The organism is Pseudonocardia ailaonensis (assembly GCF_039531635.1).
Lineage (GTDB): Bacteria > Actinomycetota > Actinomycetes > Mycobacteriales > Pseudonocardiaceae > Pseudonocardia > Pseudonocardia ailaonensis.
Window position 1 is genome coordinate 354,485 of record NZ_BAAAQK010000004.1, and the last position, 56,497, is coordinate 410,981.

General features: G+C 72.2%; 52 protein-coding genes, 1 other RNA gene and 1 pseudogene (2 of these 54 cut by a window edge). 27 read left to right on the plus strand and 27 right to left on the minus strand.

All coding sequences use genetic code 11. The features are described from left to right. The 5 genes from ABD324_RS08140 to ABD324_RS08160 form a co-directional block, all read left to right on the plus strand. A protein-coding gene (locus ABD324_RS08140) for an alpha/beta hydrolase (RefSeq protein ID WP_344414100.1) crosses the window boundary here: on the plus strand, positions 1-780 show its 3' portion. Its footprint begins 378 nt before the window's first position; the window shows 780 of its 1,158 coding nt (coding positions 379-1,158); the start codon falls outside the window, past its left edge; the stop codon is at positions 778-780. 39 nt (positions 781-819) lie between these two features. Beyond that, positions 820-1,815: an aldo/keto reductase gene (locus tag ABD324_RS08145; RefSeq protein WP_344414102.1), complete on the plus strand. Its 996-nt coding sequence runs from the start codon at positions 820-822 to the stop codon at positions 1,813-1,815. A gap of 95 nt (positions 1,816-1,910) precedes the next feature. Then, positions 1,911-3,353, plus strand: a complete 1,443-nt coding sequence (locus ABD324_RS08150) for an FAD-binding oxidoreductase (RefSeq protein WP_425565756.1) — start codon at positions 1,911-1,913, stop codon at positions 3,351-3,353. After that, positions 3,350-4,594 carry a class I SAM-dependent methyltransferase gene (locus ABD324_RS08155; protein ID WP_344414104.1) on the plus strand — a complete coding sequence of 415 codons (1,245 nt, stop codon included), beginning with the start codon at positions 3,350-3,352 and terminating at the stop codon, positions 4,592-4,594. Before ABD324_RS08150 ends, ABD324_RS08155 begins: the two co-directional genes overlap by 4 nt. A gap of 9 nt (positions 4,595-4,603) precedes the next feature. Beyond that, complete coding sequence (locus tag ABD324_RS08160) at positions 4,604-6,013, plus strand: WS/DGAT/MGAT family O-acyltransferase (RefSeq protein WP_344414106.1); 1,410 nt, start codon at positions 4,604-4,606, stop codon at positions 6,011-6,013. A 62-nt stretch (positions 6,014-6,075) separates the two neighbouring features. On the opposite strand, the gene ABD324_RS08165 is transcribed toward ABD324_RS08160, so the two are convergent. Continuing rightward, positions 6,076-6,534, minus strand: a complete 459-nt coding sequence (locus ABD324_RS08165) for a low molecular weight protein-tyrosine-phosphatase (protein ID WP_344414108.1) — start codon at positions 6,532-6,534, stop codon at positions 6,076-6,078. A 24-nt stretch (positions 6,535-6,558) separates the two neighbouring features. Here ABD324_RS08165 and cobC point away from each other — a divergent pair, with 24 nt between their 5' ends. From cobC to ABD324_RS08185, 4 genes are read left to right on the plus strand one after another with little or no spacing between them, the layout of a single operon-like run. Then, positions 6,559-7,653 carry an Rv2231c family histidinol phosphate aminotransferase CobC gene (cobC, locus tag ABD324_RS08170; protein WP_344414110.1) on the plus strand — a complete coding sequence of 365 codons (1,095 nt, stop codon included), beginning with the start codon at positions 6,559-6,561 and terminating at the stop codon, positions 7,651-7,653. Continuing rightward, a complete protein-coding gene (locus ABD324_RS08175) occupies positions 7,650-8,795 on the plus strand; it encodes a Nif3-like dinuclear metal center hexameric protein (RefSeq protein ID WP_344414112.1) in 1,146 nt (381 codons plus the stop codon). Before cobC ends, ABD324_RS08175 begins: the two co-directional genes overlap by 4 nt. Before the next feature lie 19 nt (positions 8,796-8,814). Next, positions 8,815-9,552 (plus strand): zinc ribbon domain-containing protein, encoded by a 738-nt coding sequence (locus tag ABD324_RS08180; RefSeq protein WP_344414114.1) that lies wholly within the window; start codon positions 8,815-8,817, stop codon positions 9,550-9,552. Next, entirely contained in the window at positions 9,549-10,226 is a 678-nt protein-coding gene (locus ABD324_RS08185; RefSeq protein WP_425565757.1) for a histidine phosphatase family protein, read from the plus strand. Before ABD324_RS08180 ends, ABD324_RS08185 begins: the two co-directional genes overlap by 4 nt. A gap of 34 nt (positions 10,227-10,260) precedes the next feature. Here ABD324_RS08185 and ABD324_RS08190 read toward each other — a convergent pair whose 3' ends face one another. After that, a complete protein-coding gene (locus tag ABD324_RS08190; protein WP_344414116.1) occupies positions 10,261-11,481 on the minus strand; it encodes an SLC13 family permease in 1,221 nt (406 codons plus the stop codon). Further along, complete coding sequence (locus ABD324_RS08195) at positions 11,481-12,239, minus strand: sulfite exporter TauE/SafE family protein (protein ID WP_344414118.1); 759 nt, start codon at positions 12,237-12,239, stop codon at positions 11,481-11,483. The genes ABD324_RS08190 and ABD324_RS08195 overlap by 1 nt, the downstream gene beginning before the upstream one ends. 62 nt (positions 12,240-12,301) lie before the next feature. On the opposite strand from ABD324_RS08195, the gene rnpB reads away from it, so the two are divergent. Then, positions 12,302-12,700, plus strand: an RNA gene (rnpB, locus tag ABD324_RS08200) — RNase P RNA component class A. A 91-nt stretch (positions 12,701-12,791) separates the two neighbouring features. On the opposite strand, the gene ABD324_RS08205 is transcribed toward rnpB, so the two are convergent. Continuing rightward, complete coding sequence (locus tag ABD324_RS08205) at positions 12,792-13,337, minus strand: hypothetical protein (protein WP_344414120.1); 546 nt, start codon at positions 13,335-13,337, stop codon at positions 12,792-12,794. 280 nt (positions 13,338-13,617) lie between these two features. Here ABD324_RS08205 and ABD324_RS08210 point away from each other — a divergent pair, with 280 nt between their 5' ends. Both ABD324_RS08210 and ABD324_RS08215 read left to right on the plus strand, forming a co-directional pair. Continuing rightward, complete coding sequence (locus ABD324_RS08210; RefSeq protein ID WP_344414122.1) at positions 13,618-14,418, plus strand: IclR family transcriptional regulator; 801 nt, start codon at positions 13,618-13,620, stop codon at positions 14,416-14,418. A 113-nt stretch (positions 14,419-14,531) separates the two neighbouring features. Then, positions 14,532-15,905 carry a FadR/GntR family transcriptional regulator gene (locus ABD324_RS08215; protein ID WP_344414124.1) on the plus strand — a complete coding sequence of 458 codons (1,374 nt, stop codon included), beginning with the start codon at positions 14,532-14,534 and terminating at the stop codon, positions 15,903-15,905. Here ABD324_RS08215 and ABD324_RS08220 read toward each other — a convergent pair. From ABD324_RS08220 to ABD324_RS08235, 4 genes and pseudogenes are all read right to left on the minus strand, one after another. Continuing rightward, positions 15,844-17,334 (minus strand): MFS transporter, encoded by a 1,491-nt coding sequence (locus ABD324_RS08220; RefSeq protein WP_344414126.1) that lies wholly within the window; start codon positions 17,332-17,334, stop codon positions 15,844-15,846. The genes ABD324_RS08215 and ABD324_RS08220 overlap by 62 nt on opposite strands. 1 nt (position 17,335) lies before the next feature. Beyond that, positions 17,336-18,325, minus strand: coding sequence for an NAD(P)/FAD-dependent oxidoreductase (locus ABD324_RS08225; protein WP_344414128.1), 990 nt, complete (start codon positions 18,323-18,325; stop codon positions 17,336-17,338). A 332-nt stretch (positions 18,326-18,657) separates the two neighbouring features. Next, positions 18,658-20,076: pseudogene (locus tag ABD324_RS08230) on the minus strand (MFS transporter); the annotation flags it as partial. Then, a complete protein-coding gene (locus ABD324_RS08235; protein WP_344414130.1) occupies positions 19,998-21,662 on the minus strand; it encodes an FAD-dependent oxidoreductase in 1,665 nt (554 codons plus the stop codon). The pseudogene ABD324_RS08230 and the gene ABD324_RS08235, both read right to left, overlap by 79 nt. A 165-nt stretch (positions 21,663-21,827) precedes the next feature. Between ABD324_RS08235 and ABD324_RS08240 the strand changes: the two genes are divergently transcribed. The 3 genes from ABD324_RS08240 to ABD324_RS08250 all read left to right on the plus strand — a co-directional run bounded on the left by ABD324_RS08240 (position 21,828) and on the right by ABD324_RS08250 (position 24,247). Then, the gene (locus ABD324_RS08240) at positions 21,828-22,391 is read left to right on the plus strand and encodes a VOC family protein (RefSeq protein ID WP_344414132.1); all 564 of its coding nucleotides are present in this window, start codon (positions 21,828-21,830) and stop codon (positions 22,389-22,391) included. An 86-nt stretch (positions 22,392-22,477) separates the two neighbouring features. Further along, on the plus strand, positions 22,478-22,756 hold the full coding sequence (locus ABD324_RS08245) for a ferredoxin (RefSeq protein ID WP_344414134.1): 279 nt from the start codon (positions 22,478-22,480) through the stop codon (positions 22,754-22,756). Between the two features lie 48 nt (positions 22,757-22,804). Further along, a complete protein-coding gene (locus ABD324_RS08250) occupies positions 22,805-24,247 on the plus strand; it encodes an aromatic ring-hydroxylating oxygenase subunit alpha (protein WP_344414136.1) in 1,443 nt (480 codons plus the stop codon). Positions 24,248-24,357: 110 nt separating this feature from the next. Here ABD324_RS08250 and ABD324_RS08255 read toward each other — a convergent pair whose 3' ends face one another. Beyond that, positions 24,358-24,819: a hypothetical protein gene (locus ABD324_RS08255; RefSeq protein ID WP_344414138.1), complete on the minus strand. Its 462-nt coding sequence runs from the start codon at positions 24,817-24,819 to the stop codon at positions 24,358-24,360. Positions 24,820-24,919: 100 nt separating this feature from the next. Here ABD324_RS08255 and ABD324_RS08260 point away from each other — a divergent pair, with 100 nt between their 5' ends. Further along, positions 24,920-25,408 carry a cupin domain-containing protein gene (locus ABD324_RS08260; protein ID WP_344414140.1) on the plus strand — a complete coding sequence of 163 codons (489 nt, stop codon included), beginning with the start codon at positions 24,920-24,922 and terminating at the stop codon, positions 25,406-25,408. A 1-nt stretch (position 25,409) separates the two neighbouring features. Further along, positions 25,410-26,285, plus strand: coding sequence for an alpha/beta fold hydrolase (locus ABD324_RS08265; RefSeq protein WP_344414142.1), 876 nt, complete (start codon positions 25,410-25,412; stop codon positions 26,283-26,285). Between the two features lie 54 nt (positions 26,286-26,339). Here the strand turns inward: ABD324_RS08265 and ABD324_RS08270 are convergent, their stop codons facing one another. From ABD324_RS08270 to ABD324_RS08290, 5 genes are all read right to left on the minus strand, one after another. Further along, on the minus strand, positions 26,340-27,197 hold the full coding sequence (locus ABD324_RS08270; protein WP_344414144.1) for a VOC family protein: 858 nt from the start codon (positions 27,195-27,197) through the stop codon (positions 26,340-26,342). Between the two features lie 27 nt (positions 27,198-27,224). Then, positions 27,225-27,341 (minus strand): hypothetical protein, encoded by a 117-nt coding sequence (locus ABD324_RS08275; protein ID WP_425565759.1) that lies wholly within the window; start codon positions 27,339-27,341, stop codon positions 27,225-27,227. Positions 27,342-27,652: 311 nt separating this feature from the next. Further along, positions 27,653-28,783, minus strand: a complete 1,131-nt coding sequence (locus ABD324_RS08280) for an ABC transporter ATP-binding protein (protein ID WP_344414146.1) — start codon at positions 28,781-28,783, stop codon at positions 27,653-27,655. 16 nt (positions 28,784-28,799) lie between these two features. Next, on the minus strand, positions 28,800-30,479 hold the full coding sequence (locus ABD324_RS08285) for an ABC transporter permease (RefSeq protein ID WP_344414148.1): 1,680 nt from the start codon (positions 30,477-30,479) through the stop codon (positions 28,800-28,802). Beyond that, entirely contained in the window at positions 30,476-31,585 is a 1,110-nt protein-coding gene (locus tag ABD324_RS08290) for an extracellular solute-binding protein (RefSeq protein WP_344414150.1), read from the minus strand. The genes ABD324_RS08285 and ABD324_RS08290 overlap by 4 nt, the downstream gene beginning before the upstream one ends. A gap of 75 nt (positions 31,586-31,660) precedes the next feature. On the opposite strand from ABD324_RS08290, the gene ABD324_RS08295 reads away from it, so the two are divergent. Genes ABD324_RS08295 through ABD324_RS08305 form a run of 3 tightly spaced genes read left to right on the plus strand, consistent with a single transcriptional unit; the run spans position 31,661 to position 35,263 of the window. Beyond that, positions 31,661-31,786 (plus strand): hypothetical protein, encoded by a 126-nt coding sequence (locus ABD324_RS08295; protein ID WP_344414152.1) that lies wholly within the window; start codon positions 31,661-31,663, stop codon positions 31,784-31,786. Further along, entirely contained in the window at positions 31,783-34,218 is a 2,436-nt protein-coding gene (locus ABD324_RS08300) for a CaiB/BaiF CoA transferase family protein (protein ID WP_344414158.1), read from the plus strand. The genes ABD324_RS08295 and ABD324_RS08300 overlap by 4 nt, the downstream gene beginning before the upstream one ends. 28 nt (positions 34,219-34,246) lie before the next feature. After that, positions 34,247-35,263, plus strand: coding sequence for an MsnO8 family LLM class oxidoreductase (locus tag ABD324_RS08305; protein WP_344414160.1), 1,017 nt, complete (start codon positions 34,247-34,249; stop codon positions 35,261-35,263). A 39-nt stretch (positions 35,264-35,302) separates the two neighbouring features. Here the strand turns inward: ABD324_RS08305 and ABD324_RS08310 are convergent, their stop codons facing one another. From ABD324_RS08310 to ABD324_RS08330, 5 genes are read right to left on the minus strand one after another with little or no spacing between them, the layout of a single operon-like run. Next, a complete protein-coding gene (locus tag ABD324_RS08310) occupies positions 35,303-35,827 on the minus strand; it encodes a hypothetical protein (RefSeq protein ID WP_344414162.1) in 525 nt (174 codons plus the stop codon). Between the two features lie 5 nt (positions 35,828-35,832). Continuing rightward, the gene (locus tag ABD324_RS08315) at positions 35,833-37,671 is read right to left on the minus strand and encodes a dipeptide ABC transporter ATP-binding protein (RefSeq protein WP_344414164.1); all 1,839 of its coding nucleotides are present in this window, start codon (positions 37,669-37,671) and stop codon (positions 35,833-35,835) included. Beyond that, positions 37,668-38,537, minus strand: coding sequence for an ABC transporter permease (locus ABD324_RS08320; RefSeq protein WP_344414166.1), 870 nt, complete (start codon positions 38,535-38,537; stop codon positions 37,668-37,670). The genes ABD324_RS08315 and ABD324_RS08320 overlap by 4 nt, the downstream gene beginning before the upstream one ends. Continuing rightward, positions 38,534-39,493 carry an ABC transporter permease gene (locus ABD324_RS08325; protein ID WP_344414168.1) on the minus strand — a complete coding sequence of 320 codons (960 nt, stop codon included), beginning with the start codon at positions 39,491-39,493 and terminating at the stop codon, positions 38,534-38,536. The genes ABD324_RS08320 and ABD324_RS08325 overlap by 4 nt, the downstream gene beginning before the upstream one ends. Beyond that, positions 39,483-41,126: an ABC transporter substrate-binding protein gene (locus ABD324_RS08330; RefSeq protein ID WP_344414170.1), complete on the minus strand. Its 1,644-nt coding sequence runs from the start codon at positions 41,124-41,126 to the stop codon at positions 39,483-39,485. Before ABD324_RS08330 ends, ABD324_RS08325 begins: the two co-directional genes overlap by 11 nt. Before the next feature lie 183 nt (positions 41,127-41,309). Between ABD324_RS08330 and ABD324_RS08335 the strand changes: the two genes are divergently transcribed. Together ABD324_RS08335 and ABD324_RS08340 are read left to right on the plus strand one after the other, a co-directional pair. After that, the gene (locus ABD324_RS08335) at positions 41,310-42,188 is read left to right on the plus strand and encodes an alpha/beta fold hydrolase (RefSeq protein ID WP_344414172.1); all 879 of its coding nucleotides are present in this window, start codon (positions 41,310-41,312) and stop codon (positions 42,186-42,188) included. 51 nt (positions 42,189-42,239) lie between these two features. Next, a complete protein-coding gene (locus ABD324_RS08340; RefSeq protein ID WP_344414174.1) occupies positions 42,240-42,998 on the plus strand; it encodes an SDR family oxidoreductase in 759 nt (252 codons plus the stop codon). Positions 42,999-43,016: 18 nt separating this feature from the next. Here ABD324_RS08340 and ABD324_RS08345 read toward each other — a convergent pair whose 3' ends face one another. The 7 genes from ABD324_RS08345 to ABD324_RS08375 all read right to left on the minus strand — a co-directional run bounded on the left by ABD324_RS08345 (position 43,017) and on the right by ABD324_RS08375 (position 49,357). Further along, complete coding sequence (locus tag ABD324_RS08345) at positions 43,017-43,775, minus strand: GntR family transcriptional regulator (RefSeq protein ID WP_344414271.1); 759 nt, start codon at positions 43,773-43,775, stop codon at positions 43,017-43,019. A gap of 85 nt (positions 43,776-43,860) precedes the next feature. Then, the gene (fdxA, locus tag ABD324_RS08350; protein WP_344414176.1) at positions 43,861-44,169 is read right to left on the minus strand and encodes a ferredoxin; all 309 of its coding nucleotides are present in this window, start codon (positions 44,167-44,169) and stop codon (positions 43,861-43,863) included. A gap of 45 nt (positions 44,170-44,214) precedes the next feature. Beyond that, entirely contained in the window at positions 44,215-45,429 is a 1,215-nt protein-coding gene (locus ABD324_RS08355) for a molybdopterin molybdotransferase MoeA (RefSeq protein WP_344414178.1), read from the minus strand. A gap of 25 nt (positions 45,430-45,454) precedes the next feature. Continuing rightward, positions 45,455-46,069: a nitroreductase family protein gene (locus ABD324_RS08360; RefSeq protein ID WP_344414180.1), complete on the minus strand. Its 615-nt coding sequence runs from the start codon at positions 46,067-46,069 to the stop codon at positions 45,455-45,457. Between the two features lie 37 nt (positions 46,070-46,106). Next, positions 46,107-47,024: an SDR family NAD(P)-dependent oxidoreductase gene (locus ABD324_RS08365; RefSeq protein WP_344414182.1), complete on the minus strand. Its 918-nt coding sequence runs from the start codon at positions 47,022-47,024 to the stop codon at positions 46,107-46,109. A gap of 114 nt (positions 47,025-47,138) precedes the next feature. Beyond that, positions 47,139-47,558, minus strand: coding sequence for a DUF6841 family protein (locus tag ABD324_RS08370; RefSeq protein ID WP_344414184.1), 420 nt, complete (start codon positions 47,556-47,558; stop codon positions 47,139-47,141). After that, positions 47,555-49,357: a flavin-containing monooxygenase gene (locus ABD324_RS08375; RefSeq protein ID WP_344414186.1), complete on the minus strand. Its 1,803-nt coding sequence runs from the start codon at positions 49,355-49,357 to the stop codon at positions 47,555-47,557. Before ABD324_RS08375 ends, ABD324_RS08370 begins: the two co-directional genes overlap by 4 nt. 323 nt (positions 49,358-49,680) lie before the next feature. Between ABD324_RS08375 and ABD324_RS08380 the strand changes: the two genes are divergently transcribed. The 5 genes from ABD324_RS08380 to ABD324_RS08400 all read left to right on the plus strand — a co-directional run bounded on the left by ABD324_RS08380 (position 49,681) and on the right by ABD324_RS08400 (position 55,720). Next, positions 49,681-51,171: a flavin-containing monooxygenase gene (locus ABD324_RS08380; RefSeq protein ID WP_344414274.1), complete on the plus strand. Its 1,491-nt coding sequence runs from the start codon at positions 49,681-49,683 to the stop codon at positions 51,169-51,171. Between the two features lie 68 nt (positions 51,172-51,239). Next, a complete protein-coding gene (locus tag ABD324_RS08385) occupies positions 51,240-52,397 on the plus strand; it encodes an LLM class flavin-dependent oxidoreductase (protein ID WP_344414188.1) in 1,158 nt (385 codons plus the stop codon). A gap of 46 nt (positions 52,398-52,443) precedes the next feature. Continuing rightward, complete coding sequence (locus tag ABD324_RS08390) at positions 52,444-53,298, plus strand: SMP-30/gluconolactonase/LRE family protein (protein WP_344414190.1); 855 nt, start codon at positions 52,444-52,446, stop codon at positions 53,296-53,298. Positions 53,299-53,308: 10 nt separating this feature from the next. Then, complete coding sequence (locus ABD324_RS08395) at positions 53,309-54,610, plus strand: LLM class flavin-dependent oxidoreductase (RefSeq protein ID WP_344414192.1); 1,302 nt, start codon at positions 53,309-53,311, stop codon at positions 54,608-54,610. A gap of 141 nt (positions 54,611-54,751) precedes the next feature. After that, positions 54,752-55,720, plus strand: a complete 969-nt coding sequence (locus ABD324_RS08400) for a LacI family DNA-binding transcriptional regulator (RefSeq protein ID WP_344414194.1) — start codon at positions 54,752-54,754, stop codon at positions 55,718-55,720. Positions 55,721-55,738: 18 nt separating this feature from the next. Here the strand turns inward: ABD324_RS08400 and ABD324_RS08405 are convergent, their stop codons facing one another. Next, positions 55,739-56,497, minus strand: partial view of an LLM class flavin-dependent oxidoreductase gene (locus tag ABD324_RS08405; RefSeq protein ID WP_344414196.1) — the 3' portion only. The gene runs 189 nt beyond the window's last position; the window shows 759 of its 948 coding nt (coding positions 190-948); its start codon lies off the right edge, out of view; the stop codon is at positions 55,739-55,741.

Below are 56,497 nucleotides of genomic sequence, written 5' to 3' on the forward strand. Positions count from 1 at the left end.
GACTACGGGCCCATGGCGTTCGGTCAGCGCAAGCTCGGCGTCGAGCACTGGGTCGACCGCGTGGTCCCGCGGGTCACGCGCATGGTCGCCGAGCGCGAGGGCCCGGTCCACCTCGTCGGCTGGTCCCTCGGCGGGCTGTTCGCGCTGCTGGCGACCGCGGCGGCCGCGCAGGCCGGTGACCGCCTCCCGGTCCGGACCGTGACGGCGATCGCCAGCCCCGTCGACATCTCCGCGGTGCCCCTGGTGGCGCCGCTGCGCCCGCTGGCCGAGGTCGCCGGCGGGCGGGCGGTGTCCGCGGTCTACCGCGCCGCCGGCAGTTTCCCGGCCCCCGTGGTCAGCTGGGCCTTCCACCTGACGACGGTCGATCGCCTGGTCACCAAGCCCCTGGTGGTGGCGTCGCGGCTGGGGGACCGGGACACCCTCGCCCAGATCGAGGCGGTGGACCATTTCATGCGGCACATGCACGGCTATCCCGGGCGCGCGTTCGGCCAGCTGTTCCATCTCCTGCTGCGCAGCAACGACCTGGCCTCCGGCGAGCTGGCGCTGGGCGGCCGGCAGATCTCGCTCGCCGCCGTGGACGTGCCGGCGCTCGTCGTGGCGGGGGAGGACGACGTCATCGCCCCGATGGCGTCGGTCCGGCACACCGTCGAGCTGCTCGCGGGCTCCCCGGAGGCCCGGTTCGAGTCCGCACCGGGCGGCCACCTCGGCGTCCTCACCGGACGCCGGGCCCGGACCACGACCTGGCCCGCGCTGGACCGCTTCCTCGACGACCACCGCTGACGACCCCCCCTGAACGGCCCGAGTGGGCACACTGGACCCATGCGCTTCGTGGAGAACATCGGGACCGACTCGCCGTACTCCGTGATCGGGCTGGGCACCTGGCAGTTCGGTTCCCGGGAGTGGGGGTACGGCGCGGACTACGCGGGCAGTGACACGACGGCAGGGGAGTCGCAGCGGATCGTCGCCCGCGCCCGCGAGCTGGGCGTCACCGTGTTCGACACGGCGGAGTCCTACGGCTTCGGGCGGTCCGAGCGGATCCTCGGAAAGGCCCTCGCGGAGACGGGCGGGACGGACGGCCTCGTCGTCGCCACCAAGATCTTCCCGCTGCTGCCCACCGCCGCGGTCGTCCAGCAGCGCGGGGTGGCGAGCGCCCAGCGCCTCGGCGTCCGGACGATCGACCTCTACCAGGTCCACCAGCCCAACCCGGTCGTCTCCGACGCCACGACCATGCGCGGCATGAAGGCGCTGCGGGACGTCGGCGTGGTGCGGGAGGTCGGCGTCTCGAACTACAAGCTCGCCCGCTGGCAGACGGCCGAGGCCCGGTTCGGGGCGAAGGTGCTGTCCAACCAGGTCCAGTTCTCGATGGTCCATCGCGGACCGCTGACCGAGATGCTCCCGTGGGCGCAGCGCACCGGCCACGTGGTGATCGCCTACAGCCCGCTGGCCCAGGGCTTCCTCTCCGCCCGGCACAGTGCGGCGGACCGGCCCACCACCGGCGTCCGGGCCATGAACGCGATGTTCCTGCCCGAGAACCTCGACGCCGCGAGGCCGCTGTTCGACACCCTCCGGGACGTCGCCACCGCCCACGACGCCACGCCCGCCCAGATCGCCCTGGCCTGGGTCGTGCACCCGCCGAACGTCGTGGCCATCCCCGGGGCGTCGAGCGTGGCGCAGGTGGAGAGCAACGTGGCCGCCGCGGAGATCCGGCTCACCGCGGACGAGTACGCCGGCCTCACCGCGGCGGCCGAGGCCTACCAGCCGGTGACGGGCTTCCCGGCGATCCCCAAGCTCGTCTCCGCCCGCCGGCGTGGGTGATTGGTCCGTATTTTCGGGCTGTTCTCCCGCAGGAGTGACCTATCCCCGGGTGCCGCTGCCTGACGTGGGCGCATTCGGGCGTTAGCGTGGCATTCGTGAGCGGCACGGTGAGCGGTTCGACCCGGACGGCGGCAGGCCCGGGCGAGGCGGTGAGCGGTCCCCGGCGGGCCCACGACGCGACCGTCGACGCCCTGGTGCGCGCGTACCGCGCGGTCCCGGCGGGCACCCGGGTCCGCCTGGGCAAGCGCACCTCGAACCTGTTCCGGTTCGGTGCCACCACGGGGACGGCCGTCCACCTGGACACCTCCGGGCTGGCCGGGGTGATCGAGGTCGACCGCGAGGCCCGCACCGCGGACGTCCAGGGCATGTGCACCTACGAGGACCTGGTCGCGGCGACCCTGCCGCACGGGCTGATGCCGCTGGTCGTCCCCCAGCTGAAGACGATCACGCTCGGCGGCGCGGTCACCGGGCTCGGCATCGAGTCCACGAGCTTCCGGCACGGGCTGCCCCACGAGTCCGTCGTCGAGATGGACGTGCTGACGCCGGCCGGCGAGCTGGTCACCGCGCGCCCGGACGGCGACTCCGCCGATCTCTTCCACGCCTTCGCCAACTCCTACGGCACCCTCGGCTACGCGCTGCGCCTGCGCATCGAGCTGCAGCCGGTCAAGCCGTACGTCAAGCTCACCCACCATCGCTACCGCACCGCGGAGGAGGCCACCGCGGCGATCGCGGAGTTCTCCGCGAGCGGGATCGACTTCCTCGACGGCACGGTCTACTCCGCCACCGAGCACTACGTCTCCGTCGGTGAGTTCGTCGACGCCCCCACCCCCGGCGCCCGGGTCAGCGACTACACGGGCATGGCGGTGTTCTGGAAGTCGCTGGCCACCCGCCCGGTCGACCACCTCACCGTGCACGACTACCTCTGGCGCTGGGACACGGACTGGTTCTGGTGCTCGCGGGCCTTCGGCGTGCAGGTGCCGTGGGTGCGCCGGCTGTGGCCCGCCCGGTTCCGCCGCTCGGACGTGTACCGCAGGCTGGTCGCCCTCGACCAGCGCTACCAAGCGTCCAACCGGATCCGCCGCCGGCTCGGCCATCCCGAGGAGGAGATGGTCATCCAGGACGTGGAGATCCCCACCGCGAACCTGCCGGAGTTCCTCGCGGAGTTCCACGCCCACGTCGGGATCTCCCCGGTCTGGTTGTGCCCCTTGCAGCTGCGCGGGGAGCGGACCTGGCCGCTGTACCCGATGAAGCCGCACACGCCGTACGTGAACGTCGGTTTCTGGTCGTCGGTGCCGATCACCGGGGGAGCGACGGAGGAGGAGCGTGCGGATCCGACCATCAGGACCAAGCACAACCGCTTCGTCGAGGACCTGGTCGCGCGCCTCGACGGGCACAAGAGTCTGTACTCGACCGTGCACTACGGCGAGGCCGAGTTCTGGGAACGCTACAACGGCACCGCGTACCGCGCGGTGAAGGACCGCTACGACCCCCTGGGTCGGGTGCCGGATCTCTACACGAAGGTCGGAGGGGCAGCATGAGGGTCGCGGAGGTCTTCGGGCACGTCATCGGGAAGGACGCCCCGATCCGGCTGGTCGCCTACGACGGCAGCAAGTCCGGTCCGGACGACGCCGAGACCACGCTGCGGATCGAGTCGCCGGTCGCGCTGGCGCGGCTCGCGTCGGCACCGGGCACGCTGGGCCTCGCCCGGGCGTACGTCACCGGCGAGATCGACGTCGAGGGCGAGCTCTACGCGGCGCTCTCGGCGCTGTCGGAGGTCACGCTGAACGGCGTGTCCAAGGCGGACTTCGCCCGGCTGCTGGGCACGGTCGGGCCGATCTGGCTCAGGCACCGGCCCGCGCCGCCCGAGCTCGAGGCGCGCCCGCGCGGGCGGCTGCACTCGAAGTTCCGGGACAGCCAGGCCATCTCGCACCACTACGACGTCTCGAACACCTTCTACGAGTGGGTGCTCGGCCCGTCGATGACCTACACCTGCGCGGCCTACCCGGGCCCGGACGCCACCCTCGAGGAGGCGCAGGCGGCCAAGTACGACCTGGTGGCGCGCAAGCTCGCGCTGGAGCCGGGGATGCGGCTGCTCGACGTCGGCTGCGGCTGGGCCGGCATGGTGCGCCACGCCGCCCGGATGGGTGTGCACGCGCTGGGTGTGACCCTGTCCAAGGCGCAGGCCGAGTGGGGGCAGGAGGCGATCCGGCGCGAGGGCCTCGAGGAGTTCGCCGAGGTCCGGCACCTGGACTACCGGGACGTCACCGAGACCGGCTTCGACGCCGTCAGCTCGATCGGGCTCACCGAGCACATCGGCAAGAAGCAGCTCGAGCACTACTTCGGCTTCCTGTACGGCAAGCTGCGCCCCGAGGGCCGGCTGCTCAACCACTGCATCACCCAGCCGCGCACGGTGAACAAGCGCAAGGTGGACCCGTTCATCGGCCGCTACGTCTTCCCGGACGGCCAGCTCGAGTCCCCGGGCCTGCTGATCACCGAGATGAACGACGCGGGCTTCGAGATCCGGCACGAGGAGAACCTGCGCGAGCACTACGCGCTGACGCTGCGGGACTGGGGCCGCAACCTCGAGGAGCACTGGGACGAGGCGGTGGCCGAGGTCGGCATCGGGCGCGCCCGGGTCTGGCGGCTCTACATGGCCGCCTGCCGGCTCGGCTTCGACCTGGACAACATCCAGCTGCACCAGGTGCTCGGCGTCAAGCTCGGGGAGCACGGCCGCTCCGGGATGCCGCTGCGCGGCTGGCGCGCCGAAGGAGTCTGGTAGATAACTCCGGTGCCCGAACGCCTCACCCCGCTCGACGCGTCGTTCCTGTTCATGGAGGAGCGGACCACGGCGATGACCGTCGGCGGGGTGATGACCTTCGAGCCGCCCGGCGGTGCGCCGTTCGACGTCGACGCCTTCGTGCGGCTGATCGGCGACCGGCTCTCGCTGGTGCCGCGCTACCGGCAGAAGGTGCGGCAGGTCCCGGGCCGGCTCGGCCTGCCGGTCTGGGTGGACGATCCCGAGTTCGACCTGAGCTTCCACGTCCGTCGCTCGGCCCTGCCGGAGCCGGGCACGGACGTGGCGCTGCGCGAGCTGGTCGGCAGGCTGCTCTCCCGCCAGCTCGACCGCTCCCGTCCACTGTGGGAGATCTACGTCGTCGAGGGGTTCGAGGGGCACCGGTTCGCCGTCGTCACCAAGACCCATCACGCGATGGTCGACGGGCTGGGGTCCATGGACATCGGTGCCGTGCTGCTCGATGCGACCCCGGCTCCGCGCCGGGTGGAGGCGGAGGACTGGCGGCCGGCCCGCGAACCGTCCGGTGTGGAGCTGGCGGCGCAGGCGGTGGTGGAGAACCTGCTGCGGCCCCGCGCGACGTTCGACACGATGGCGCGGGCGGCGCAGGACCTCCGGCAGGCCGCGGCCGGGGTGCAGCGCACGATCGGCGGTCTGGTCGAGGCCGTCCGCACGGCCACCAGCGGGGCTCCCGTCGGTGCTCTCAACGCGCCCATCGGTGAGCAGCGCCGCTTCGGCATGGCCAGGACGTCGCTGTTCGAGCACCGGGTGATCCGCCGCCGCTACGGCTCCGGGGGCGGTTCGGTGAACGACGTGGTGCTCGCCGTGGTCGCGGGGGCCCTGCGCCGCTGGCTGATCAGCCGCGGCGAGCCGATCCTGCCGGACACCGCGATCCGGGCGCTGGTGCCGGTCAGCCTGCGCGGGCGGGGCGGGGCGGCCGTGTCCGGGAACCACATCTCCGCCGTGTTCGTGGACCTCCCGGTCGGCCTGCCCGATCCGGTGGACCGGCTGCGGGTGATCGCCGCCCAGATGGAGGCGCGCAAGCGGCGCAGCGGTTCCGCGGGCACCTCCGCGGTCGTCGGCCTCGCCGGGGTGGTCACCCCGGCGGTGCACCAGATGGGCGCGCGGCTCTCGTCGCGGCTGTCGTCCCGGGTGTTCAACGTCGTCGTCACCCATGTCCCGGGCCCGCCGCGCCCGCTGTACGCGATGGGCGCCCGCATGCGGGACGTCTTCCCGGTCGTCCCCCTCGCCCATGGCCAGGCCGTCGCGATCGGCGTGACCTCCTACGACGGCACCGTCTGCTACGGCCTCAACGCCGACCGCGACGCCCTCCCGGATGTCGACACCCTCGCCGCCGCCATCGACGACTCCCTCGCCGAGCTGAAGGACGCTCCCGACCCTCTGTGAGGACTCCTCCGGACGGGTCGAAAGGTCCTCGCGACCCCCGCCGAGCTGCGGGGGAGGCGCGGTCACATCTCCTTGCGCACCCGTTCGACCAGGCCGGGCATCGCGGCCTCGATCATCCGCAGCACCTCGTCGAAACCGTCCGGGCCGCCGTAGTACGGGTCCGGCACCTCGGCGTCCGACGGCGCGGCCGGATCGAAGGAGCGCAGGAGCACCACCCGGTCCGGTTCGGGGACCGAGTCGCGCAGTGCCCGGCGGTGCCCGGCGTCGAGCGCGACCAGCAGGTCCGCGGACAGGATCCCGGAGTCCACCTGGCGGGCCACGTGGTCCGCGGCGTAGCCGTGGCGCACGAGTACCTCGGCCGAGCGCGGGTCCATCGGCTCGCCCGCGTGCCAGCCGCCGGTGCCGGCGCTGGTCACGGTCACGGAGTCGGCCAGCCCCTCGTCGGCCAGGGCGGCCCGGAACACCTGCTCCGCCATCGGCGAGCGGCAGATGTTGCCGGTACAGACGAAACTGACATGCACCCCGCCACCGTAGGGTGCCGGGGTATGGAGGGTGATCCGGACACAGCCGAGGAGAGCAGGAACACGTCGTCCGTTTCGTCCGGACCGGACACGCTCCGTCACCACGGCGACGTCGACGCGGAACCCGGCCTGGCGGACTTCGCGGTCAACGTGCAGGGCGACGCGCCACCCGCCTGGCTGCGGGCCCGGCTGGCCGCGACGCTCGACGACCTGGCCCGCTACCCGTCGGCCGACCACGACCGGCGGGCCCGCGACGCGGTCGCCCGACGGCACGGGCGCACGCCCGAGGAGGTCCTCGTGCTGGCGGGCAGCGCGGAGGGGTTCGCGCTGCTCCCGGCCCTGCAGCCCCGGCACGCGGTCGTGGTGCACCCCGGGTTCACCGAGCCCGAGGCCGCGCTGCGGGGCGCCGGGATCCCCGTCACCCACGTGCTGACCCGCGAGGAGGAGGGGCACCGCCTCGATCCGGCCGCCGTCCCTGCGGACGCGGACCTCGTCGTCGTCGGCAACCCGACGAACCCCACGGGCGTGCTGCACGACGGCCTGCGCGCGCTGGCCCGGCCCGGTCGCGTGCTGCTCGTCGACGAGGCGTTCGCCGACGCCGTGCCCGGCGAGCCCGGGTCGCTGGCGGGGGAGCGGCTGCCGGGGCTGCTCGTGTTCCGCTCGCTCACCAAGACCTGGGCGCTCGCCGGACTGCGCGCCGGGTACACCCTCGGCGATCCCGCGCTGCTCGCCCGGCTCGCCGCCCCGCGCCCGCACTGGCCCGTCGGCACCCTCGGCCTGGAGGCCGTCATCGCCTGCAGCGAGCCGCACGCCGTCGCCGAGGCGGCGGCGCTCGCGGAGCGCCTGGCGGCACATCGCGCCCACCTGGCCACCGCCCTCGCCGCGCTGCCCGGCGTCCGCGTGCAGCCCGGAGTCGCGCCCTACCTGCTGCTCGGCCTGCCCGCCGGCCAGGGGAACCGGATCCGGGAGACGGTGCGGCGCACCGGGATCGCGGTCCGTCGCTGCGACACCTTCCCCGGGCTGGGGCCCGACCACGTCCGGGTCGCGGTCCGCGCGCCGGAGCGCGCGGCCCACCTGGTGGAGGCGCTGCGGGGCGCGCTGGTAGGTGTACCGGTATGAGCACCACCCGCCTCGCCGAGGTGATCGCCGCCCTGGAGACCGCCTACCCGCCCGCCCTGGCCCAGGACTGGGACGCCGTCGGGCTGGTCTGCGGCGACCCGGCCGAGCCCGTCGGGCGGGTGCTGTTCGCCGTCGACGCCGTCGCCGAGACCGTCGACGAGGCCTTGGCCTCGGACGTACAGCTGCTGGTCACGCACCATCCGCTGCTGCTGCGCGGGGTGCACGGCGTGGGTGCGGACACCCCGAAGGGGGCACTGCTGCACCGGCTGATCCGTGGCGGAGTCGGGCTGTTCACCGCGCACACCAACGCGGACTCGGCCGATCCCGGTGTGTCCGACGCGCTCGCGGGCGCCCTCGGTCTGACGGTCGAGGCGCCGTTGCAGGCCGCCCCGGCGGACCCGCTGGACAAGATCGTCGCCTTCGTCCCCACCGGACCGTCGATCCGGGCCGTCCACGAGGCGCTCTCGGCGGCCGGTGCGGGGGAGATCGGCGACTACAGCCACTGCTCGTTCGCCACCGCCGGGACCGGTCAGTTCCTGCCGCACGACGGCGCGCACCCCGCGATCGGCGAGGTCGGGAAGCTGGAACGGGTGGCCGAGACCCGGCTCGAGATGGTGCTGCCGCGCCACCGCAGGCGGGCCGTCGTCGAGGCGCTGCGGGGCAGCCACCCCTACGAGGAGCCGGCGTTCGACGTGCTCGAGCTGGCGGAGCTCCCCTCGCACCGCGGGCTCGGCCGGATCGGACGGCTGGACGCCCCGGAGCCCTTGTCCGCCTTCACCGAACGTGTCGCCGCGGCGCTGCCCCGCACCGCCTGGGGGGTGCGCGCGGCCGGTGATCCCGAGCGTCCGGTCCAGCGGGTCGCGGTCTGCGGCGGGGCCGGGGACTCGGCACTGTCCGCCGCGGTCGCGGCCGGTGTGGACGCCTACGTCACCGCCGACCTGCGCCACCACCCGGCGGCCGAACACCTGCTGGCGGGCTCGCTGCCCGGCCGTCCGACCCCGGCGCTCGTCGACGTGGCGCACTGGGCGAGCGAATGGCCGTGGTGCGCCCAGGCGGCGGCCGTCGTGGACCGGGCGCTGGGGGGTAGCGTCGACACCCGCGTGTCGCGGATCAGGACCGACCCCTGGAGCATCGGCGCGTGAACCTCGAGGAGGAACCGACGTGAAGGCCGATCCCGCCGCCCAGAAGCGGCTCCTCGACCTCGCCGCCGTGGACGCCGAGCTCACCCGGCTGGCCCACCGCCGCCGGACCCTGCCCGAGCACGCCGAGCTCGACGCGGCGGAGACGGCGGTGCGCACGAGCAAGGACGCGCTGGTCGAGGCCGAGACGGCAGCGGGTGACCTGGACCGGGACATCCGCCGGATCGAGCGGGACGTCGAGGGCGTCGTCGCGCGCACCGAGAAGGACCGGGCGCTGCTCGCCGGCAGCGGGATCGGGGCCAAGCAGGCCACCGAGCTGCAGCACGAGCTGGACACCCTCGCCCGCCGCCAGGCGGTGCTGGAGGACGAGCAGCTCGAGATCATGGAGCAGCGCGAGGCGCTCGGGGGCAACCTCGACCACGCTCGCCGGCTGCTCGGCGAGGCCGAGGAGAAGCTCTCCGACGTGACCGTCCGCCGGGACACCGAGCTGGCCGACGTGGCGGCCGCGGAAGCCGGTCGGGGCCGGGACCGCGAGGCGATCCTGCCGGCCCTGCCCGCGGACCTGCTGGGCGCCTACGAGGCGCGGCGCAGCCAGGGCAAGACCGGTGCCGGGCTCCTGCGCGAGCGCCGTTGCGGCGCCTGCCGCCTCGAGCTGGACCGCACCTACCTGGCCCGGCTCAAGGGCACGGCGCCCGACGAGGTCGTGGAGTGCGAGGAGTGCGGCGCGATCCTGGTCCGGACCGCGGAGTCCGGCCTGTGAGCGCACCCTCGGGATCCGTGCCGTCGGGATCGGCGGCGTGGACCGGCCAGATCGGCAAGCCCACCCGCATGCTGCTGCTCCGCCACGGCCAGACCCCGCTCTCGGTCGAGAAGCGCTACTCGGGCCTCGGCGACCCGGCGCTCACCGAGCTCGGTGAGGCCCAGGCCGCCGGCGCCGCGCGGCGCCTCGCGGACACCCCGATCGACGCGATCCTCTGTTCCCCGCTGCGCCGCGCCCGCCAGACCGCGCAGGCCGTCTCCGACGTGACCGGCATCCCGGTCCAGGTGCGGGACGGCCTGATCGAGACGGACTTCGGCGAGTGGGAGGGCCTGACCTTCCTCGAGGCCCGGGAGCGTGATCCCGAGGTGTTCGCGAACTGGCTCGGGGCCACGGACGTCGCCCCGCCGGGCGGCGAGAGCTTCGACGCCGCCGGGCTCCGGGTCGGCGGCGAGCGGGCGAAGATCGTCGCCGACTTCCCGGGCAGCACGGTGCTCGTGGTCAGCCACGTGACCCCGATCAAGCTGATCCTGCAGGAAGCCCTGGCCGCCACCACCTCCCTGCTCTACCGGCTCCACCTGGACCTGGCGTCCCTGTGCATCGCGGACTTCTTCCCGGACGGCGGGGCGAGCGTCCGCCTGGTCAACGACACCTCGCACCTGCCCACCCCGGCGTGAGACCGACCTGCAGGGAGTGACGCTCGCCGGTGCGTCAGGCGACGAGCCAGAGCGCGACCGTCGACCCGGCCAGCGCGAGCGGGACGGTGACCAGGCCGAGGAGCGAGAAGGTCCTCAGATCCGGTGCATCGGGCAGGATCCGCCGCCACAGCAGCGTGGCGAGCGAGCCCACGTAGGTGAGGTTCGGCCCGATGTTCACCCCGAGCAGCAGCGCCAGCACGAAGGCCGGCGCGGGCGCCGGGCCCAGGGCGGCGAGCAGGACCAGGGCAGCCGGCAGGTTGTTGACGACGTTGGCCAGCATCGCCGCGATCCCCGCCACCGCGAGCAGCCCGAGGAGGGTGGGGGTCGCCGGCAGCAGCGAGGCGAGCCCGCGGGAGAGCCCGTGCGCGCTCACCGCGGCGACCACGACCCCCAGCGCCAGCACGAACACGCAGAACAGCGGCGACGTGCCCCGCACCAGCCCCGGCACGGTGATCTCGCGGTGGACCAGTGCCCGGGCCGCGAGGACCAGCGCTCCGGCCGCGGCGACCCACACGGGCTCGACCCCCAGCGGGGAGGAGGCCCCGAAGCCGATCAGGGTGAGCGCCAGGACGACCAGCGCGAACCGCGGGGCCGGCCCGGCGTCGTCGGCCGGTGGCGTGCCCTCGGTCCGCAGGTCGCCGCGGAAGAACCATCGCAGCACGCCGTACTCGACCGCCAGGGTGACGAGCCAGGGCAGGAGCATCAGCCCGGCGAACGCGAGGAACGAGAGCCCGGACGCCGAGAACACCAGCAGGTTCGTCAGGTTGGACACCGGGAGCAGCAGCGAGCCCGCGTTGGACAGGTGCACGCAGGCGTAGGCGTGCGGGCGCTCCGGCAGCCGCAGCCGGGCGGTCGTGGCGAGCACCACGGGGGTGAGCAGCACGACCGTCGCGTCCAGGCTCAGGACGACGGTCGTCGCCGTCGCCACCCCGAAGACCAGGCCGAACAGCCGCGTCGGCCGCCCGCGGGAGATCCCCGCCAGCCGCGCCCCGAGCCACCGGAACACGCCCTCGGCCTCGGCGAGCCGGCCCAGCAGCAGGATCGCGGCGAGGAACCCGACGGTCGGACCCAGCTCGCCGACCTCCGCCAGCGCCTCGTGCGCCGGCAGCAACCCCGCCAGGACGACGATCAGCGCCGCGGGCACCGCGGCCGCCGCCTCGGGGAGCCCGCGCGGGCGCAGCAGCGCCACCACGAGCACGGCCACCAGCAGCAGGGCCGAGACCGCGAGCGCCATCAGGTCACGAGCAGGTAGATGCCGACGCCCAGCCCGAGGACGACGACGCACCAGCGCAGCACGTTCTCGGGCAGCTTCCGAGCCACCCGCGCGCCCAGGTACCCCCCGACCAGCGTGGTCGGGGCCACGATCGCGACGGCCCGCCAGTCCACCGGTGCGTCGATCGAGAAGATCACGACGGTGACCGACGCCGCCGCCAGCGACAGCACGCCCTTGAGCGCGTTGAGCCGCACCAGCCGGTCGTTCGCGAGCAGGGAGAGCGTGGAGATCAGGATGACGCCGAGCGCGCCCCCGAAGTAGCCGCCGTAGACACCGGCGAGGAACACCGCGGGCAGGAGCACGGCCGTCCGGTCGGGAGCGCCCTGCTCCGGTGTCCCGATCCACCGTTTCAGCCGCGGCCCCAGCGCCATCAGGATGCTCGCGAGGATCACCAGGACCGGCACCACGGCGTCGAACACAGAGCCCGGCAGCACCAGCAGCAGGATGCAGCCGAGCACCGCACCGAGGCTCGCCGCGATCACCGTCAGCACGATCCGCCGCCGCTGCCCGGCCAGCTCGCGCCGGTTCCCGACGACGATCCCGACGTACCCGGGCCACTGCGCCACCGAGTTGGTGACGTTCGCCGCGAGCGGGTTCAGCCCGACCGTCAGCAGGGCGGGGAAGACCAGCAGCGAGCCCCCGCCCGCCACGGCGTTGACCGCCCCCGCGACCAGCCCGGCCACGAGCAGGAAGACGATCTGGCCGGTCGAGGCGTGCACCGCGGAACCGTACCCCGCGCCGCCGGCCCCCGCGGACCTGCGCGCTACGATCACGCCGCGGACGAGCAGGTCGGGCGACCGCGTCGGCGGGAGACCGCCGCCGAGGAAAGTCCGGACTCCACAGGGCAGGGTGGTTGCTAACGGCAACCCGGGGTGACCCGCGGGACAGTGCCACAGAGAAGAGACCGCCTCCGGCGCGAGCCGGCGGTAAGGGTGAAACGGTGGTGTAAGAGACCACCAGCACCCCGGGTGACCGGGGTGGCTCGGTAAACCCCACCCGGAGCAAGGCCAAGAGGTTCCTCCCCCGGGAGGAGCTGCGCAGACGTTCGAGGGCGGCCCGCCCGAGTCTGCGGGTAGGCCGCTCGAGCCTGCCGGCGACGGCAGGCCTAGATGGATGGTCGCCGATCCGATGCCCGCAAGGGCTCGGTGAACAGGATCCGGCTCACAGACCTGCTCGTCCGCTCCACACCTCTGACCTGCGACGATGACTGCCAAGATCGTCGGTAGGGCGCACACAGGGCACATCGTTCCCCTCTGCGGCACTCCGCAAGATCAAGTTCCTGGTCCTCCAGCTAGCGGTCGGGCCTGCCGAGCACGGAGTCGATCGCGTCGCGTGTCCGGTGGTCGGAGCCCGGTCGGAGTGGCCGGGCGGCTGGCGGACACCGTCCAGGCGTCGACCCGGCGCACGTACTCGTCGTAGCTGCTCGCGGCGGCTGCGACGATCCCGCCGACCTTCTCGGGCTCGGAGTCCAGACAGAGCTGCACCAGAAGGTGGTGTGGCCCCTCCTTCGGGGTCAGGGCCGCCGCCAGGTCCGCGTCGATCAGTCCGGCCCCGGCTGCTGCGTGGAAGGACTGCTCGAGCGTCCGGGGAACCTCGCCGGTCCGTGCTTCGCAGACGGTGGTGTTGACCGCGAGAGCGAGCTCGGCCAGGAGCGCGAGTAACCGCTCCACGGCGAGCCCCGTCGCCGACTCCTCCAGGCGAGCCGGGTCGACCGCCCCGAGATCGCCGAGCTGTCGGACCGCCCGGCGCATCGTCAGGAGCCGGTGGTCGACCGAGACCGGGTTCGGGTCGGCGGCAGGCGGGATGGCATCGGTCATGGGCGGAAGGTACGAGCGTCGACGTCCGCGCCGTCGCGTCCGATCCGCCAGGCGGAACGGAGGTGCTCGATCGCAGGCCTTGACACGAGGCCAGGTGTGATGCGGATAATAGAGTCCTGATTCGAGGGGTGGACGGAGACCGACGTCGGCGAGATGAGACGTCGAGGCGATAAAAGAGCCCTGAATGGAGGTGGCAGCGTTGTCATCGAACTCTGCTCGTGGTGGGTCGCTGCTGTCGGACGGTCCCGCCCCCGATGACGGCTGCGGCTGTCTCGTCTCGATGCCCGGCCACCCGTGCGGCGCAGGGGAACAGCCGGCGAACCGGCAGGTCCCGGAGCGCACCGTCCTCGGCCGGGTCGCCACCGTCCTGGAGGCCTTCAGCGACGGGCAGCGGGTGCTGAGCCTCGGCGACCTGAACGAGCGCACGGGGCTGCCGAAGTCGACGCTGCACCGCCTTGCCGAGCAGCTGTGCGGGGTCGGCTGGATCGAGCGCGACGCCGGCGGCTACCGCGTCGGGATGCGGATGTTCGAACTGGGCAGCCTCGCCGCGGCGGGCAACCAGCTCCACGACGCGGCGTTCCCGCACCTCCAGGCACTCGCGTCGAGGACGGGGATGTCCGTGCAGCTCGGGGTCCTCGACGGAGCCGACGTGGTGTACCTCGAGCGGATCATGGTCGGCTCATTGCGCCTGCCGACCCGGCGCGGTGGCCGCAGGCCTGCCTACTGCACCGCCTTGGGCAAGGCGATGGCGGCGTTCGACGAGGAGTCCGCCAGCGCGATGATCGCGGCGGAGATGCCGCGCAAGACCGCGACCACGATCGTCGACCCGGCGGCGATGAGGTCTGAGCTCGTGCGCGTCCGGGAGGGCGGCGTGGCGTTCGACCGCGGCGAGGCCTACCGGGACATCGTCTGCGTCGCCGCCCCCATCCGCAGCTCCGGGGGCGCGATCGGCGCGGTGTCGGTCACCGTGCCGGCGGGGCGGATGCGGTGGGCGATGGCGACGGAGGCGGTGCGCACCACCGCATCCGCGATCTGGAACGCCAACTTCAGCCTCGGCGTCCGGGCGGCGTCCAGCCACTGACGTGGGGCGGCCGATGTCCGGCCGCTGTTGTCCGGCGTACCGTGACTGCGCCGGGCGTACCGTGGCTGCGCCGGGTGGGAGCGGTTGTCCGAGATCGAGGAGCGACGGGTCCGATGTCGATAGCCGAGGACGCGCATCGGCTGTCGGCGGGGCCGGACAAGCGCGCGGCGCAGATCGCTGTCGCGCTCGAGGACGAGATCATCGGGCGGGGCTGGCCGGTGGGCGAGCTCCTCGGGCGGGAGAACGAGCTGCGTGAGCGGTTCGGAGTGTCGCAGTCCGTTCTGCGACAGGCGATCCGGCTCCTCGAGCACCACAAGGTCGCGGGGATGCGCCGTGGGCGTGGTGGCGGGCTGGTGGTGTCCGCCCCGGACGCCTCCCCGGCGACTCGGGCGCTGGTGATCTACCTGGAGTACGTCGGGACCAGCGTCGAGGACCTGCTCCGCGCCAGACGGCTGCTCGAACCGCTTGCGGCTCGGCTGGCCGCGGAGTCCGTCACCGAGGCGGGCGTCGACCGGCTGCGCGGCATTGTCGGGAGTGAGCTGTCGAGACCGGACCGCTCCGCCGAGGACGAGTTCCACGTGACCCTGGGCCAGTTGTCCGGCAACGTCGTCCTCCAGCTGTTCCTCGAGGTCCTCACCTGGCTGTCCGGCAGCTACGCCCGCACCGCGCGCCGTCCGACGGAGGCCTCGCTGCACGCCGCGACGGAGGTTTCCGCGGCGCGCCACGCCGAGATCGTGGACGCGGTGATCGCCGGGGACGGCGTGGCGGCGGAGGTCCGTGTGGGCACGCACCTCGACGAGATCGAGGCGTGGCTGCTGGCCCACCGGGTCCAGCGCCCGGCCCGTGGCACGCGGACCCGCCCTGTCGACCCGAACCCGGACGGCGGACCGGGGGGCAAGCGCGGGGAGGTGCTGGCGGGACGCATCCACGACGACATCGCAGCGGAGGGCCGGCAGGTCGGCGAGGTCATCGGGCTGGAACAGGACCTCCTGACGCGCTACCGGGTGAGCCGGGCCGTGCTGCGCGAGGCCGTCCGGATCCTCGAGCACCACAGCGTCGCCCGGATGCGGCGGGGACCGGGGGGCGGGCTCGTCATCGTCGCGCCGGACCCGGCGGCCAGCATCCACACGATGGCCCTCTACCTGGACTACAAGGGCACGGGCCCGGAGCAGCTGCGGTCGGTCCGGGACGCGATCGAGCTGGGCTGCATCCAGACGCTCGGCGCCGCCGCGGCGCCGCCCGAGGCCGCCGCGGCCCCGGGCGACGCCTTCCACCTCGAGATCGCCCGGCTGGCCGGCAACCCTGTGCTCCTGCTCTTCCTCCGCGTCGTCCTCGAGCTCGGCGCTCGCCACGGCCGCCGTGGGCCCACCCGGTGCGCGGGCCACGCGGTCGGGGAGGCGCACGAGGCGATCCTCGACGCGATCGTCAGCGGCGACGAGGGCCTCGCGCAGCTGCGGATGCGCCGCCACCTGCAGGCACTGGTCTGAGCACGAGGTCCGGCACCGTCCCGCCGGGTTCCGGCTGCCGGGTCGCGCGCAGCACCACCGCGATCGCCCCGGCCACCGCGGCGCTCCCCGCGGCGATCGCGAACACCGTGGAGAGCCCGCTGAAGGACGGGAGCCACGCCGCACCGACGAGGTGCAGCCCGGTCGCCGTCAGGGCCGTCGTCGCGGCGCTGGAGCTGAAGGTCCCGACCGAGCGCAGCAGGGTGTTGAGCCCGTTCGCCGAGGAGGTCTCGGTGACCGGCACGGCCCGGATGATCAGTGTCGGCATCGCCGCGAACGTCAGCGACGTGCCCGCCGCGACGAGGACCGAGCCGCCGACGATCTGCCAGAGCGCGTGGCTGAACGCGATCCGCGCGACGTAGGCGCCGGCCATCACGGCGGCGCCCGCGAGAAGGGTGGCCTCGGCGCCGATCCGGCGGATGAGCCCTGCCGCCACCGGCGCCATGATCCCGAACATCAGCGAGCTCGGCGCCAGCCACAGTCCGGCCTCCGCGGTGCCGAGGCCGAGCCCGAACCCGGTGGCGGGCGGCAGCTGGAGCAGCTGCGTGGTCACGAGCATGTTGGCGTACATGGCGAACCCGAGCAGCACGGACGCGAGGTTCACCAGCAGGACGGGCCGGCGGCGGGCGACACGGAGGTTCACCAGAGGGCTGCGCGACCGCAGTTCCAGCGGGACGAAGGCGAGCAGCGCCAGGACCCCGCCGACCGCGCAGCCGACCGTCGCGGGGCTCGTCCAGCCCCACGCGCCGCCCTTCGTCAGGGCCAGGAGGAGCGCGGTCAGCCCGGCGGAGAGCAGCAGGGCGCCCGGGAGGTCGAACGCGCTGCGGGTGACCGAGGCGGGCGGGTTCAGCACCGCCGGGACCGCGACCAGCATGAGGGCCCCGGCGCCGCCGGTGACCCAGAAGACGGCGTGCCAGTCCAGATGGGACACGACGAACCCCGACAGCGGGAGCCCGGCCCCCGCGCCGACGGCCAGGGTCGCGCTCATCAGCGCGACGCCGAGCGGCACCCGTTCCGGCGGCAGCTCGTCGCGCATGGCCGCGATGCCGACCGGGATGACCGCGAGGCCTGCCCCCTGCAGGGCGCGGGCGACGATCCCGAGCACGAGGGTGTCCGCGAAGGCCCCGATCACCGAGCCCGCCACCATGATCGCGAGGCTGGTGGTCATCAGGAGCCGTTTGCCGTGCACGTCGGCCAGCCGGCTGACGATCGGCGTCGCGACGGCGCCCGCGAGCAGTGCCGCCGTGACCATCCAGGACGCGTCGTCCGGGGTGGTGTGCAGCAGCCGCGGCAGGTCGCCGAGCAGTGGCACCATCGCCGTCTGCTGCATCGCGACGACGGTGCCGCAGAGGGCGAGGACGGTCAGGACGAGGCCCGGCCGCCGCCGGGTCCGGGTACCGGGCCGCCCCACCTCAGGTGGCGTCGGTCGAGTGACCGGGGAACAGCGGCAGGTCCGGGTCGAGGACCACGGCGGCGTTGTTGACCGCCGTCGCGACCTCGCCGAACCCGACGGACATCAGGCGGACCTTCCCGGGGTAGCCGGTGACGTCGCCCGCCGCGTAGATCCGGTCCACGGTGGTCCGCATCCGGGTGTCGACGACGACGGCCCGCCGCTCGAGCGCGATGCCCCACTCCAGCAGCGGCCCGAGGTTGCTGACGAACCCCAGCGCCGCCACCACCGCGTCCGTCTTGAGCACGCGGACCTCGTCCTCGCCGTCGACCCGCACGTGCGTCTCGCGCAGCGCGTCGTCGCCGACCATGGCGACCACCTGCGCGTCCGTCACGATCTGGACCCCGCACTCCTGGACCTCGCGGACGCTCGCCGCGTGCGCCCGGAACGTCGCGCGGCGGTGCACGAGGGTCACGGACCGGGCGATCCGGTGCAGCGCCAGCGCCCAGTCGACGGCGCTGTCGCCCCCGCCCACGACCACGACGTCCCGGTCGGTGTGCTCGCCCGGGTCCGGCACGAAGTAGCTCAGGCCGCGGCCGAGGAACTCCTCGCCCGCGGGGAGGGTGCGGGGCGTGAAGGTGCCGATCCCCGCGGTCAGGACCACGGCGCCGGCGTCGACCACCGTGCCGTCGGACAGGGTGATCTGCGGCCGCCCCGCGCCGGAGTGGGCGAGCCCGACGGCCTGGCGGCCGAGCAGGTACCGCGGTGCGAACACGTCCGCCTGGGCCTTCAGGGCAGCGACGACCTCGCGGCCCCGCGCCCCGGGGACGGCGGCGATGTCCCGGATCTCCTTCTCCGGGTACAGCGCGGTGATCTGGCCGCCGCACTCCGGCAGCGCGTCGACGACCGCGGTGCGCAGGCCGCGGAACCCCGCGCAGTAGGCGCCGTAGAGCCCGGTCGGGCCGGCGCCGACGATGAGGATGTCGGTCTCGACGGGGGGTGTCTCGGCCACGGGCCGGCCTCCTGGGATCGGTGGGGGAGTGCGCCTGCCCGCGCGGGGCGAGCGCACCCCGAGGTCAGACGGTCGGGGTGTCGACCGCCGGCGTGGGTTCTCCGTCCACACGGGACGCGGCGGCCGGTCGCGGCCCGGCGCCGAGCTCGTCGATCTCCTCCTCCGGGCGCTCGCGCAGCACCCGTCACCCCGATGACGAGCGCGACGAGCGCCATGACGGCGGCGACCACCAGCCAGGTGCGGAAGCCCGACTCGCCGTAGACCACGCCCCCGCCGGGGAACACCGTGGCCGTGGGCGCCAGCACCGCGAACATCACGATCGGCGTGATCGCGGAGAATCCGGTCTGGCAGAGCTGGACGGCGCCCGCGGTCGAGCCCTGGTCGCCGGCCGGGGTCGCCCGCATCACCAGGTTCGGGACGGACGCCGTGGTCAGGCCGCCGGCGAACCCGATCACCAGTGCGGCGAGCGCGAGTCCCAGGAACGAGCCGTTCAGCAGGATGATGGCGGCCGCGCCGACGACGTACACCCCCAGGCCGATGCACAGGAAGAGCCGTGGGTGCCTGCCCCGCCCGACCAGGAAGCCGAGCAGCAGCCCGGCCGCGACCTGGGCCAGGGCCTGCGGGGTCCCGATGCCGGCGTACTGGAAGGTCGTGAGCCCGAGCCCGTAGGTCACCCCGGCCTGGCGCGGGGTCAGCGCGAGCAGCGGCAGCACCTGGCTGATCGTGATCGAGATGCCGTAGGCGATCGCCCCGCCGAACGCGACGAAGACCAGCGGCTTGCGGCGGAACAGGGCGAGGTTGACGATCGGGTCCTCGGCGCGGCGGGCGTGCCGGAAGAACGCGACGAGCAGGAGGGCGCCGCCGGCCAGCAGCAGGAGCCCGACCGGGGAGATCCAGCCCCAGGTCCGTCCCATGCTCACGTACAGCAGCACCGCGCCGACACCGAGGGTGAGCAGCGTGCCGCCGAGGACGTCGAGCCGCGCGGCGCGCCGCAGCGACGACTCCGGCAGGACCAGCCGGATGGCGATGCAGAGGGCGAAGGTCCACACCACGTCGAACCAGAACATCCCGCGGAAGCCCCCGACCAGCACCAGCCAGCCCACCAGCAGCGGGGTGAACAGCGAGAACAGCCCGAGGCCGGTGATCACCACGCTGGAGGCGAGGGTGGCCTGCTTCGGCGGGAAGACGTCCCGGATCAGGGACGGGATCAGCGACAGGGTCGCGAGGATCGGACCCTGCAGCGCGCGGCCGAGCACCAGCACCCCGAAGGTCGGCGCCAGCGCGCAGAGCATCGCGCCCACCCCGGACACGGCCATGGTGACGAGCAGGACGCGCCGCTTGCCGTACAGGTCCGCCGCCCGCCCGAGCAACGGCGCCGAGATCGCGCCGGTCAGGAAGTAGGCGGTGGTCAGCCAGCCGCCCTGGGTCGTCGGGAACTCCTTCAGGATGCTGGGGAGCCCGATCGAGACCATCGTCGCGCCGAGGCCCAGGGCCTCGAGGACCATGGCGAGCAGGATGGTCGACACGACGAGCCGTGCGGTCCAGCCCTGGGCGGACCCGCCTGCCGTACTGGGTGCTTCCGTCATTGGAACCCTCCGACTGGGAGAAGGGGAGGTGGCGCCGGCCACCCGCCCACGGGACGTGCGGGACGTACGGGGACGAGCGGGATACGTCAGCCGATCTCGCGGGCCGGCACCGAGGCGACGTGCCGGCCGGCGCGGTAGCCCATGGTCACGCTGGGCCCGATGCATCCGCCGCCGCCCGGGTAGGTCGCCCCCAGCACCGACGCCGAGGTGTTCCCGGCCGCGTAGAGGCCGTCGATGATCGGCACCCGGTTGCCGAGGACGCGCGCGTCGGCGTCGATCCGTAGGCCGCCGTTGGTGCCGATGGTGCCGGGCCACTGCTGGATCGCGCCGTAGACGGGCCCGAGGACGGGCTCGATGTTCACGGTGTCCGGTCCGGTGAGGACGTGGGTCTGCAGCGGGTCGCCGAAGTCCGGGTCCTCGCCCTTCTCGGCGAACTCGTTGTAGCGGTCGACGGTCGCGCCCAGCACCTCGGGATCGATGCCGATCTTCACCGCGAGCTCGGCGATCGACGGCGCGGTCTGGACCCACTCCGGGGGCTCCTCGCCCGCGGGGCCGGTCAACGTCAGCTCGATGCCGGGTTTCGCTCCGAGCAGGCCCTGCTCGAAATGCTTGGCGCCGAACACGATCCATGCGGGCGGCTTGTTCGGGAAGCCGGGATCGCGCTGGTCGAAGGTGTTGAACGGGTGCGAGAAGTCGTTGTAGGTGTACCCGCCGTGCATGAACCGCTCGCCCTGCTGGTTGACGATGATCGAACCGGCACCGAGCCCCATGATCATCTGGGGGAGCGGGTTGCCGTCCCGGCCCTTCTCGAACGGCTCGTAGACGACGCCGTAGCTGAAGAACGTTGTCATCGAGCCCAGCTTGGCGCCGGCCTCCATCGCCATGAGGTGTCCGTCGCCGGTGTTGGACCAGGGGGTCATGGGCTTGACCTCGTAGCCGATGAAGGCCTTGACCATGTCGGCGTTCCACTCGAAGCCACCGCAGGCCAGGACGACGCCCTTGCGGGCACCGAGGGCGGTCCGGCGGCCGTCCTGCTCCACGACGACGCCGACCACCGCGGACCCGTCCCGCACCAGCTCGACGGCGGGGCACTCCGTGCGCACCTCGACCCCGAGATCGACCAGCGCCTTCAGCAGCGGGGCGATGAGCCCGCCGCCCTTGGCCCGCCAGCCCTCACGCTGCCGCGTCTCGAGCTCCTCGGGGCTGATCCCGCCGCGGCGCAGCTCCGGGAAGCTCACCTCGGCCGGGGGCACCCACGGTCCGCGGTTGATCTTGTTCGCGAGCTCTTCGCCGAGCTCTGCCGCCGCGGGATAGGGCTTGGCGGACAACGAGCGCGGGAAGGGCCGGACGCCGGGGATGCGGTCGCCGATGACCGAGTAGTAGTCGTCGAGCTGCAGGTGCGGCTCGGAGCGGTAACCGGTGTGCTCCTCCAGGTAGAGGATCGCCTCCGGCGCGGTGTCGACGTAGACCTCGACGAGCGACGGATCGCTCTCGCGCCCGTCGGACAGGCGGTGGAGGTACGCGATCGCGTCCTCCCGCGAGTCCCGGTCGGCGATGTGGTGGTTGTTGGGGACCCACATGTCACCGCCGGACACCGCGGTGGTGCCGCCGATGTACCGGTCCTTCTCGACGACCAGGACCTCGGCGCCGCCGTGGCGGGCGAGCAGGGCGGCGGTCAGGGCGCCGCCGCCGCTGCCGACCACGATCACGTCGACGACGTCGTCCCAGCGGGATGTGCTGCCATCAGGCACGTGGGTCTCCCGAGCTTCTCGGCAATGAGGGTGCGGCGATCCTGATGTGTGGGGAGCGCGCCGACAACGCCGTGTCCCGGTGGGCGGAAAGGCCGCACGGCGGCGGGATTCCGTTCGGCGGGACGCGCGATGGACCCGGACGGAGGCCGGGCGGACAGTTCGCCCATGCGAGCGCTGAGCGATCTGTTCCGCAACTTCCTGCAGCTGGGCTACGTCACGGACGACGTCGACCGGGCGGCCACGTACCTGGAGTCCGCGGTGGGCACCGTGGACTGCGTGCGCCACCACCGGTCCTCCCTCGGCGGCGGTCGCCCTCCGTCGGGTCCGGGCGATCCGCGGGCGCCGTTCGTCGTCGTCGAGGGGGAGCCCGCCCGCGAATGGCTGATCGACGTGGCCCTGGTCAATGCCGGTCCGACCAACCTGGAGATCATCCGGCCGGTCGATGGTGCGGTCGACCTCTACCGCCGCGCGCTGCGGCCCGGGGTCCCCGCGACGCTGCACCACCTCGGGTTCGTCGTGGACGACTTCGACGAGGCGTCTGCCGTGGTCGCCGCGAGCGGCAGGAGCTGGGCCCAGTACGGCGACAGCGGGGCGATCCGGTTCGGCTACCTCGACATGACCGCCGAGCTGGGCCACTTCGTCGAGATCATGGAGCTCGGTGACGAGGGCGGAGTGGGCTTCGCACAGCTCGAGGCCGCCTCGAATGCCGCCCGGACCGAGCGTGGGTGACGCAGATTCCGTCCACCGGGATGGTCGGTGGATCGCGCGACGAGGTTCCGGCGAGAGTCGGCCGGGCCACCGGAGAGGACAAGGTCATGAGCGACGACGTACGGGTGTGGATCGAGCAGAAGCTCTGCACGGGCGACGGCCTGTGCGTGCAGTACGCCCCCGAGGTGTTCGAGTTCGGTGAGGACGGTCTCGCCTACGTCAAGCAGAAGGCGGAGGGCGAGCTGCTGACCGACGGCGAGCAGGCCGATGTGCCCGCCGGCCTGCGCCTGGACGTGATCGACGCCGCGGACGGGTGCCCCGGCAACTGCATCCATGTGGTGCGCACCGCCGACGGCGTCGAGGTCGCGGGACCCGACGCGGCCTGACCCGAGCAGGACAAGACGCAGTTCGAACGACGAAGAGGAGTGGTTGCGGTGTCCGTGGTTCTCGAGCCGAAGCTGAACGGCAAGACCCCCTGGTTCGCGGGCGACGTCCCGCCCGAGCTCGTCCCCGAGAAGTACCGGCTCGCCCGGGCGTTCGTGCCCAAGGCCCGGTACCTCGATCCCGAGTTCCTCCAGCTGGAGATCGACAAGCTGTTCGCCCGGACGTGGCAGGTGGCGTGCCGGGTCGAGGAGCTGCCCGGGGTGGGGAACTTCGTCGAGTACGAGATCGGCTCGCACTCGATCATCGTGGTGCGGGAGTCTCGGACCGCGATCCGTTCCTACTTCAACGCCTGCCGGCACCGCGGCACCCGGCTGGCGAAGGGCCGCGGTCGCGTGGGGTCGCTGATCTGCCCGTTCCACGGGTGGCGCTGGAACCTCGACGGGTCGATCCGGCTGGTGCTCGACCGCGAGGAGTTCGTGCCGCGCTCCGACGACGATCTCGGCCTGGTGAGCGTGCGCACGGAGCTGTGGGGCGGGTTCGTCTTCGTCACCATGGACCCGGACGCGGCGCCGCTGCTGGAGTACCTCGACCCGATCCCGCGGATCTTCGAGCCCTTCCACTACGAGAACATGCGGATCCGCTGGCAGAAGGGCGTGATCCTGCCCTGCAACTGGAAGACCGCTCTCGACGGCTTCCTCGAGGCGTACCACGTGGCCGGCACCCACCCCCAGCTCCACCGCTTCGACAAGTCCAACACCAACATCGCCTCCCTGAAGGAGCTGGAGGAGCGCACCTGGTCGCCGACGACGACCTACGAGCGGCACGCGCACTACTCGAGCGTCGGCAAGAAGAAGAGCGACCCGGCCGCGGCGCGCGCGACGAAGGACCCGAACGTCCGCGGGACGGACGGCGTCGTCGACCCGCGCGAGGCGTTCGCGCTGAGCGTGCAGTACATCTACGACGACATGCGCGGCCTGGAGAACGAGCGCAGCTGGCGGGCCGCGGAGGCGCTCAAGACCGCCGAGGTGCCCGAGGGCTCGACCACCGGCGACGTGTTCATGAGGCTCTACCGCGATCTCGTGGAGTCCGAGGGCTACGAGTGGAACGACATCACCCCGGAGCAGTGGGCCGAGGCGGGGACGGCGTGGAACGTCTTCCCCAACACGATCCTGCTGCCCAACCAGGGCTCGTCGTTCATGTACCGGGCCCGCCCGAACGGCACCGACCCGGACAGCTGCCTGTTCGAGATCTTCGGGCTGGACCAGGTCCCGGTCCACGAGTACGACACCAAGCGCGAGCACGAGCCGCAGGTCTTCACCGACTTCCGCGACGGCGACTTCGGCGAGGTTTTCGGCCAGGATCTGATGAACGCCAAGGAGGTCACCGTGGGGATGCACTCGCCGAGCTTCGACGGGCACCGCCTCAGCGAGGACCAGGAGATGACCATCTACAACCACCACCGGGTCGCCGACCGTTTCCTGTGGTCGGACTGAGTATCGGGACGGACTGAGTATCTGGACGGACCGAGCGAGCCCCGACAGATCGAGAGCCGGCCCTCCGCGAGGAGGGCCGGCTCTTGTCGTGGGTCATGGGGGACCGGGGCTCAGCTGCGCACCCAGCACTCGTCGTACCACCAGGTCCGCAGGTTCACCTGCGACTCCGGCCAGGTCTCGGTGTAGCTCACGCCGTCGGGGCCCGCGGTCATCTGGTAGGCCGTGCCGGCCCTGCTGATCCAGAACTCGCCGGGCCCGATCGTCCGGCTCTGCTCCTGTCCGTCCTCCTCCCATGTGACGGTGAACGAGCCGCCGAACACGATGATCAGCTCGTCCATGTTGTGGTGGTGCTTCGGCACGGCGAAGTTCGGCGTGCACCGCAGCCCGTTGATGTTGAACGCCGGATCGACCCGCGTCGAGACCGTCATGTTCGTCCCGAAGGTCTTGGCGAAGTCGACCGGCGCGTCGGCGAGCAGGCCGTCGGTCTCCACCCACAGATAGCTGTCCTGGAGCGTCAGGGGCATGTCCGTCCACCCGTCGCCGTCCACCAGACTGAACTCTTCGATCGCCATGCAGAGCAGTCTCGGCACCGTCGCCGGCGATGTCGCCGACCGGTCCCGGCCAGCGGAATCCGTGCAGGTCCGGGTCCTCTCGGGCTGTCATTCTCGGCCGATGACCATCATCTTCGGCGACCTCATCGACGACGCGGAGTGGATTCCGATGCGGCTCGAGGGTCAGCAGGACAGTCCCTCCTACTTCTGGAACGACGGCGGTCTCCTCGCCGACGCGCCCGTGGACTTCGCCGCCACGTTCGGCGAGAACATGTTCGTGACGACCAAGCCGATCGAGGTCGCGAGGTTCAACCGCAATCCACTGCGGGTGGTCCCGGACTTCACCGTGCCCCGCCACCACCACAACATCGACGAGATGCTGTTCGTGTTCGCCGGCGAGTACCTCATCGAGCACTACGACGACGAGGAGCCCACGACGGTGCGGGTCGGTCCTGGCGAGGTGTTCCTCAGCCGCGCCGGCACGCCGTACACGATGACGGCAGGCCCCCGGGGCGTCACGTACATCGAGACGTGGCCGGTCCCGGTCTCCCAGCTGGAGACGTACTGGCACGACTTCGGCTGGGTCCGCCGCGAGCGGGTGGGCGGCTGAGATGCCCGACCTGACGCACGACGCCACCGCGAGGACCGTCGACACGCCCCGCGGCCCGCTGCACTACCACGAGGCCGGTGAGGGCCCGCCACTCCTGCTGCTGCACGGCTCCGGGCCGGGGGTGAGCGCCTGGGCGAACTACCGCGGCAACCTGCCGGTGTTCGCGGAGCACTTCCGCACCCTGGCGCTGGACTTCCCCGGCTTCGGCAAGAGCTACTCGCCGGAGGGGAACCCGATGCCGGCGGCCCTGCCCGCCGTCGTCGACTTCCTCGACGCCCTGGGCCTCGGCGCCGTCCCGGTGCTGGGGAACTCGATGGGGGGCAACGTCGCGGCGCGCCTCGCGGCGACCTTCCCGGAGCGGGTCAGCCGGCTGGTGACCATCGGCGGGATCGGCGTGCCGGTGTTCGGTGCGGCCCCTCCGGAGGGCATCAAGCTGCTGGTCCAGTTCGTGGAGGACCCCACGCACGAGCGGCTGATGGCCTGGATGGAGTCCATGGTCTTCAGCACGGACATCCTCACCGAGGAGTTCGTGGAGCTGCGCTGGCAGGCTGCGTCGGACCCGGCCGCGCTGGCGGATGTCCGGAAGCTCTTCAACTTCGGGTCCCTGAGGGCGATGGGGGCGGGGCGCACGGCGCAGGCAGTCGACGCCGTCGACGTGCTGAGCCGGATCACGGCGCCCACGCTCATCACCTGGGGCCGGGACGACCGGGTCACCCCGCTCGACGGCTGCCTGGTCGCCATGCGGCTGATCGCGCAGGCGGAGCTGCACGTGTTCCACGACTGCGGCCACTGGGCGATGATCGAGCGCAAGGAGGAGTTCGAGTCCACGGTGCTGGGCTACCTGCTCCGCGACGTCAAGCAGCCCGAACGTCTCTGAGCGGACAACGGGGAAGGGGCGCCTCCCGCGGGAGGCGCCCCTTCTCGTGTGTCCCTATCGCCCGGGCGGCGGCAAGAATTTGTGGCCCCAGAAGGCGCCCTCGGTGATCTCGTAGACGGGCTCCGGCTCCTCCACCCGCAGGCCGTTCCAGCCGAACTCGATGGCGTAGAGCTCGGGGGAGTAGGTGTAGAAGGACACCATCCGGTCGTTGGTGTGCTTGCCGAGCGAGTTCATCAGCGGCACGTCGAGCCTCTCGCGGCGGTCCAGCGCCAGGCCCACGTCGTCGAGGTCCCCGACCTCGACCATGATGTGCACGAGCCGGCCGGGTCCGGGCCCGGGGGCCACGGCGAAGGTGTGGTGGCGGGCGTTGCAGCCCATGAAGGTCACCGGGCCCATGGTGTTGCGCTCCACGAACCCGAGGACCCGCTGGTAGAAGTCGAACTGCGCCGCGGTGTCCTCGGCGGTCACGATCACGTGCCCGAACCCCTGGTCGCCCGTCACGAAACCGCTGCGGACGAGCGGGGTGTGCACCGGGACGTGGTCCAGGACCGCGCCGTGGAACAGCTCGACGGTGTTGCCGCCCGGATCGAGGAACGACGCGAACCCGGTGACCCGGCGCTCCGCGCACTCCTCCGGGGTGCCCTCGGTGACCTTGATGCCCTCGGCCTCGACGTCCGCCACCAGCGCGGCCAGCTCGCGGCGGTCGGTGACCTCGAAGCCCATTGCCCCCAGCCCGGGTTCGGCGGCCGGGGTGACGACCAGGCGCGGCGGGTAATGGTCGACCCGGAAGTACAGCGACCCCGGATCGGTCCCGTCGACCTTCATGAGCCCGAGGAAGTCCTCACCGAACTTCCGCCAGGCCTCGATGTCGGGTGAGTCGAGCCGGACGTACCCGAGGGATCGGACCCCCATGGCTGTCTCCTCTCCGTGAATGGTGGATCAGGAACCCTGTTCCCGTTCGGCGGCGAGCCGGGTGGCCACGTCGATGGTCATGTCCTCCCGGCCGCCGACGTAGCCGGGCTCGCCGCAGCGGCGCAGGATCTCGTGCGAGGGCACCGTGTAGCGCTCGGTGTGCAGCAGGAAGCCTGAGTGGGCTCCGCCGCCGCTCGGCCAGCAGATCGGTGCCGATGTTCCCGGGCCCGACGATCGCCGCCGTCGCGGTGGAGCTTCCTCAGCCATGACGGAACCCTGACAGGAGCCGGCGGGCGGGGAGTGCCTTCGTCCCGGCCAGCGGAAAGGGCGAGGGTCAGATCCCCTGCCGTCGCTCGTCGTGCCGCGTGGGCGCGGCAGAGCTCCGACCTGCGACGACGATCGACAGGACCGTCGGGCCACCTGCGCCGCGGCGGAGCCGGCGTCGTCGGCGGCTCCTACGCCGCGGACCCGACGACGCTGTCGAGCGGGACCAGCGCGCCCGCCTCCGTGCGCTCGTAGACGAGCAGCGCGGAGCGGCGCAGGACGACGTCCACCCGGTCGTCCCGGCCGAACGGCCACGTCCGGGTCCGGGCGGTGGCGCTCAGCCGGGCGTCGCCCACCCGGACGATCCACTCGGTCAGGTCTCCGCCGTACACCGCGTCGGTCACGGTCCCGGGGACGGACGTGCGGTCGGCGTCCTGCGGGCCGGTCCCGGGCGCGGCGAGCTCGATGTCCGACGAGCGGAGGCGAAGGTCGTAGCCGGCGTCGGACAACTCGGTGTGCGGCAGCACCAGTGAGGTCGGGGCGCCCCCGACGCGCCATCTGCCGTCCGTGCCCCGCTCCAGGGTGAGCTCGTTGGCGATTCCGAGGAACCGGGCGACGTACGCGCTCGCGGGCCGCGAGAACAGCGTCTGCGGATCGGCGAGCTGCTCCACCCGGCCGTCGCGGAGCACGGCGACCTTGGTGCCCAGCTGCATGGCCTCGGTCTGGTCGTGGGTGACGTACACGCCGGTGAAGCCCAGCTCGAGGTGGAGCTCTCGGATCTGCTGGCGCAGCTGTGCCCGCAGCCGGTAGTCGAGATTGCTGAGCGGCTCGTCGAACAGCAGCAGGCGCGGCTCGGCGACCAGTGCCCGGGCGAGCGCGACGCGCTGCTGCTGGCCACCGCTGATCGCCGAGGGGAGCCTGCCTGCCAGAGGCTCGCACTCCACCAGCGCGAGTGCCCGGCGGGCCCGCGTGCTCCGCTCGGCCCTGCCGACTCCCTTGGCCCGCAAGGGGTAGGCGACGTTCTGCTCGATCGTCATGTGGGGCCACAGGGCGTAGTTCTGGAAGACCATGCCGATGCCGCGCCGATGCGTCGGCACGTCCCGGCGGCCGCCGACCATCGTCTCGCCGGCGATCTCGATCGTGCCCGAGTCCGGCCGCTCCAGGCCCGCGACGCAGCGCAGCAGGGTGGTCTTGCCGCAGCCGCTCGGTCCCAGCAGCACCACGAGCTCTCCCTCGCCCACGGTGAGGCTCAGCCCGTCGACGGCGCGGACACCGCCGGCGTCGAACGTCTTGGTCAGGGCATCGATCCGGACTTCGCTCATCGCCGGTCCCGTCTGGTCAGAGTCGTTGGAGGGAGTGACGGCCGCCGAGCAGCAGGGCGACGGTCATGCCGGCCACGGTCAGCAGCACCATCAGCAGGGCCAGGACGGCGACCTGGGGTGCGATCCCGGAGTTCGTGGCGTCGTAGAGGAGCGAGCCGATCACCCGCCGCTGGGGGGACGTGACGAGGAGGGACACCGCGAACTCGTGCACCACGATGATCGTCACCAGGGCCGCGGAGACCCCGAGGCCGTTGCGGATGAGGGGAAAGGTGACCCGCAGCGCGGTCGCGAGCGGCCCGGCCCCTGATGCCCGGGACGCCTCGCCGTACTCCGGCCCGGTGGCCTGCAACGACGACAGCTGCGGCCGCAGGGCGAACGGCAGCATGAGGGTCACGTAGGCCACGACGACCATGGCCGTCGTCCCGTAGAGGCGGACCGGAGGGCTCGAGTAGGTCAGCAGCAGTGCGAAGCCGAGGAGGGCCGCCGGCAGGCACAGCGAGATGCTGCTCAGCAGGTCGATCCCGGTGCGCACGGCGCGTGGCACCCGAGTGCGGCCGATCAGCGACAGCGCGGTGAGGTAGCCCAGCGGCAGAACCAGCAGCAGCGTGAAGCCGACGGCGGCGGCGGTCGTCGAGATCGCCGAGGTCGTCTTCGGGTCGGCGAGCGCCTGCACCCAGTTGTCCGTGGTGAACACCGACGGGTTCACCTGCCCGGACCAGTACGGGGACAGGGACACCACGATCAGGGCGAACAGGGGAAGCACGACGGCGACCACGAGGTAGCCGAGCACCGGGACGCACGCCCACCACGACGTCCGGATCCCGACCTGTCGCGTCCGGCCCGACACGGCCACGTACCGCTGCTCGTCGCGCAGGGCCCGGCGTTGCACCGCGACCAGACCGACCCCGATCACCAGCAGCGGGAGCGCCACCGCGCCGCCGAGCCCGTAGTCGACGGGGTACTCGGCGGACACCCGGTAGATCACCGTGCTCACCACCTCGATCCGCCGCGGCCCGCCCAGCAGCAGCGGGACCGTGAACTGGCCCAGGGCGAGCAGGAAGGTGATCACTCCGGAGTAGACGAGAGCCGGTCGCAGCATCGGCAGGGTCACGGTCAGGAAGGTCCGCCACGGCCCGGCGCCGCAGGCCGCGGCCGCGGCTTCCAGCTCGGCCCCGCGCTGGCGCAGCGACGCGGTGACGAACAGGTAGACGAAGGAGGTGAGGATGGATCCGCTGAGCAGCACGATCCCCGGCAGGCTCTGGATGTCCAGCGGTCCGGCGGCGCCCGAGCCCAGGCCCAGGTCCCGCAGCGTCCGGTTGAGCAGGCCGGTGCGCGGGGCGAGGAGGTACTGCCAGCCCTCGACGCTCGCCACCGAGGGCATGACCAACGGCAGGACGGGAGCCGCGGCCACCAGAGTGCGCAGCCGCGGCGGGACCCGGGTCGTGCACCACGCCAGGCCGGTCCCGGCGACCAGCGCGAGCGCGACCCCGCCGAGGGAGATCACGAGCGTGTTGACGTACGCGGCGCCCAGCCCGGGATAGTCCGCCAGCCGCCGGAAGGCGTCGAGGCCGTCGCCGAACACCTGGCCGAGCAGCCGGGCGAGCGGCCAGACGACCAGCAACGCCAGCAGCACGGCGAGCGCCAGCCAGGGCCAGCCGGTCGGTTGGCGTCGGACACCGGCACCGGTCACGCTCACGGGAGCTTCATCTGGATGCTCCAGACCTTCTCGAGCCAGGTGCTCTGCTCCGGGGTCAGGATTCCGTCGGCGACCGCACCGTCGGCCGGGATCCTCGTCATCGTGGCCGGTGCGCCCGGGATCGTCGCGGGGTCGAGGGCCGAGAGCAGTCCGCCGTTGCCGGCCAGAGCCACCTGTCCGGCGGGGGAGAGCAGCCAGTTCTGGAACACCTGCGCCGCATGGGGATGCGTCGCCCAGTCGACCACGGCGGAGTCGACGGCGGTCGAGATCGCCGGCGTGAGCGGCACGAAGCTCACCGGTGCCCCCTTGGCGGCCAGCGCATCGATGATCGGCTTGACCTGGTAGACGCCGACGGCGATCTCACCCGACGCGATGTCGGTGCCCATCGGCGCGGTACCCGTGTAGATCCGTGGGTTCAGACCTGCGAGCTGCGCCACCCCGGCATCCCCGCCGAGCTGCCGGGCGGCGTAGTACCACCATTGGATGCCGGCCGGGGTCGGCTTTCCGGGCAGGATGCCGAGGGCGTCCTTCAGCTGCGGTTGCAGCAGGTCCTGGTAGGTCCGGATCGGTGCGGCACCGAGCTGCTGCACCATCGCGCTGTTGACCCCGGCCCCGAGCGGAGTCGCGGCCACGAGCACGAAGCGCCCGCCCTGGTACACGAACCTGCTGCCGCCCCAGTACTTCGCGAGCGCCGGCCCGGTGGGGGCGACCAGGCGGCCGGCGTTGTCGTCGAGCCAGAGCTTGCTGGAGAGCATCGCGACGTCCGCACCTGCGGTGCGCGCGCCCTTCTCGGCGTCGAGCTTGGTCGTCAGCTCGCCGGACGCGTAGTGCGTGACCACGAGCCGGACGTCCGGATAGGACCGGTTGAAGGCAGCGGCGAACTCGTCGCCGACGGCGTCGGAGTTGGTGTAGAGGACCAGCGTGCCTTCACGGTTCGCGGCGTCGACGACCGCCTGCCAGGCCGGTCCGCCGCCGTCGTCGGGATCCGCCACGGGGGCGGCCGCCGGTGCGGATCCGCTCGTCGCCCCGCAGGCGGCGAGGACCAGCACCAGGGCGGCCCCGATGATCACCCCGAGCCGGGACCGATGGTGTCGCAGCAGTTTCACGATGCTCCCTCGAGGGCGGACGGTGACGAACCTTCACGGTGGCCCGGAGCGTAGAAACAGGATACGGTAGTGTCAATGTTGGATCCGAAACCCACGATCGATCTCGACGACGTGGACTCCGGACACTGGGAGGACATCCTCGTGGTAGCGATTGACCCGGGCGGCACCCCGTTCGGCACGGTGTCCCCCGACCCGTCATGACGGACATGTCACCGCTGGACGACTACACCGTCGTCGACCTGTCGAGCGGGGTCGCCGGTGGGTACTGCACGCACCTGCTGGCCGGGGCCGGCGCCGTCGTGGTGAAGGTGGAGCCACCCGAAGGGGACCCGCTGCGTCGCCGGTCGCCCTCGGGTACCGAGTCGCCCGCGGGGCAGGACGGCGCCCTCTTCCAGTTCCTGGCCTGTTCCACGCAGAGCGTGGTCGCCGACCCGGACCGGGGGGAGGACATCGGATTCGTGCTCGACGTGATCGCGCGGGCCGACGCGGTCGTCTGGTCGCCGGGCTCCCGGCTGGCGGCACTGCCGGAGCTGTTCCCGACGGCGTTGCACGAGCGGTTCCCGGCGCTCGACGTCCTCACCCTCACCCCCTTCGGCCTGGACGGCCCGTGGGCGGGCAGAGCGGCGAGCGAGTTCACCCTGCAGGCCTGGGCCGGAGCGATCGGGTGGCGCGGCCTGCCCGGCCGGCCGCCGGTGAGCGTCGGCGGACGGGTGGGGGAGTGGATGGCCGGCACCTTCGCCGCCACCGGGTTGCTCGCCTCCCGCCGCCGACGGATCGCCGACCCCGGTGGCCAGATCCTCGACACGTCGGTCCTGGAAGCGGTCGCGCTGAGCCTGACCAACATGCATCCCGTCTCGTACTTCGCCGAGGCGGCCCGTCCGCGTGATCCGGCGCCGATGTCGCTCCTGCCGGGCGTCCACGCCACCGGCGACGGCTGGGTCGGGTTCATGTGCGGCACCGGGCAGCAATGGCTGGACTTCTGCGTGCTCGTCGAGCGTTTCGACTGGCTGGACGACGAGACGCTGATCGCCCAGGGCGAGCGCGAGCGCCGCCGGGACGAGCTCACCGCCCACATCGACTCCTGGGCGGCGGCGCGGACCACCGCGGAGATCCTCGAGCTGGCGGCGTCGCTGCGCGTGCCCGCCGCACCCGTCGGCAACGGCGCGACGATCTCGGCGATCGACCACTTCGTCGACCAGGCGATGCTCGTGGAGGCCCCCCGCGGCGGATTCCTCCAGCCCGCCACGCCGTACCGCCTGCACGGCAAGGCGAGCCTGCCTCCGGTCGAGCCGCCGCCGGCCCTCGGCGAGCACACGTCGGACTGGAGACGGCGGGTGGCCGACTGCCGGCAGGACCTCGACCGGGCCCGCCCGCCGGGGCCCGGGGGCCCACTCCCCTTCGACGACCTGCGGGTCGTGGAGATGACGGCGTTCTGGGCCGGACCGTCGGCCGCGCAGTTCCTCGGGACGCACGGCGCCGAGGTCATCAAGGTCGAGTCGCCGGCGCGGCCGGACGGGATGCGCGCACTGAGCCTGCGCCCCGTCGACGAGGACGGGTGGTGGGAGTACGGGCCGCTGTACCACGCGACCAACACCAACAAGCTCGGTCTCGGGCTCCGGCTCGACCGCCCGCGCGGGCTCGACCTGCTGGTCGATCTCCTCGACACCAGCGACGTGCTGATCGAGAACTTCAGCCCGCGGGTGCTCGACTCGTGGGGGCTGAGCGCGGATCTCCTGCACCAGACCAACCCGGGCCTGATCCTCGTGCGGATGCCGGCCTTCGGGCTGACCGGTCCGTGGCGGGACCGGACGGGCTTCGCCCAGACCATGGAACAGGCGTCGGGGATGGCGTGGGTGACGGGCTTCCCGGACGGGTCCCCGCAGGTCCCGAGCGGTGTCTGCGATCCGCTCGCCGGGGCGCACGCGGCGTTCGCGCTGCAGGTCGCACTCGCCGTGCGCGACCGCACCGGCGAAGGGCTGCTGGTCGAGGTGCCGATGGTGGCGAGCGCGCTCAACGCGACCGCCGAGCAGCTCGTCGAGTACACGGCCCACGGTGTGCTCGCACAGCGGCTCGGGAACCGGTCGCCGTCCGCAGCGCCCCAGAACCTCTACCGGTCGTCGGACCCGGGCGACGGGCTCGGCGGCCCGCTGGTGGCCGTCTCGGTCGAGACGGACGAGCAGTGGGATGCGCTGGCCACCGCGCTCGGTGCGCCGGAGTGGACGCGGTCACCCGAGCTGGCGACCTTCCCTGGTCGGAAGGCACAGGAGGACGTCCTGGACGCGTGCCTCGCGGCATGGTGCGCCGAGCGCACCGTCGACGAGATCGTCGCGCTGCTGTGGGGGGCCGGGGTCCCGGTGGGCCGCGTGGCGATGCCGCACGAGCCGGAGCCCGTCCAGTTCGACCACCGCGGGTTCTTCGAGTCCGTCGAGCACCCCGTCGAGGGGTCGACGGTCGTCGCCGGCTCGCCCGTCCTCTTCTCCCGGGACCGCTACCCGGCCCACCGTCGCCGGGCACCGATGTTGGGGGAGCACAACCGGTACGTCGTCAACGCCCTCCTCGGGATGACCGCGGACGAGTACGCCGGGCTCGAGGCGGACGGGGTGATCGGACGAGGGGTGCGCACCGACGGATAGCCGCTCGACGGGGGACGGGAGCCGCGCGATGAGGTACTCGCTCGTCGAGCTCGCGCCCGTCGCTCCCGGGACCTCGAAGTCGGCCGCGCTGGAGCGGGGCCTCGCAGCGGCGGGCGAGGCCGAGCAGCTCGGCTACGACCGGATCTGGTTCGCGGAGCACCACCACTCCACCGGGTACGCCTCGGCCGACCCGGTGCCGATGGTGGCCGCGGCCGTGGCCAGGACCTCGCGGATCCGGATCGGTTCGGGTGCGGTCCTGCTCAACCACCACAGCGCCTTCGCCGTGGCCGAGCGGTTCATGATGCTCCAGGCGATGGCGCCGGGACGCGTCGATCTCGGGCTGGGCCGCTCCTCGGCCGGTGGGCTCATCGACGCCGCGCTGCGCCGGGACCGCGACTCCCGGCCGGTCGACGACTTCTCCGCGCAGGTCCAGGAGGTCCTCGGCTACTTCCACCGCGCCTTCCCGGCGGGGCACGGGCTCGCCACCGTGGACCTGACCACCTCGGTGGACGGTGTCCCCGACGTCTGGATCCTCGGCTCGTCGGTGGCGAGTGCCCACCTCGCCGGGCAGCTCGGCATCGGGTACGTCTACGGCGCGCACATCAATCCCGCCGCGACGTGGGCGGCCCTCGAGCGGTACCGGGAGAGCTTCGTCGCGACGCCGTTCGGCTCCGGCGTCCCCCGCCCGATCCTCACGCTCCACGTCGCGGCCGCCGACGACGACGAGCAGGCCCACCGCCTGACCTGGCCGGCCCGCGCGCTGCGGGCCGGAGGTCGCGACCGCCCGATCCCGACGGTCGAGCAGGCGACGGCGGAGCTGAGCGGGAGGGACAAGGCCCTGACCAGCGCGGTCCGGGGAGACGTCATCCCGCCGCAGATCGCGGGCACGCCCGGGTCGCTGCGCGAGCAGCTCGAGCCGCTGATCCGGGCGACCGGGGTCGCCGAGATCATCGTCCAGGACATGCTGACCGACTTCGCGCTGCGGAGCAGGTCACGCGAGATCATCGCCAAGGTGCTGGGGTCCATCGACGCCCCGCCCCGCTGAGGCGCCGGGCGGCGGGCGCCCTGCCCGCCGCCCGGGCCGTCAGGACTCGTCCAGCTCGGCGGCCGCGACTCCGCCGCCCTCGTACGGATTGCCCGTGGCACGCAGGTAGCGCTGCCACTCGGCGTGGTCGTGGCGGACGAGGTAGCGCACGACCAGGCCCTCCTCGAGGGTGTAGGTGGCCTCGCTGTGCAGGTGGAGCGGGCCGTCCGGGAGGGTCCCGGTGATCGTGTGGTCCGCCACGACCGTGGTCTCGTCGCGCGCGGTGGCGGTCCCCACGATGTCGATGTCCGGGATCGTGCGACGCAGGAACGCGCCGTAGTTGCCGTTCCCGCCCACCTCGCCGTGGTTCATCTCGGCGTACAGGTGGTCGCCTGCCGGCTGCTCGAACGGTGCCATGGCGAGCTGGATCACCGGCGCGAACAGGGTCTTGTGCACGCTCGCGTAGATCTCGAAGCCGGTCTGCAACGACGTCCGGATGCGGCCGGCCATCTCGACGGCGGTCTCGGGCGTGTTCATGGCCACGGAGGTCCAGCGTGCAGTGGCGCCGGTCGTCGGGTCCGTCATGGGGGTCATCCTTCGGGTGCAGGGCCCGGACCGGAGTGGACGATCGTCCGCCCGGGAGAGGGGGCCGGGGAGACCGCGGCGAGGAGCTCGCGGGTGTAGGGGTGCCGGGGCGTGGACAGGACCGCGCCGACCGGACCTTCCTCGACGATCGCGCCATCCTTCATCACGAGCACCCGCTCGCACATCCGGTGGATCACGCCGAGGTCGTGCGAGATGAACAGCAGCGCCGTCCCGAGGTCGCGCCGCAGCGTGTCGAAGAGGTCCAGGATCTGCGCCTGCACCGAGACGTCGAGTGCGGACACCGGCTCGTCGCAGACGAGGACGTCCGGGTCCGGGCCGAGTGCCCTGGCGATCGCGACGCGCTGCCGCTGTCCCCCCGACAGCTGGGTGCCGCGACGGTCGAGGAGGCTCGCGTCCAGCCCGACCCGGTGCAGCAGCTCGACGATGCGGGACCGGTTCGCCGCGGCGCCGCGGGGTCCCGGTCGCCCCAGGGCCTCGCCGACGATCCGCTCCACGCTGAACCGTGGGTCGAAGGAGCTCAGCGGGTCCTGATGGACGATCTGGATGCGGGACCGGTGCGGCCGTCGCTCGCGTTCGCGCAGCTCCGACCATGCCTCGCCGTCGAGCAGTACCCGGCCGCCGTCCGGCGCCAGCATGCCCAGGGCGATCCGCGCGACCGTCGACTTCCCGGACCCGGACTCCCCGACGACACCGAGTGCCTCGCCGGCCCGCACCGTGAACGAGACGTCGTCGACGGCCTGGAGGCGGCGGCCGCGGGCGAGGCGGAAGCGCTTGGAGACCCCCTGCACCTCGAGAACGCGGGCCCGCGACGTCGCGGGGGCGGCGACCGCCGTCGCCGCCTCGGGCGCGATCTCGTGGGTGTCGGCGTGCCAGCACCGGGCGAGCACGGGGCCCCCGCCCTCGCGGCGCAGCGGTGGCAGCTCCTCCTCGCAGCGCACGTCGGCGAGCGAGCACCGGCTGCGGTAGTGGCACCCGGGCCCGGTCGCCGGAGGGGCCAGGCGGCCGACCGACACGGGAACCGGACGCCGCGCGCCGATCGTCGGTGCCGCCGCCAGGAGCGCCCGTGTGTACGGGTGCACCGGGTCCTGCAGGATCGCCTCGGCGGGGCCCTCCTCGACGACCACCCCGGCGTACATCACGGCGACGTGGTCGGCCATGCGCGCGACGACCGTCAGGTCGTGGCTGATCAGCAGTATCGCCGTGCCGGCGTCACGCTGGGCCGCGAGCAGGTCGAGCACCTGGGCCTGGATGGTGACGTCGAGGGCCGTGGTGGGTTCGTCGGCGACGACGAGCGACGGCCCGGCGGCGATCGCCGAGGCGATGAGCGCGCGCTGGCGCAGACCGCCGGACAGCTCGTGCGGGTACTGCCGGGCGCGCACCTCGGGATCGGGGATGCCGACGTCGGACAGCAGGGACCGGACGCGTTCGGCGCGCTCGCGCCGTCCGAGGTCGGCATGCAGATCCAGAGGCTCGGCGACCTCGTCCTCGATCCGGCGCAGCGGATCCAGCGAGGTCAGGGCGTCCTGCAGGACGAAGCCGATGCGCGCCCCCCGCAGCCGGCGCCACTCCCGTTCGCCCAGCGACAGCAGGTGCTGCCCCTCGAACGTCATCCCCGTGGCCTCGATGGTCGCGGTCGGGCCCGCGAGCCCGAGGAGCGAGCGCGCCGTCACGCTCTTGCCCGAGCCGGACTCGCCCACGATCGCGAGACACTCACCGGCACGCAGCGTCAGGCTCACCTCCCGGACGGCGACGATCGGGCCGTTGCGCGTCGGGAAGCGGACCGCGAGGTCGCGCACGTCCAGGAGGGCGTCCCCGCGGGTCATCGGTCGTACCGCCCCTCGAAGCGGATCCGCAGCTCACGGCCGATCACGCTGATGCTGATGACGGTCAGCACGACGGCGAGGCCGGGGAACACGGCCGGTGCCCAGGCGTCCTGGAGGTAGTTGCGGGCCTGCGAGAGCAACGAGCCCCATTCCGAGGACGAGGCCTCCGGTCCGAGGCCGAGGAAGCTCAGCGACGCCCCCGCGATGATCGATGCGCCGATGTTCATGGTCGCGAGCACGAGCATCGGAGGCAGGACGTTGGGCACGATGTGGCGCCCGACCACGCTGCGCCTGCGGAGTCCGAGCGCGGTGGCCGACTGCACGTACCCGGTCCGGTCGACGACCAGGGTCTGCACGCGAACCACCCGGGCGAACCCGGGGGACAGCGACACGGCGATGGCGATCGCGACGCTCGGACCGCCGGGCCCGAGCACCGCGACCACCAGGAGTGCCAGGAGGATCGTGGGCACGGACAGGAGGATGTCGGCGAGGCGCATCGCGGCCTCGTCGACGAACCGTCCGCCCAGCCCGGCCGCCAGGCCCCACACGATGCCGACGACCGCCGCCAGCGCCGTGGCACCCAGCCCCAGGGCGAGTGAGGCGCCGGCCCCGTGGACCACGCGCGTGAGGACGTCCCGACCGAGCTGGTCGGTGCCGAACAGGTGCTCGGCACTCGGGTCCAGGAACGCGTCGGCGGGGTCGACCGCCTCGGGGTTGCCCCCGACGAGGTCCGGGAACAGGGCGACGACGCCGACCAGCAGGAGGAAGACGACCGCCAGCGGGGGCCCGATCGAGTGCGCGCGGCGCCCCGCCCCGGATTCTCGGACCGCGGCGAGAGGCTGCCCGGCAGGTTCCACGGTGGTCATTGCGCCACGCTCCCGAGTCGGGGGTCCACGACGCGGTACAGCGCGTCGAGCCCGGTGTTGATGACGACGAACGCGATCGTCGCGACCAGGACGACCCCCGTGACGACGGGCAGGTCCCGGCCGTTGACGGCGGTGACCGCGACCTGGCCGATGCCGGCCCGCGCGAACACCGTCTCGACGACGACCACGCCGCCCAGCAGCGCGCCCAGCATCCAGCCGGACAGCGTGAGTACGGGCAGCAGCGCGTGCCGCACGGCGTGGCGCAGCCGCAGACGGGTCGCGCTCGCCCCGCGGGCCCGCACGGTGAGCGCGAAGGGCTGCTCGAGCGCACGTTCCAGCCCCTCGCGCATGACCAGGCTGAGCGTGCCGGCGATCGGCAGGGCCAGCGTCAGCCAGGGGAGCACGAGGGAGCCGATGCCGTCGTCGCCGAACACGGGGAACCAGCCGAGACGGAACGAGAACACGGTCAGCAGGAGGATGCCGACGAAGAAGCCGGGTGTCGACACGAGGACGAGCTCCACCGTGGACGAGAGCGATCGGGCTCGCGGACGGCCCGCTGTCGCCACGGCCAGGACGAGGGACAGCACGAAGCCGAGGACGGCGGCACCGAGGGCCAGTACGACCGTGGACCACAGCTGGTCGGAGATCACCGAGGTCACCCGCTGGTTCAGCTGGTAGGACATGCCGAGGTCGCCGGTCACGAGCTCACCGAGGAATCGTCCGTACTGGACGACCAGCGGCTGCCGGAACCCGTACTGCGCGTTGATCTGGTCGAGGATCTGCTGGGACTGGCCGCTCACCGCCCCACCCCCGCCCGCGATGATGCGGGCGGGGTCGCCCTTCAGCAGGTGGAGACCGAGGAACGACAGGGTGGCCGCGCCCCAGACCACGAGAACGCCGAGTCCGGCCCGGCGCAGCCACCAGCGCGTCGTCACCGCGGCGGTGTCACGTCGCAAGCCAGGCACCGTAGAACTGGGCGATTCCCTGGACGTCGAAGGCGACGCCCCGCAGCGCCGACGAGGTGCCCACGAAGGACGTCATGACGTAGCCGGGCAGGAGGTACCCGTTCCTCAGCACGTCCGCCTGGGCGAGCGCGTAGTCCCGGGCGGCGACGGCGGCGTCCGTGGTCCGGGCCGCCTCGTGGAGCCAGCCGTCCAGCTCGGGCGAGCTCGACTGCGCCACGTTGGCGCCGCCCTGCGGGAACGTCTGGTCCGAGGCGAAGCTGAACCGCAGGATGTCGGCGTCGGCGCGGGCGTTGCTGCTGTCGAGGATGTTGTAGTCGCCCTTCAGCACCGCGTTGCCGTAGGTCCCGGCATCGAGGTTCGGGCGGTCGATGCGGATGCCGACCTTCTTCGCCTCGGCCTGGATCGCCTGGCCGAGGACGTCTCGCTGGTCGCGGTTGATCAGGGCGAGGAACGGCCACGTCAGCGTGAGCTCCCGGCCGTCCCTGGTCCGGTAGCCGTCGGCGTCGGTGTCGGTCCAGCCGGCCTGGCTGAGCAGAGCCTTCGCCTTCTCCGGATCATAGGCCGGCAGTGCGGACTCGGCGGCCGCGTCGTAGTCCGGGGTGGTCGGCGAGAGCGAGCTCCGGGCCGCCGCGTACTGCCCGGCGTAGACGGTGCGGACCAGCGCGGGGATGTCTATCGCCGACTGCACGGCCCGGCGGACCAGGGGATCGCTCGTCGGGCCGTTCTTCACGTTGAGGAACAGGTTGTAGTTCACGCCCGGCAGCTCGGTCTTGAGCACGCGGAACCTGTCGTTCGACTGCAGCGACCCGACCCGGTTCGGCGGCACCGACGCGGTGCCCTGGACCTGGCCGCTGGTCAGGGCGCCGTAGCGGGTGGCGTCCTCCGGGACGTAGTTGAACCGGAGCGTCTGCAGGTACGCCGGCCCGGTGTGCGAGGCGTTCGAGGGCGCCGAGGTGTAGGCCGGGTTGCGGGTGAGCGTGATGTCCTTCTGCTGCTCCCAGGAGACGAACGAGAAGGGACCGGTACCGATCGGCCGGTAGTCGGATGCGGGCAGCGCCAGCGCCTTCGGGCTCTGGATCCCCAGGTACGGGGTGGACAGCGCCTGCAGGAACGGGCGGAACGGCTGCGTCAGCGTGATCTTGACGATCGAGTCGTTCACGACGGTCGCGCTCTCGAACGGCGCGATCAGCGAGGCCGCGTACTGCGACTTGCTGGCCGGGTTCACGATGTGCTCGAACGTCGCCTTGACCGCGTTCGCGTCGAACGGGGTGCCGTCGGTGAACGTCACCCCGGGCTTGAGGTCGAAGGTGTACTCGCGGCCGTCCGCCGAGATCTCCCATCTCGTCGCGAGCCAGGGCTTGAACTCGGTCGGGCCGGACTGGACCACCAGCGAGTCGAAGATCGTGCGGCCGACCAGGCCCGTCACCGTGGCCGGGCTGACGCCCGGGTCCAGCGTGAGCTGGGTCTGGTCGACGAGGTAGGTGACCTCGCCGCCGCTGACCGGGCTGCCGTCCCCGCTGCCGCCGCTCGGCGCGCTGCTCGACGAACAGGCTGCGGTGGTGGCGAGGAGGACCAGTCCCGTGGCCACGGCGGCGAGCCGGCTCAGGCGCGTGCGTGCTGACATCTACTCGTGCTCCTACGTCGGGGGTCGGTCGTGGCGATGTGCAGACCGTGCGGACCCTTGTCGGATCCAATATTGACGGTTCTGAATCCTAGACCTAGTGTGATGGCGCGTCCAGGGCAGGAGCCGCGGGTGCGGGCCATATCGTGGAAACGGCGCCATGGGCCGATGACAGGAGCGTCGAGCGTGTCCAGTACCGGCAGGGTTCGAGCCAACGGCATCGACATCGAGTTCGAGACCCTCGGCGACCCGGCCGATCCCGCCCTCCTGCTGGTCATGGGGCACGGGATGCAGCTCGACGCCTGGGAGGCGGAGTTCTGCGACGAGTTCGTCGCGCTCGGGTTCTTCGTCGTCCGCTTCGACAACCGCGACGTCGGGCTCACGACCAAGTTCGACGGGATCCCCGACATCGAGGCGATCCGTGGGGGAGACCCGTCCTCGGCCGTCTACACGCTCGAGGACATGGCGGACGACGCCGCCGGCCTGCTCGACGCGCTCGGCATCGAACGGGCGCACGTGCTGGGCGCCTCGATGGGCGGGATGATCGCGCAGACCCTCGCCGTCCGGCACCCGGAGCGGGTGCGCTCGCTGTGCTCGATCATGTCGACGACGGGTGCCTCCGGAGTGGGCGAGGCGAAGCCGGAGACCCTGGCCGCGATCAGGGCGGGCGTGCCACGGACGCCGGACGAGATCGTCGCGTCGCAGGTGGAGATGGGCCGTGCCCTCGCCGGCAGCGGCTTCCCGTACGACGAGGAGCGCGCCCGTGGGCGGGCGGAACGCGCCCACCGGCGGTCCCACTGTCCCGAGGGCAAGCTGCGACAGCAGGCCGCGATCCTGGTCGCGACCGACCGGACGGCGGCGTTGCGCGAGCTGGACCTCCCGGCGGTCGTCATCCACGGTGCGGACGATCCCCTCGTCGGGGTCAGCGGTGGCGTGGCGACCGCTGCGGCGATCCCGGACGCCCGGCTCGTCGTCGTCCCGGGCCTCGGGCACGAGTTCCCGGCCGGCGTCTGGGGCCGGGTGGCCGCGGAGTTCGCCGCCAACGCACGCCGCTCCCGTCCGTGAGCCGCATCCTGCCGATCCTGTTCCACCCTGCTGTCTCGTGAAGGAGCCACCATGTCCCAGTCCCGTCGGGTCGCGATCGTGACCGGTGCCGCGCGCGGAATCGGTGCCGGTATCGCGCTGCGGCTCGCCCGGGACGGTCTGGCGGTCGGCGTGCTCGATCTCGAGGAGAGTGCCGCCGCGGTCACCGCCGACGCCATCGCCGCCGAGGGCGGGACGGCGATCGCGGTGGGGGCCGACGTCTCCGACGCCGGGTCCGCGCAGGCCGCGGTCGGCCGGCTGGCCGCCGAGCTCGGCGCGCCGACGGTCCTGGTCAACAACGCCGGGATCACGCGCGACAACCTGCTGTTCAGGATGACCGAGACCGACTGGGACTCCGTGATGGGAGTGCACCTCAAGGGCTCGTTCCTGATGGCCCGGGCGGCGCAGGAGCACATGGTGGCCGCGGGATGGGGCCGGATCGTGAACCTGTCGTCCACCTCGGCGGTGGGCAAACGGGGCCAGGGCAACTACGCCGCCGCGAAGGCCGGCCTGCAGGGCTTCACCAAGACCCTCGCCTTCGAGCTCGGCAAGTTCTCGATCACCGCGAACGCGATCGCTCCGGGGTTCGTCGTCACCGACATGACCAGGGCGACCGCGGAGCGGATCGGGGTGCCGTGGGAGCAGTACGTGCAGGAGCGCGCCGCCGCGATCCCGGTGCAGCGGGTCGGGCTGCCCGAGGACATCGCGAATGCCGTGTCCTTCTTCGTCGACGACCGCTCGGGCTTCGTGTCGGGCCAGGTGCTCTACGTGTCGGGCGGCCCCTGGGGCTGACCGTCCCGCCGGGGCCGGTCAGCCCCAGTGCGGCGAACGGCCCGGTCCGATCTCGTCGACCGCGCGCACGAGGAGCTCGCCGGCGTGCCTGGCGTGGCTCATCAGGAGCTCGCGCGCGGCCGCCCCGTCCCCGCGGACGATGGCGTCGAGGATCCGGGCGTGCTCGGCCGCGTCCTTCTCGAGCCGGCGGACGTCGTTGCCCAGGGCGATCCAGGTGAGGTTGCGGGGCACCTTCCGGTGCAGGCCCTCGACCACCTCCACCAGATGCCTGTTGCCGCTGGCCTCGATGATGACCATGTGGAACCGCGTGTTCGCCTCGTGCCACCGGCGCTGGACCTCGGCGGTGTCGACGGTCGTCGTCCGGAGGTCCTCGACGACCTGGCGGAACAGGCTCTCGGCCTTCGTCAGCCGCTCGAGCTGCTCGGAGTTGATGAAGGCGGCGGTCGCCGCCCCGGCGTACCCCTGCAGGAGGCCGTGCAGCTCGTAGACCTCGATGATGTCCCTGGTGGAGGGCAGCCGGACGCGGGCGCCCCGGTTCGCGATCACCTCGACCGCGCCCAGGGCCTCGAGCCTGCGCAAGGCCTCCCGGACGGGGGTGCGGCTGACCCCGAGCTGCTCGGCCAGGTGTGCCTGCCGAAGCCACGTGCCTGCCGTGATCTCGCCGGCGTTGATGCGCTCCTGGAGCTCCACGACGAGCGAGCCGACCAGGTCGTGGTCCTTCTCGGTCCCGCCGGCGCGGAGTCGTGGCCCGATCTCCGCCACGGTCGCCTCGCCCATCGTCACCCCGGTCCACGTCAGCCAGATTCGAATAACATTTGAAATATGGCACGCGGCAACGCGGAGGTCAAGCGCGGCGCGTCGTTCATCCCTCCCGCGCGGCCGGTCCGCAGTCGTAGGCCTGCTTGCCGACGTTCGCGGCGCCGCCGGGGTTGCCGAGCCGCGCGAAGAAGTCCGTCGCCGCCCCGACGAACGGCGCCATCGCGGTAGGCACGTCGTCCTCGTAGTAGATCGCCTCGACCGGGCAGACCGGCTCGCACGCTCCACAGTCGACACATTCCTCGGCGTTGATGTACATCCGGCTCGCCCCTTCGTAGATGCAGTCGACGGGACACTCGTCGACGCAGGCGCGATCGAGCACATCGGTACAGGCACCGGTCACCACGTAGGTCATGCAGCTTCTCCGTTCGGGCACGTGCGGGCAGGTCGGAGGGGCAGGTCAGAGAGGCAGGATCGCGACGGTCGTGCCGCCGGGCTCCGCGTCGACGACGGCGAGTGCGTCGGCCCGGGCCACACCGCGCAGGTCGGAGGGGCGGTGTCCGGGGACCACCTCGAGGCGGTCCCCGTGCCAGGCGACGGGGACCAGGACCGTGTGGCCCGCCACCGCCGCAGGCGCCCCGGTGACCTGTGCGCGACGCAGCGGCGGGAGAGGACGTCCGGTGAGCCCGGCGATCAGCGGGGCCAGCAGGGTGTGCACGGCGACGATCGCCGCGTACGGGTTGCCGGGCAGCCCGATCAGCCACCGGCCGGGGGCCGGCGTGGCGAGCAGCTGGGGGTGGCCGGGCCGACAGGCGACGCCGTCGACCACCGTGCGCGCCCCGGCCTGCCGCAGCAGGCGGTGCAGGTGGTCCGTGACGCCCACCGAGGTCGATCCGCTGACGAGGACGATCTCCGCGGGCGGGCCGCCGCGCACGGCATCCGCCAGCGCGTCCATCGAGTCCCGGACGTGCGTGACCTCGGCGACCTCGCCACCGAGGCCCGCGACGAGAGGCGGCAGGGTGGGGCCGAGGGCGTCGCGTACCCGCCCTGCTCCACCCGTCCCGGCCATGACCAGCTCGTCGCCGGTCACGAGCAGCCGGACGCGTGGTCGCGGGTGGACCACGACCCGGTCGTGGCCCGCGGCCGCGGCGAGCCCGAGCATCGTGGGGCCGACCAGCGACCCGGCGTTGGCGAGAACCTCGCCGGCCGGGGAGTTCTCGCCGGTCCTGCGGATGTGTCGGCCCGGTGCCGGCGAATCCGGGTCGAGACTCCTGACCTCGTCACCGTGACGGGCGGTGTTCTCGACGGGCACCACGGCTCGTGCACTGGCGGGGACCTGGGCCCCGGTGGAGATGGCCACCGCCTCGCCGGATCGGAGGCAGCCGGACCACGTCGTACCGGCTCTGACCTCGCCCACGACCCGCCACGGGCCCTCGCCGTCGACGGCGTACCCGTCCATGGCCGCAGTGTCGAACGCGGGCTGGGGGACGAGGCCGACGAGGTCCTCGGCGAGGACGAGCCCGGCCGCCGCGGCCAGCTCGACGGGTCGTCCGGTCAGCGGCCGCGCCTCGGCGTGGGCCAGGTGCCGGGCCGTGTGCCAGCCGACCGCTCGCCGGGGTCCGGCGTCGCCCGATCGGCGTCTCTCCGCCCGCGTCATCGCCATCGGAGTGGTCACTTCCGTCCTGAGGGTCGGCGGCGTCCTACGGGTTACCCCAGTGGTCGTGGAAGACGACCTCGGAGACCGGCTTGCGCGACACGGGGCCGTGGCGGCCTTCGGGGTGGCCGACCGGGACGACCGCACCGATCTCGACGGTGTCCGGTATCCCGAAACGGAGCCGGACGGCGGGTTCGTCCCACAGGTGGGCCGTCGTCATCGCCGCGCCGAGCCCCATGGCGCGCGCGGCCAGCAGGAGGTTCTGCGTCGCCAGGTAGACGGACGACCACGCGTAGCGCGGGTCGGGGTTCTCGGCCGACGGGAAGGCGTTCTCGATCGTGGTGACGATGAAGGCGGGGATCTTGTCGAAGTCGAGGACGAACCGCCGCATCACCCGCAGGTCCCGCGCCGCCGCCGACCGATCGTCCGCCGCCGGCGGCTCGCCGAGCAGGAGCTTCCCCGCCGTGCCGGCCAGCATGTCGCGGAACCAGAGCCGGTCCCCGGGATCGGTCACGATCAGGAACCGCCAGAGCTGGGAGTTGCCCGCGCTGGCCGCCCGCGTCGCGTAGTGCACGAGCCGCTCGAGCTGCTCGGGCGCAACCGGATCGCTCTTGAGCCTGCGCAGCGAGCGGCACGTCTCCATCGCCTCGAAGATGTCCACGGAATCCCTCCTCGTCCTCGGGGAGCCCGGTCCGCCCCTACAGCGCCATCCCCCCGCCCATCGGGATCATCACGCCGGTCATCGCGCTGGCCGCGTCGGTGGCCAGGAAACCGATCATGTTGGCGACCTCCTCCGGCAGCTCGAACCGCTGGATCGCGGTGCGCCCCAGGGCGTACTGGCCGAGGGCCGAGTCCGGCAGGAGATCGCGGCCCGGGCCCCACATGCAGCCCGCGTACACGCCGAGCACCTTCACGCCGTGCCTCTCGACCTCGGCGCCGAGCTGGGCGGTGAAGGTGGCCAGACCGCCCTTCAGCGCTCCGTACATCACCTGCCCCGGCATCGCGGTCAGCGCCGACTCCGAGCCGACGTTGATGATCCGGCCCCACCCGTTCGGGATCATGTAGTCCAGTGCCGCGCGCGCGCAGTAGACGGCGCCGGTGAACGTTCCCCGGACGGACCGGTCGATGTCGTCGGTGGTGAAGGACGCGAACGGCCCCATCGCGACGTCGGCGACGTTGTTGACCAGGATGTCGATCCCGCCGAGCCGGTCGTTGCACTCCCGCATCACGGCGTCCACGCCGTCGGCCGTCAGGACGTCGCCCTCGATGGCGATGCAGGTCGTGCCCCAGCGCTTGGAGAACTTCTCCGCCACGCCTTCGGCATCGAGCAGGGGAGTGCGCCCGGCCGCGCGGGTCCACGCCTCGGAGCGCTCCTTGGGCAGGTCGACGACCGCGACGTCCGCGCCCAGGCCGGCCAGGCGGTTGACGCAGGCCTGGCCGAGGTTCACCCCCGCACCGCCGGTCACGACGGCCCTCTTGCCGGTGAGGTCCATCAGGTCGGTGACGCGCCTGTCGATGCTGTCGAGCGGAGTGCGCTGCTCGTCCCACCAGTAGGCGGGATCGGTGCCGCTGTCGACGTCCTCCTGGAGCACGTTCAGAAGGTAGTTCTCGCGCATTCCGGCCTCCGTTGGCGATGCGCCCGCCTGGGCGGGCGACTGGGATCGACGGTATCCAGCGAATACAATGCTGTCAATCTGGGATCCCAAAATGCTGACACTGGTCTTCCGTCGTTACCTGCCCCCGGGAGTTCCACCGACGGAGAGCAGGCCCGCGATGCGCCAGCCGGCGTCGTCCGGGCGCACCAGGGTGTAGAGGACGTCGAACTCCTGGTACGCCGCCCCGGCCCGGTCGTGGCGCGTCCCGCGCGCCCGGGCCAACGCCGCGGTCCCGTCGAGCACGGAGACCTCCAGCGACGCCATCCGAGAGCTCTCATAGCCGGCGGCCCGCAACCGCTCCGTCATGGCGGCGAGCATCTCCCGGACGGCGGCGGGACCGGCGAGGACCGTCGGCCGCCCGTCCGCGACCCGCAGCAGGGGGGCGACGAAGTACTCCGCCGTGGCTGCCGCGTCACCGCGCTGGAAGCACGCGAAGTAGTCCGCGTACATGGCGCGGACCGACTGCTCGACGGTCGGCGCGCGCGACGGGCTCATTCGAACTCGAGCCCGACGTACTCGCCCGTGGAACGCCAGTCCTCGAGCAGTGCGCTGAAGGGCAGGATGCCGCGCGCGTACGGACCGTTGCGCCGGAACAGGTTCACGTTGGGCTGGCCCTCGTTGTTGTAGTAGGACGGTGTGCAGGACTCGAGGAAGTCCGACGACGCGGTCGACGAGTCGATGACGGTCCGGACCCACTCGTCCTCGGCGGCCTCCGTGATGTCCACCGTCCGGGCGTTGCGCGCACGCGCCTCGCGGATGATCGTCGAGATGTGCTTGGCCATCTCGTCCAGTGGGTGGGCCTGGTTCGACGCGATGCCGGTCTGGAAGTACGACACGACGAAGAAGTTCGGGAAGTTCCGGGTCTGGGCGCCGTACAGGGTCGAGATCCCGTCCTTCCACTTGTCGCTGAGTGCCTGGCCGCTGCGCCCGTGGACGTCGTACCCGAGTCGCGTCCTCAGGTCCTGCCGGATGCTCGCGAAGCCGGTCGCGTAGACCAGGGTGTCGATCTCGTACTCGGTGCCGTCGACGACGATGCCGTTCGCGGTGACCTGCTCGGGACCCTTGCCGTGCGTGTCCACGAGGGTGACGTTCGGGCGGTTGAAGGCCTGCAGGTACTCGTCGTGGAAGCACGGGCGCTTGCACAGGAAGCGGTAGTAGGGACGGAGCGCCTCCGCCGTCTGCGGGTCCTCGACGATCTCCCCGACCCGGGCGCGGATGGTCTCCATGTGGGCGTGGTCGGCCAGCTCCATGGCCGCGGCCTGCGACTCCGAGACCGGCCGGGTCCTGCGCAGGTTGTGGAAGACGCGGGTCCAGGCGTCGTCGACCAGGTCGACCTCGGTGTCCTCGCCGGCGATGCACGCGGAGAAGTTCACGACCCGCTCGCGCTGCCAGCCGGGCTTCAGCGAGGCCGCCCACTCGGGGTCGGTGGGTCGGTTCTCCCGGACGTCGACGATCGCCGGCGTGCGCTGGAAGACGAACACGTGCTTGGCGTCCTTCGCCAGCGCCGGCACGCACTGCACGGCGGTCGCGCCGCTGCCGATGACGCCGACGACCTTGTCGCGCAGCTTGTCGAGGTTCCCGTAGCTGTCGCCGCCGGTGTACTCGTAGTCCCAGCGGGACGTGTGGAACGCCTTGCCCGCGAAGTCCTCGACCCCCGGGATGCCGGGCAGCTTCGGGTGCAGGAAGGTCCCGAACGTCATGCAGACGTACTTCGAGCGGAAGCAGTCGCCGCGGTCGGTGGTGACGGTCCACAGGCCCTCGTCCTCGCTCCACCGGACGTCCGTCACGCGCGTCTGCAGCAGGGCGTCGCGGTAGAGGTCGAAGTGCCGGGCGAACATCTGGCAGTACGCGAAGATCTCCGGCCCCTTGGCGTACTTCTCGGTCGGCATGTAGCCGACCTCCTCGAGGAGCGGGAGGTAGATGTAGGACTCGACGTCGCAGGCTATCCCCGGGTATCGGTTCCAGTACCAGGTGCCGCCGAAGTCCCCGCCGGTCTCCACGACCCGCAGCGTCTGGACGCCGGCCTGCCGCAGCCGGGCACCGAGCAGCAGCCCGGCGAAACCCCCGCCGATCACGGTGGCCTCGACCACGTCCGACACGGGCTCGCGCTCGACGCGCGGGGTGTACGGGTCCTTGATGTAGTCGGCGAGCTCGCCGTCACGCGAGATCAGCCGGTACTGGCTCGGTCCGTCGGCCCGGATCCGCTTGTCGCGCTCCTCCTTGTACTTGCTGCGGACGGCGTCGACGTCGTAGCCCTCCGCCGTCCACACCGCGTCGGCGTTGATCTCCGCCATTCCGTCTCCTCCGAACAGGCTCTCGGCCGCATGCGTCGGTCCGTGCCGAGTGAACAGCGCGAGGCGAGCGTGCTGATAGGATACAGCTCTATCGCTACTGGATCCAAGTCTGGGCTCTGCGCGGGTCGGTCGGCGTAGCCCGGTCCTTGACCTGTGACGGGGCTCGCTCTAGGCTACCTTAAACGTTTAGCTCTGTGGTCGAACGTGGTCGACGAAGAAACGGACCGTCCGACCCGCTCGTGGCTCACACGTTCTCGGACCATCCGGCCCCCTGTCGTGCCGGACTGCTCCTCGGAGGCTGAAATGTGGAATCGACCGATCGGATGCCCGCGGTGACCCGCACCGCGGTCGACCCGGTACACGACGTGATCATCATCGGAGCGGGGCCGGGTGGGATCTGCGCGGCGATCCTGCTCGCCGAGCGGGGCGTGACCGACGTGGTCGTGCTCGAGCGTGCCGCGGGGATCGGTGGCACCTGGTTCAACAACCGCTACCCGGGCCTCGCGTGCGACGTGCCCAGCGACCTGTACTCGTACAGCTTCTTCCAGGACTACGACTGGTCCCGGACCTTCGCCCGCCGGCACGAGATGTGCGCCTACGTCGAGGAGGCGGCAGCCAGGTTCGGCGTGTCCGATCGCGTGGTCCTCGACGCCGGCGTGGAGACGGCCCACTGGGACGAGGCCGCCTGCCTCTGGACGCTCGTGACCTCCGCGGGCGAGGTCCATCGCGCCCGCACCGTCGTCGGCGCGGTCGGGATGTTCAACGAGCCGGTCCGGCCCGACATCCCGGGCCTCGACGACTTCGGGGGCACGCTGGTGCACACCGCGGAGTGGACCGGCGACGACGTCACCTTCCTCGAGGGGAAGGCCGTCGGCGTCATCGGTGCCGCGGCCAGTGCCATCCAGCTCGTGCCGGCGATCGCTCCTGTCGTCGGGAGACTCGAGGCCTTCCACCGCACCCCGCAGTGGGTGTTCCCCAAGGACGACGCGGTGTTCGACGAGGCGGAGCGCGCGCGCCGGCGCGCGGATCCGTCCGTCGTCGCAGCGCTGCGCCAGCAGAGCGTCGACTTCGTCGACCGGCTCTGCGACTACGAGAACGAGGGGCTCATGGCCGAGCTCCGGGAGAAGGGCCTGGCGAACCTCGAGGCGCTCGAGGACCGGGCTCTGCGCGAGGCGATGCGGCCGCTGCTGCCGATCGGTGCCCAGCGCACGCTGTTGTCGTCGGAGTACTACCCCACGTTCAACAGACCCGGCGTCACGTTGGTGACCGATCCGATTGTCGAGATCGTCGAGGCCGGGATCGTCACGGCGTCCGACGGCCTGCACCCGCTCGACGTCCTGGTCCTGGCGACGGGCTATGCGGCGCACAAGTTCCTGTCGGTGATCGACGTCGTCGGCCGCGAGGGCGTCGCCCTGCGCGAGGTGTGGAAGGACGGCGCCTACGCGTACAAGGGCATGACCGTGGACGGGTTCCCGAACCTGTTCATGCTCTACGGACCGAACACCAACGGTGGCTCGATCATCGACAAGCTCGAGACGCAGTCCCGCTACGTCGCCGACAAGATCGCCCACATCCTCGACCTCGACCTCGCCTCCCTCGAGGTGCGCACGGACGCCGTGGCCGCCTACAACGAGAAGCTCCTACGGGACCTGGGCGCGGTCGCGGCGTGGCGCGTCGAGGGAAGCAGGTACTTCCGCGCGCCGTCCGGCCGGATCGTCACGCAGTGCCCGTACAACCCGACCGAGTACGACGCGCTGACCCGGGTCGACGATCTCGCCGACTACACCTCCAGGCCGCGCGAAGCCGCTGCCTGATCACCGCGCTGCCCGATCACCCCGCGGCCCGTCCCGCGTCACCCACACCGTCCGGAAAGGACCACGTCATGAAGATCGGTGCCTTCTTCAACTGGCAGAACCACCTCGACTGGGAGCGCTACAACGCCCGTGGCGCGGAGAAGCCGCAGGTTCCCGACGCCCGGATCTACGACGAGGAGCTCCATCTCGCCGACCTGGTCGAACCGCTCGGCTTCGACTCGTACTACGCGATCGACCACTACGTGACCCCGTACGGCATGACCGGTGGTGTCATGCAGCACCTGTCGCACATCGCGGGCCGGACGAAGCGGATCGACCTGGGCACGATGGTCCTCGTCCTGCCCTGGTACCACCCCATGCACGTCGTGCACCAGATCAGCTCGCTCGACAACCAGCTGCAGGGCCGCGGGTTGTCCGTCAACGTGGGCCGTGGCGCGGCTGTGCGCGAGTTCAGCGCGTTCGGCGTCCCCATGGGGGACGCGCGCAGCCGGTACGACGAGACGCTCGCGGTCATCAAGCTCGCCCTGCAGAACGAGTTCTTCTCCTTCGAGGGCGAGCACTTCCGGATCCCCGAGACCTCGGTGCGCCCGCACTTCCGCAATCCGGAGCGGCTGCTCGCCAGCATGAAGTCGGGCTGGAACAGCCCGGCGAGCCTCCCGCTGGCGGCGAACGCCGGCCTCGGCATGCTGCTGACCAACCAGAAGAGCTGGGAGGCCTACCGCGGCGAGGTCGCGGAGTTCAACGGCATCCGGCGCACGAACGGCTGGGACGCCGCGCAGCCGACCGTCGTCGTCCGCGCGGTGTGCACCGAGGACTCCGACGAGGCGTGGTCGCTCATCGCGAAGCACGCGTTGGAGGGGCAGGAGAGCAGCTCGAAGCACTACCAGCTCGGCGACACCGAGCGGCTGAGCAGGACCAAGGGCTACGAGCAGTACGCGGCGGTCGGCGCCATGAAGTTCAGCGACGAGCAGATCCTCGAGGCCGCAGCGAAGCCGCAGGCGTGGGGGACGCCGGACGAGGTGTACGAGCGCCTGCTCCACATCCAGGCGATGACCGGCGCCGACGAGTTCGTGCTCACCTTCCGCTTCGGCACCATGCCGACGGAGGTCGCCGAGCGGTCGATGCGCCTGTTCGCCCGGGAGGTGCTGCCCCGGCTGCACGCCTTCGACGCGAAGCTGGATCCGGAGCTGGACGGCAGCAGCCCGATCGAGCCGGCCGAGGTCTGAGGCCCGTCCGGTCGTACGCGACCACCCACCCGAGGAGGAGGCGACCGTGGTGACGCCCGAACTGCTGCTCGACGGCCTGAGGTTCGCGGAGTGCCCACGCTGGCACGACGGCAGGCTGTGGTTCTCGGACATCTTCGCGCACCGCGTCGTGGCGGTGAGCCCGGCCGGGGACGCCGAGGTGGTGCTCCAGCTGGGGGACGAGGACCTGCCCGCCGGGCTGGGCTTCCTGCCGGACGGGCGGTTGCTCGTCGCGAACCTGGCCCGGCCGGTGATCCTGCGGCGCGAGGCGGACGGGACGGTGTCCACCCACGCCGATCTCGCGGCCGTCGCCGTCGGCCCGCTGAACGACATGGTCGTCGACGCCGAGGGCCGGGCGTACGTCGGCGCCAGCGGCACGGACGAGCTGACCGCACCGCGCCCGCTGGTCGGGACCGGGAGCATCATCCGCGTGGACCCGGACGGCGCGGCGCACATCGTGGCGCCCGAGATGGACTCCCCGAACGGGCCGGCCATCACCGCGGACGGCAAGCAGTACGTGGTCGCGTCGCTGCCCGCCCAGGAGCTCACCGGCTTCGACATCGCGGCCGACGGGTCGCTGTCCGGCCGGCGCGTCTGGGCCGACCTGCGACCGGCGGCTCCCGACGGGATCACCGTCGACGCGGAGAACGGGATCTGGTTCTGCGCCCCGCTGCAGCACGAGGTCCGCCGCGTCCTGGAGGGGGGCGAGGTCACGGACGTGATCCCACTGCCCGGCCGGCTGCCGATCGTTCCCTGTCTCGGGGGCGACGACGGCCGGACGCTGTTCATCCTGAGCGTGACCACGGACGCCTCGACGATCGCCGACATGACGTGCGAGTCGGTGGTCGAGACGGTGCGCGTGGACGTTCCGGCCGCTCGCTGAGGGGAACCCGATGGATTTCGGTCTGACGTTCGCGTTCCAGCTCCCACGGCCGTGGCACGAGCGCTCGGAGGCGGACCTGTTCGCCGCATCGCTCGCGCAGGTCCGCCTCGCGGAGGAACTCGGGTTCGGCTATGCCTGGGCCCTCGAGCACCACTTCCTCGAGGAGTACTCGCACTCGTCGGCGCCCGAGATCTTCCTCGCCGCCGCGAGCCAGCTGACCGAGCGGATCCGGCTCGGCCACGGGATCGCGCTCCTGCCACCGGCGTACAACGCGCCGGCCAGGGTGGCGGAGCGGATGTCGGCCCTCGACCTCGTCTCCGGCGGGCGCCTGGAGTTCGGTTTCGGGGACTCGAAGTCGCGCATGGAGCTCGAGGGTTTCGGGATAGCGGCCGCCGAGCGTCGGGAGATGACGGTCGAGGCGGCCGAGCAGATCGCCGACATGATGGTTCTGGAACCCTATCCCGGCTACGCCGGCCGATTCTTCTCCATGCCGGCCCGCAATGTCGTGCCCAAACCGCTGCAGAAACCCCATCCACTATTGTGGATGGCGTGTTCGGACGACGAGTCCGTCCGCGCCGCCGCCCGGTTGGGCGTCGGCGCGCTGATCCACACCTTCTTCGACGCGGACGAGGCGGAAAAGGTCACCAGAGACTATTACGACACTTTCCGGAACGAATGCGTGCCCGTGGGTCACGTCGTCAATCCTGCGGTCGCCACGATGGAGCCCTTCTACTGTCACGGCTCCGCCGAGGTCGCGCACGAACGGGGCCGGGCGGCCCACGGCTTCTTCACGTACGTGGCCCGGCACTACTACGCCTTCGGCCGGCACCGCCCCGGTTTCACCGACCTCGCCGCGAACCACCGGAAGGTCGAGGAGATGGTCGGCGGCACCATTCCGGTGCGTGGCGGCCACTCGATCGGCACGCCCGAGGCGGTGGCCGAGCGACTTCGCGGGCTGGAGGCCGCCGGCGTGGACCAGACGATCCTGCTGCACCAGGTCGGGGACCTCGGCCACGACGAGGTGAGCGACTCCCTGCGGCTCTTCGCGGCCGAGGTGCTGCCGGGCTTCGCGACGCGGGAGGAGCGGCTGCGCGGCAAGCGGGAGAGCCTCGCGCCGTACGTCCGGGCCGCGTTCGAACGCAAGAAGACCGTCCTCGCACCCGCGCGTGCGGAGGTCGCGGTCTGCGACGCCTACGGCCTGTCCCGCCCCGACGTGGAGATGGCGATGCTCGAGAGCCTGCCGCCGTCGACGCAGGAGATCATCCTGGATCTCCAGAAGCTGAAGGCGGCGGCCCTGCAGCTCGATCCGTGACACCGAAATCGCGCGCGAGTTCCTGCTTTCCCGGCGTATCTGCGTTTTGCGGACGAATGGTATCATCGCCGCGTGGCCGATCCCGTTTCCCGGACGAGAACCCGCCGGAAGTCGCCGAGCAAGGTTGCGACCGTGCATGCCGTGGCGGAACTGGCGGGGTGTTCGACCGCGACCGTCTCCAAGGCGCTGAACGGGCTCCCGGTGTCCGCGGAGAACCTGCGTCGGGTGTATGCCGCGGCCGAGCAGCTGGGTTATGTCCCGAATCTCGCGGCCCGCTCGATGCGACAAGAGAAGACCATGACCCTCGGTATGGTCGTGAATTTCGAGGGCCATCCGCGGAGCGAGCTGCTCTACACCTTCCAGGACCTGATCGCCAACATGGAGTCGGCCGGCTACAGCGTCCTGCTCTCGATCGTCCGCAACGAGGGGCTCGACCTGGACACGCTGCTGCAGCGTTTTCTCGCGCACCGGGTCGACGGGCTCTTCTACTGGCAGGCCCGGCCGTCGAACGCGCTCGCCTGGTACGAGCGGTCGAACATTCCGGTGATCGCGGTGGGTTTCCGGGATCCGGAGTGCGCGCAGCTGCCCTTCGTCACGTTGGACGGCGCCCCGGCGTTCGCCGCCGCGTGCCGCGACCTCAAGGCGCTGGGGCATCGCGACTTCGCCGAGATCGTGGTCGACCGGGCGGACCCCCTCTACAAGCTCTACCCGCGCATGCGCGGCGTGCGCTGGCGCGAGATCCGGATCGGGCACGGCGAGCAGGATCTGCGCAACGCCGTCGAGAAGCTCCTCACGGGAGGCGCCGCGCCCACGGTGGTCTTCGCCGCACCGCCGACCTCGACGCAGCTCCTGTCGATCGCCGGGGAGCTGGGTCTCGCCGTTCCGGGCGATCTGTCGGTCGTGTCCTACTTCGACCTCGAGGACGCCGGACTGTTCCGGACACCCCTGAGCGCCATTCGCACCGACTACGACAAGCTGGGGGACGCGGTGGCCACGGCCATGCTCGACGCGTTGTCCGGCAGGCAGGTGGGGGACGTCATGGTCCCGGACTCGGCCCACTTCGTCCCCCGCGCCTCGACCGGACCGGCCCGCGCGCGCCCGGCGGGTTGAGCCGGGCGGCACCGCAGGTCAGTCCGCGATCTCGGTCAGCGCCGGAGCGAGCCACTCGAGCTGTCGCAGGCCGGTGTCGTAGCCGGGCAGCACGTTGTTGATCAGGACGTGGTCCGCGCCGGCGTCGAGGTGCGCGCGGGCCCGGGCCGCGATGTCGTCCGGACTGCCGTAGGCCATCACCGCGTCGACCACCCGGTCCGCTCCGGCGGCGATCTCCTCGGCCCGGTAGCCCAGCCGGATCAGGTTGGCGCCGTATGGTGATCCGGGAAAGCCGAGTGCCCCGACGACGAACTGCCCGGCCGCGGCCCGGGCGTCCCGCCGGTCCGGCATACCCACGACCGTCAGCGCGACGACGAGCAGCTTGTCCGGCCCCAGCGTGCCGCGGACGGACGCGGTGTACTCGACCGGGATCAGGCCGGGATGTGCGCCGTCGGCGTCGGTGCCGGCGAGCTCGACCATCCTGGGGCCGTTCGCCGCGATGATGCGGGCGTAGCTCTGCTCGGCCATCGGCAGGCCCGGCAGGGGGGTCGCCATGGTCCGGAGGTACTCCCGCATCCGCGAGTACGGCTTCGCGTAGCCGAGTCCCAGGGCCTCGGCCTGGTAGGCCATGCCCGCGCCCAGCCCGAGGACGAACCGTCCGGGGAACGCCTCGCCGAGCGTGGCGGCCGCGGCATGCAGGGTGTAGGCGGGGCGCGCCCACGTGTTGGCGACCGCCGACCCGAAGACCAGCCGGTCGGTGGCACCGAGCATCGCGGCGATCTCGACGAGCGCGTCGTG

Bases quoted from the DNA above. Each gene is read 5' to 3' on its own strand.
- fdxA (WP_344414176.1), bottom strand. From the start codon at position 44,169: ATGACCTACGTGGTGACCGGTGCCTGTACCGATGTGCTCGATCGCGCC.
- ABD324_RS08265 (WP_344414142.1), top strand. From the start codon at position 25,410: ATGCCCGACCTGACGCACGACGCCACCGCGAGGACCGTCGACACGCCC.
- ABD324_RS08270 (WP_344414144.1), bottom strand. From the start codon at position 27,197: ATGGGGGTCCGATCCCTCGGGTACGTCCGGCTCGACTCACCCGACATC.
- ABD324_RS08305 (WP_344414160.1), top strand. From the start codon at position 34,247: ATGAGGTACTCGCTCGTCGAGCTCGCGCCCGTCGCTCCCGGGACCTCG.
- ABD324_RS08255 (WP_344414138.1), bottom strand. From the start codon at position 24,819: ATGGCGATCGAAGAGTTCAGTCTGGTGGACGGCGACGGGTGGACGGAC.
- ABD324_RS08375 (WP_344414186.1), bottom strand. From the start codon at position 49,357: ATGGCGGAGATCAACGCCGACGCGGTGTGGACGGCGGAGGGCTACGAC.
- ABD324_RS08340 (WP_344414174.1), top strand. From the start codon at position 42,240: ATGTCCCAGTCCCGTCGGGTCGCGATCGTGACCGGTGCCGCGCGCGGA.
- ABD324_RS08215 (WP_344414124.1), top strand. From the start codon at position 14,532: ATGTCGATAGCCGAGGACGCGCATCGGCTGTCGGCGGGGCCGGACAAG.
- cobC (WP_344414110.1), top strand. From the start codon at position 6,559: ATGGAGGGTGATCCGGACACAGCCGAGGAGAGCAGGAACACGTCGTCC.
- ABD324_RS08295 (WP_344414152.1), top strand. From the start codon at position 31,661: ATGTTGGATCCGAAACCCACGATCGATCTCGACGACGTGGACTCCGGA.
- ABD324_RS08145 (WP_344414102.1), top strand. From the start codon at position 820: ATGCGCTTCGTGGAGAACATCGGGACCGACTCGCCGTACTCCGTGATC.
- ABD324_RS08330 (WP_344414170.1), bottom strand. From the start codon at position 41,126: ATGTCAGCACGCACGCGCCTGAGCCGGCTCGCCGCCGTGGCCACGGGA.
- ABD324_RS08370 (WP_344414184.1), bottom strand. From the start codon at position 47,558: ATGAGCCCGTCGCGCGCGCCGACCGTCGAGCAGTCGGTCCGCGCCATG.
- ABD324_RS08190 (WP_344414116.1), bottom strand. From the start codon at position 11,481: ATGGCGCTCGCGGTCTCGGCCCTGCTGCTGGTGGCCGTGCTCGTGGTG.
- ABD324_RS08395 (WP_344414192.1), top strand. From the start codon at position 53,309: ATGGATTTCGGTCTGACGTTCGCGTTCCAGCTCCCACGGCCGTGGCAC.
- ABD324_RS08155 (WP_344414104.1), top strand. From the start codon at position 3,350: ATGAGGGTCGCGGAGGTCTTCGGGCACGTCATCGGGAAGGACGCCCCG.
- ABD324_RS08260 (WP_344414140.1), top strand. From the start codon at position 24,920: ATGACCATCATCTTCGGCGACCTCATCGACGACGCGGAGTGGATTCCG.
- ABD324_RS08365 (WP_344414182.1), bottom strand. From the start codon at position 47,024: ATGCGCGAGAACTACCTTCTGAACGTGCTCCAGGAGGACGTCGACAGC.
- ABD324_RS08315 (WP_344414164.1), bottom strand. From the start codon at position 37,671: ATGACCCGCGGGGACGCCCTCCTGGACGTGCGCGACCTCGCGGTCCGC.
- ABD324_RS08380 (WP_344414274.1), top strand. From the start codon at position 49,681: ATGCCCGCGGTGACCCGCACCGCGGTCGACCCGGTACACGACGTGATC.
- ABD324_RS08240 (WP_344414132.1), top strand. From the start codon at position 21,828: ATGCGAGCGCTGAGCGATCTGTTCCGCAACTTCCTGCAGCTGGGCTAC.
- ABD324_RS08245 (WP_344414134.1), top strand. From the start codon at position 22,478: ATGAGCGACGACGTACGGGTGTGGATCGAGCAGAAGCTCTGCACGGGC.
- ABD324_RS08210 (WP_344414122.1), top strand. From the start codon at position 13,618: ATGCCCGGCCACCCGTGCGGCGCAGGGGAACAGCCGGCGAACCGGCAG.
- ABD324_RS08345 (WP_344414271.1), bottom strand. From the start codon at position 43,775: ATGGGCGAGGCGACCGTGGCGGAGATCGGGCCACGACTCCGCGCCGGC.
- ABD324_RS08300 (WP_344414158.1), top strand. From the start codon at position 31,783: ATGACGGACATGTCACCGCTGGACGACTACACCGTCGTCGACCTGTCG.
- ABD324_RS08205 (WP_344414120.1), bottom strand. From the start codon at position 13,337: ATGACCGATGCCATCCCGCCTGCCGCCGACCCGAACCCGGTCTCGGTC.
- ABD324_RS08280 (WP_344414146.1), bottom strand. From the start codon at position 28,783: ATGAGCGAAGTCCGGATCGATGCCCTGACCAAGACGTTCGACGCCGGC.
- ABD324_RS08385 (WP_344414188.1), top strand. From the start codon at position 51,240: ATGAAGATCGGTGCCTTCTTCAACTGGCAGAACCACCTCGACTGGGAG.
- ABD324_RS08310 (WP_344414162.1), bottom strand. From the start codon at position 35,827: ATGACGGACCCGACGACCGGCGCCACTGCACGCTGGACCTCCGTGGCC.
- ABD324_RS08320 (WP_344414166.1), bottom strand. From the start codon at position 38,537: ATGACCACCGTGGAACCTGCCGGGCAGCCTCTCGCCGCGGTCCGAGAA.
- ABD324_RS08175 (WP_344414112.1), top strand. From the start codon at position 7,650: ATGAGCACCACCCGCCTCGCCGAGGTGATCGCCGCCCTGGAGACCGCC.